Source organism: Helicobacter labetoulli, assembly GCF_003670275.1.
In the GTDB taxonomy this organism is placed as follows: Bacteria; Campylobacterota; Campylobacteria; order Campylobacterales; family Helicobacteraceae; genus Helicobacter_C; species Helicobacter_C labetoulli.
The window spans coordinates 1-41580 of sequence record NZ_QXJF01000019.1 but is presented as its reverse complement, the minus strand read 5'-3'; the positions used below and the strand labels follow the sequence as shown (position 1 = coordinate 41580).

The 41580-nt window shown below is 37.7% G+C and carries 75 protein-coding genes and 1 tRNA gene; 43 read left to right on the top strand and 33 right to left on the bottom strand.

Annotated features, from left to right (window positions below; all coding sequences use genetic code 11):
* The 7 genes from EBF12_RS09905 to EBF12_RS09875 all read right to left on the bottom strand — a co-directional run.
* The coding region (locus tag EBF12_RS09905; RefSeq protein WP_121727499.1) for a BspA family leucine-rich repeat surface protein at positions 1–434 on the bottom strand (434 nt) is incomplete at its 3' end.
* 89 nt (positions 435–523) lie between these two features.
* The gene (locus EBF12_RS09900) at positions 524–844 is read right to left on the bottom strand and encodes a hypothetical protein (RefSeq protein WP_121727498.1); all 321 of its coding nucleotides are present in this window, start codon (positions 842–844) and stop codon (positions 524–526) included.
* A 98-nt stretch (positions 845–942) separates the two neighbouring features.
* Positions 943–1578 (bottom strand): hypothetical protein, encoded by a 636-nt coding sequence (locus EBF12_RS12040; protein WP_244196507.1) that lies wholly within the window; start codon positions 1576–1578, stop codon positions 943–945.
* A gap of 108 nt (positions 1579–1686) precedes the next feature.
* Entirely contained in the window at positions 1687–2049 is a 363-nt protein-coding gene (locus tag EBF12_RS09890) for a type II toxin-antitoxin system PemK/MazF family toxin (protein ID WP_244196508.1), read from the bottom strand.
* The gene (locus tag EBF12_RS09885) at positions 2036–2359 is read right to left on the bottom strand and encodes a hypothetical protein (RefSeq protein ID WP_121727496.1); all 324 of its coding nucleotides are present in this window, start codon (positions 2357–2359) and stop codon (positions 2036–2038) included. The genes EBF12_RS09890 and EBF12_RS09885 overlap by 14 nt, the downstream gene beginning before the upstream one ends.
* A 150-nt stretch (positions 2360–2509) precedes the next feature.
* Complete coding sequence (locus tag EBF12_RS09880) at positions 2510–3469, bottom strand: hypothetical protein (protein ID WP_121727495.1); 960 nt, start codon at positions 3467–3469, stop codon at positions 2510–2512.
* 99 nt (positions 3470–3568) lie between these two features.
* Positions 3569–4105, bottom strand: coding sequence for a hypothetical protein (locus EBF12_RS09875; protein ID WP_121727494.1), 537 nt, complete (start codon positions 4103–4105; stop codon positions 3569–3571).
* A gap of 878 nt (positions 4106–4983) precedes the next feature.
* Between EBF12_RS09875 and EBF12_RS09870 the strand changes: the two genes are divergently transcribed.
* Positions 4984–5655, top strand: a complete 672-nt coding sequence (locus EBF12_RS09870; protein ID WP_121727493.1) for an NYN domain-containing protein — start codon at positions 4984–4986, stop codon at positions 5653–5655.
* A 99-nt stretch (positions 5656–5754) separates the two neighbouring features.
* Here EBF12_RS09870 and EBF12_RS09865 read toward each other — a convergent pair whose 3' ends face one another.
* The 21 genes from EBF12_RS09865 to EBF12_RS09765 all read right to left on the bottom strand — a co-directional run bounded on the left by EBF12_RS09865 (position 5755) and on the right by EBF12_RS09765 (position 16200).
* The gene (locus EBF12_RS09865) at positions 5755–6756 is read right to left on the bottom strand and encodes a recombinase RecT (protein WP_121727492.1); all 1002 of its coding nucleotides are present in this window, start codon (positions 6754–6756) and stop codon (positions 5755–5757) included.
* A gap of 143 nt (positions 6757–6899) precedes the next feature.
* Positions 6900–7343 (bottom strand): hypothetical protein, encoded by a 444-nt coding sequence (locus EBF12_RS09860; protein WP_121727491.1) that lies wholly within the window; start codon positions 7341–7343, stop codon positions 6900–6902.
* A gap of 8 nt (positions 7344–7351) precedes the next feature.
* Complete coding sequence (locus tag EBF12_RS09855; protein ID WP_121727490.1) at positions 7352–7627, bottom strand: hypothetical protein; 276 nt, start codon at positions 7625–7627, stop codon at positions 7352–7354.
* A 17-nt stretch (positions 7628–7644) separates the two neighbouring features.
* Positions 7645–8250, bottom strand: a complete 606-nt coding sequence (locus EBF12_RS12035) for a hypothetical protein (RefSeq protein WP_244196506.1) — start codon at positions 8248–8250, stop codon at positions 7645–7647.
* Between the two features lie 99 nt (positions 8251–8349).
* A complete protein-coding gene (locus EBF12_RS12030) occupies positions 8350–8991 on the bottom strand; it encodes a hypothetical protein (RefSeq protein WP_244196505.1) in 642 nt (213 codons plus the stop codon).
* Positions 8992–9015: 24 nt separating this feature from the next.
* Positions 9016–9327 (bottom strand): hypothetical protein, encoded by a 312-nt coding sequence (locus EBF12_RS09835; RefSeq protein WP_121727488.1) that lies wholly within the window; start codon positions 9325–9327, stop codon positions 9016–9018.
* Entirely contained in the window at positions 9312–9791 is a 480-nt protein-coding gene (locus EBF12_RS09830) for a hypothetical protein (protein ID WP_121727487.1), read from the bottom strand. The genes EBF12_RS09835 and EBF12_RS09830 overlap by 16 nt, the downstream gene beginning before the upstream one ends.
* The gene (locus EBF12_RS09825) at positions 9779–10099 is read right to left on the bottom strand and encodes a hypothetical protein (protein ID WP_121727486.1); all 321 of its coding nucleotides are present in this window, start codon (positions 10097–10099) and stop codon (positions 9779–9781) included. Before EBF12_RS09825 ends, EBF12_RS09830 begins: the two co-directional genes overlap by 13 nt.
* Positions 10099–10389 carry a hypothetical protein gene (locus tag EBF12_RS09820; protein WP_121727485.1) on the bottom strand — a complete coding sequence of 97 codons (291 nt, stop codon included), beginning with the start codon at positions 10387–10389 and terminating at the stop codon, positions 10099–10101. Before EBF12_RS09820 ends, EBF12_RS09825 begins: the two co-directional genes overlap by 1 nt.
* Before the next feature lie 193 nt (positions 10390–10582).
* Complete coding sequence (locus tag EBF12_RS09815) at positions 10583–10876, bottom strand: hypothetical protein (protein WP_121727484.1); 294 nt, start codon at positions 10874–10876, stop codon at positions 10583–10585.
* A gap of 28 nt (positions 10877–10904) precedes the next feature.
* Entirely contained in the window at positions 10905–11249 is a 345-nt protein-coding gene (locus EBF12_RS09810) for a hypothetical protein (RefSeq protein ID WP_121727483.1), read from the bottom strand.
* Position 11250: 1 nt separating this feature from the next.
* On the bottom strand, positions 11251–11586 hold the full coding sequence (locus EBF12_RS09805; protein WP_121727482.1) for a hypothetical protein: 336 nt from the start codon (positions 11584–11586) through the stop codon (positions 11251–11253).
* A gap of 19 nt (positions 11587–11605) precedes the next feature.
* Entirely contained in the window at positions 11606–12553 is a 948-nt protein-coding gene (locus EBF12_RS09800; protein WP_121727481.1) for a CRISPR-associated protein Cas4, read from the bottom strand.
* Positions 12554–12652: 99 nt separating this feature from the next.
* Positions 12653–12904: a hypothetical protein gene (locus tag EBF12_RS09795; RefSeq protein ID WP_121727480.1), complete on the bottom strand. Its 252-nt coding sequence runs from the start codon at positions 12902–12904 to the stop codon at positions 12653–12655.
* Positions 12905–12945: 41 nt separating this feature from the next.
* Positions 12946–13398, bottom strand: a complete 453-nt coding sequence (locus tag EBF12_RS09790) for a hypothetical protein (protein WP_121727479.1) — start codon at positions 13396–13398, stop codon at positions 12946–12948.
* A 10-nt stretch (positions 13399–13408) separates the two neighbouring features.
* Positions 13409–13906, bottom strand: a complete 498-nt coding sequence (locus EBF12_RS09785; protein WP_121727478.1) for a hypothetical protein — start codon at positions 13904–13906, stop codon at positions 13409–13411.
* 172 nt (positions 13907–14078) lie between these two features.
* Complete coding sequence (locus EBF12_RS09780) at positions 14079–14411, bottom strand: ABC transporter ATP-binding protein (protein WP_121727477.1); 333 nt, start codon at positions 14409–14411, stop codon at positions 14079–14081.
* Positions 14412–14625: 214 nt separating this feature from the next.
* Entirely contained in the window at positions 14626–14820 is a 195-nt protein-coding gene (locus tag EBF12_RS09775; protein ID WP_121727476.1) for a hypothetical protein, read from the bottom strand.
* Positions 14817–15233 carry a hypothetical protein gene (locus EBF12_RS09770; protein WP_121727475.1) on the bottom strand — a complete coding sequence of 139 codons (417 nt, stop codon included), beginning with the start codon at positions 15231–15233 and terminating at the stop codon, positions 14817–14819. Before EBF12_RS09770 ends, EBF12_RS09775 begins: the two co-directional genes overlap by 4 nt.
* A gap of 106 nt (positions 15234–15339) precedes the next feature.
* A complete protein-coding gene (locus tag EBF12_RS11175) occupies positions 15340–15495 on the bottom strand; it encodes a hypothetical protein (RefSeq protein WP_157979104.1) in 156 nt (51 codons plus the stop codon).
* A 195-nt stretch (positions 15496–15690) separates the two neighbouring features.
* A complete protein-coding gene (locus EBF12_RS09765) occupies positions 15691–16200 on the bottom strand; it encodes a hypothetical protein (RefSeq protein ID WP_121727474.1) in 510 nt (169 codons plus the stop codon).
* A gap of 924 nt (positions 16201–17124) precedes the next feature.
* Here EBF12_RS09765 and EBF12_RS09760 point away from each other — a divergent pair.
* The 37 genes from EBF12_RS09760 to EBF12_RS09580 all read left to right on the top strand — a co-directional run bounded on the left by EBF12_RS09760 (position 17125) and on the right by EBF12_RS09580 (position 34328).
* Positions 17125–17379 (top strand): hypothetical protein, encoded by a 255-nt coding sequence (locus tag EBF12_RS09760; RefSeq protein WP_034588786.1) that lies wholly within the window; start codon positions 17125–17127, stop codon positions 17377–17379.
* Positions 17376–18398 (top strand): hypothetical protein, encoded by a 1023-nt coding sequence (locus tag EBF12_RS09755; protein WP_244196504.1) that lies wholly within the window; start codon positions 17376–17378, stop codon positions 18396–18398. The genes EBF12_RS09760 and EBF12_RS09755 overlap by 4 nt, the downstream gene beginning before the upstream one ends.
* An 11-nt stretch (positions 18399–18409) precedes the next feature.
* Positions 18410–18925, top strand: a complete 516-nt coding sequence (locus tag EBF12_RS09750; RefSeq protein WP_121727472.1) for a phage antirepressor KilAC domain-containing protein — start codon at positions 18410–18412, stop codon at positions 18923–18925.
* Between the two features lie 108 nt (positions 18926–19033).
* Positions 19034–20152, top strand: coding sequence for a hypothetical protein (locus tag EBF12_RS09745; RefSeq protein ID WP_121727471.1), 1119 nt, complete (start codon positions 19034–19036; stop codon positions 20150–20152).
* Positions 20153–20162: 10 nt separating this feature from the next.
* A complete protein-coding gene (locus EBF12_RS09740) occupies positions 20163–20372 on the top strand; it encodes a hypothetical protein (protein ID WP_121727470.1) in 210 nt (69 codons plus the stop codon).
* Between the two features lie 90 nt (positions 20373–20462).
* Positions 20463–21218 carry a thymidine kinase gene (locus tag EBF12_RS09735; protein ID WP_121727469.1) on the top strand — a complete coding sequence of 252 codons (756 nt, stop codon included), beginning with the start codon at positions 20463–20465 and terminating at the stop codon, positions 21216–21218.
* 8 nt (positions 21219–21226) lie between these two features.
* A complete protein-coding gene (locus EBF12_RS09730; protein WP_121727468.1) occupies positions 21227–21565 on the top strand; it encodes a hypothetical protein in 339 nt (112 codons plus the stop codon).
* A complete protein-coding gene (locus EBF12_RS09725) occupies positions 21552–22166 on the top strand; it encodes a sugar-phosphate nucleotidyltransferase (protein ID WP_208630980.1) in 615 nt (204 codons plus the stop codon). Before EBF12_RS09730 ends, EBF12_RS09725 begins: the two co-directional genes overlap by 14 nt.
* A gap of 251 nt (positions 22167–22417) precedes the next feature.
* Positions 22418–22921 carry a hypothetical protein gene (locus EBF12_RS09720; RefSeq protein ID WP_121727467.1) on the top strand — a complete coding sequence of 168 codons (504 nt, stop codon included), beginning with the start codon at positions 22418–22420 and terminating at the stop codon, positions 22919–22921.
* 169 nt (positions 22922–23090) lie between these two features.
* Complete coding sequence (locus EBF12_RS09715) at positions 23091–23735, top strand: hypothetical protein (protein ID WP_121727466.1); 645 nt, start codon at positions 23091–23093, stop codon at positions 23733–23735.
* Between the two features lies 1 nt (position 23736).
* A complete protein-coding gene (locus EBF12_RS09710; protein WP_121727465.1) occupies positions 23737–24054 on the top strand; it encodes a hypothetical protein in 318 nt (105 codons plus the stop codon).
* 334 nt (positions 24055–24388) lie between these two features.
* Positions 24389–24604 (top strand): hypothetical protein, encoded by a 216-nt coding sequence (locus tag EBF12_RS09705; RefSeq protein ID WP_034588102.1) that lies wholly within the window; start codon positions 24389–24391, stop codon positions 24602–24604.
* Positions 24605–24607: 3 nt separating this feature from the next.
* Entirely contained in the window at positions 24608–25009 is a 402-nt protein-coding gene (locus EBF12_RS09700) for a hypothetical protein (protein WP_121727464.1), read from the top strand.
* A gap of 4 nt (positions 25010–25013) precedes the next feature.
* On the top strand, positions 25014–25334 hold the full coding sequence (locus tag EBF12_RS09695; protein WP_034588108.1) for a hypothetical protein: 321 nt from the start codon (positions 25014–25016) through the stop codon (positions 25332–25334).
* A gap of 8 nt (positions 25335–25342) precedes the next feature.
* Positions 25343–25603, top strand: coding sequence for a hypothetical protein (locus EBF12_RS09690; RefSeq protein ID WP_034588111.1), 261 nt, complete (start codon positions 25343–25345; stop codon positions 25601–25603).
* A gap of 191 nt (positions 25604–25794) precedes the next feature.
* A complete protein-coding gene (locus EBF12_RS09685; RefSeq protein ID WP_034588114.1) occupies positions 25795–26034 on the top strand; it encodes a hypothetical protein in 240 nt (79 codons plus the stop codon).
* An 11-nt stretch (positions 26035–26045) separates the two neighbouring features.
* Positions 26046–26357, top strand: coding sequence for a hypothetical protein (locus tag EBF12_RS09680; protein WP_121727463.1), 312 nt, complete (start codon positions 26046–26048; stop codon positions 26355–26357).
* Between the two features lie 9 nt (positions 26358–26366).
* Positions 26367–26443 (top strand) — tRNA-Ile (locus tag EBF12_RS09675).
* A gap of 21 nt (positions 26444–26464) precedes the next feature.
* Positions 26465–27205, top strand: coding sequence for an endonuclease (locus tag EBF12_RS09670; RefSeq protein WP_121727462.1), 741 nt, complete (start codon positions 26465–26467; stop codon positions 27203–27205).
* A complete protein-coding gene (locus tag EBF12_RS09665; protein ID WP_034588123.1) occupies positions 27202–27435 on the top strand; it encodes a hypothetical protein in 234 nt (77 codons plus the stop codon). Before EBF12_RS09670 ends, EBF12_RS09665 begins: the two co-directional genes overlap by 4 nt.
* Positions 27436–27603: 168 nt before the next feature.
* Positions 27604–27828, top strand: coding sequence for a hypothetical protein (locus EBF12_RS09660; RefSeq protein WP_034588126.1), 225 nt, complete (start codon positions 27604–27606; stop codon positions 27826–27828).
* Position 27829: 1 nt separating this feature from the next.
* Positions 27830–28099 (top strand): hypothetical protein, encoded by a 270-nt coding sequence (locus EBF12_RS09655; RefSeq protein ID WP_121727461.1) that lies wholly within the window; start codon positions 27830–27832, stop codon positions 28097–28099.
* Between the two features lie 118 nt (positions 28100–28217).
* Complete coding sequence (locus EBF12_RS09650; RefSeq protein WP_121727460.1) at positions 28218–28490, top strand: hypothetical protein; 273 nt, start codon at positions 28218–28220, stop codon at positions 28488–28490.
* Between the two features lie 84 nt (positions 28491–28574).
* Positions 28575–29009, top strand: a complete 435-nt coding sequence (locus EBF12_RS09645) for a hypothetical protein (RefSeq protein ID WP_121727459.1) — start codon at positions 28575–28577, stop codon at positions 29007–29009.
* A gap of 14 nt (positions 29010–29023) precedes the next feature.
* Positions 29024–29272, top strand: a complete 249-nt coding sequence (locus EBF12_RS09640) for a hypothetical protein (RefSeq protein ID WP_121727458.1) — start codon at positions 29024–29026, stop codon at positions 29270–29272.
* 9 nt (positions 29273–29281) lie between these two features.
* Positions 29282–29782 (top strand): YopX family protein, encoded by a 501-nt coding sequence (locus EBF12_RS09635; RefSeq protein WP_121727457.1) that lies wholly within the window; start codon positions 29282–29284, stop codon positions 29780–29782.
* A 1-nt stretch (position 29783) separates the two neighbouring features.
* Complete coding sequence (locus EBF12_RS09630) at positions 29784–30287, top strand: YopX family protein (protein WP_121727456.1); 504 nt, start codon at positions 29784–29786, stop codon at positions 30285–30287.
* Positions 30288–30318: 31 nt separating this feature from the next.
* Positions 30319–30738, top strand: a complete 420-nt coding sequence (locus EBF12_RS09625; protein WP_121727455.1) for a YopX family protein — start codon at positions 30319–30321, stop codon at positions 30736–30738.
* On the top strand, positions 30735–31088 hold the full coding sequence (locus tag EBF12_RS09620) for a hypothetical protein (RefSeq protein ID WP_121727454.1): 354 nt from the start codon (positions 30735–30737) through the stop codon (positions 31086–31088). The genes EBF12_RS09625 and EBF12_RS09620 overlap by 4 nt, the downstream gene beginning before the upstream one ends.
* Before the next feature lie 2 nt (positions 31089–31090).
* Positions 31091–31423: a hypothetical protein gene (locus tag EBF12_RS09615; RefSeq protein WP_121727453.1), complete on the top strand. Its 333-nt coding sequence runs from the start codon at positions 31091–31093 to the stop codon at positions 31421–31423.
* Positions 31424–31431: 8 nt separating this feature from the next.
* Positions 31432–31653: a hypothetical protein gene (locus tag EBF12_RS09610; RefSeq protein ID WP_121727452.1), complete on the top strand. Its 222-nt coding sequence runs from the start codon at positions 31432–31434 to the stop codon at positions 31651–31653.
* Positions 31641–31880: a hypothetical protein gene (locus EBF12_RS09605; protein ID WP_121727451.1), complete on the top strand. Its 240-nt coding sequence runs from the start codon at positions 31641–31643 to the stop codon at positions 31878–31880. The genes EBF12_RS09610 and EBF12_RS09605 overlap by 13 nt, the downstream gene beginning before the upstream one ends.
* Positions 31861–32184: an ImmA/IrrE family metallo-endopeptidase gene (locus EBF12_RS09600; RefSeq protein ID WP_121727450.1), complete on the top strand. Its 324-nt coding sequence runs from the start codon at positions 31861–31863 to the stop codon at positions 32182–32184. Before EBF12_RS09605 ends, EBF12_RS09600 begins: the two co-directional genes overlap by 20 nt.
* Before the next feature lie 52 nt (positions 32185–32236).
* Positions 32237–32479: a hypothetical protein gene (locus tag EBF12_RS09595; protein WP_121727449.1), complete on the top strand. Its 243-nt coding sequence runs from the start codon at positions 32237–32239 to the stop codon at positions 32477–32479.
* Positions 32469–32867: a hypothetical protein gene (locus EBF12_RS09590; protein ID WP_121727448.1), complete on the top strand. Its 399-nt coding sequence runs from the start codon at positions 32469–32471 to the stop codon at positions 32865–32867. The genes EBF12_RS09595 and EBF12_RS09590 overlap by 11 nt, the downstream gene beginning before the upstream one ends.
* Before the next feature lie 110 nt (positions 32868–32977).
* Positions 32978–33484 carry a hypothetical protein gene (locus EBF12_RS09585; protein WP_121727447.1) on the top strand — a complete coding sequence of 169 codons (507 nt, stop codon included), beginning with the start codon at positions 32978–32980 and terminating at the stop codon, positions 33482–33484.
* Between the two features lie 136 nt (positions 33485–33620).
* Complete coding sequence (locus tag EBF12_RS09580; protein ID WP_121727446.1) at positions 33621–34328, top strand: helix-hairpin-helix domain-containing protein; 708 nt, start codon at positions 33621–33623, stop codon at positions 34326–34328.
* A gap of 105 nt (positions 34329–34433) precedes the next feature.
* Here the strand turns inward: EBF12_RS09580 and EBF12_RS09575 are convergent, their stop codons facing one another.
* The 5 genes from EBF12_RS09575 to EBF12_RS09555 form a co-directional block, all read right to left on the bottom strand.
* Positions 34434–34715: a hypothetical protein gene (locus tag EBF12_RS09575; protein WP_121727445.1), complete on the bottom strand. Its 282-nt coding sequence runs from the start codon at positions 34713–34715 to the stop codon at positions 34434–34436.
* Between the two features lie 76 nt (positions 34716–34791).
* Entirely contained in the window at positions 34792–34971 is a 180-nt protein-coding gene (locus EBF12_RS09570; RefSeq protein ID WP_034589525.1) for a hypothetical protein, read from the bottom strand.
* A gap of 477 nt (positions 34972–35448) precedes the next feature.
* Complete coding sequence (locus EBF12_RS09565) at positions 35449–35742, bottom strand: DUF3240 family protein (protein ID WP_244196503.1); 294 nt, start codon at positions 35740–35742, stop codon at positions 35449–35451.
* Positions 35742–37493, bottom strand: a complete 1752-nt coding sequence (locus tag EBF12_RS09560; RefSeq protein WP_157979103.1) for an ATP-dependent DNA helicase — start codon at positions 37491–37493, stop codon at positions 35742–35744. Before EBF12_RS09560 ends, EBF12_RS09565 begins: the two co-directional genes overlap by 1 nt.
* The gene (locus EBF12_RS09555; protein WP_157979102.1) at positions 37483–38424 is read right to left on the bottom strand and encodes a hypothetical protein; all 942 of its coding nucleotides are present in this window, start codon (positions 38422–38424) and stop codon (positions 37483–37485) included. The genes EBF12_RS09560 and EBF12_RS09555 overlap by 11 nt, the downstream gene beginning before the upstream one ends.
* 68 nt (positions 38425–38492) lie before the next feature.
* Here EBF12_RS09555 and EBF12_RS11170 point away from each other — a divergent pair, with 68 nt between their 5' ends.
* From EBF12_RS11170 to EBF12_RS12025, 5 genes are all read left to right on the top strand, one after another.
* On the top strand, positions 38493–38645 hold the full coding sequence (locus tag EBF12_RS11170) for a hypothetical protein (RefSeq protein ID WP_157979101.1): 153 nt from the start codon (positions 38493–38495) through the stop codon (positions 38643–38645).
* Positions 38646–38667: 22 nt separating this feature from the next.
* Positions 38668–39009 carry a hypothetical protein gene (locus EBF12_RS09550; RefSeq protein ID WP_121727442.1) on the top strand — a complete coding sequence of 114 codons (342 nt, stop codon included), beginning with the start codon at positions 38668–38670 and terminating at the stop codon, positions 39007–39009.
* 84 nt (positions 39010–39093) lie between these two features.
* Entirely contained in the window at positions 39094–40014 is a 921-nt protein-coding gene (locus EBF12_RS09545) for a hypothetical protein (protein ID WP_157979100.1), read from the top strand.
* A 2-nt stretch (positions 40015–40016) separates the two neighbouring features.
* Positions 40017–40661 carry a UbiA prenyltransferase family protein gene (locus EBF12_RS09540; protein WP_121727440.1) on the top strand — a complete coding sequence of 215 codons (645 nt, stop codon included), beginning with the start codon at positions 40017–40019 and terminating at the stop codon, positions 40659–40661.
* Positions 40662–40778: 117 nt separating this feature from the next.
* Positions 40779–41252 carry a hypothetical protein gene (locus EBF12_RS12025; RefSeq protein WP_244196502.1) on the top strand — a complete coding sequence of 158 codons (474 nt, stop codon included), beginning with the start codon at positions 40779–40781 and terminating at the stop codon, positions 41250–41252.
* The last annotated feature ends 328 nt before the right edge of the window (positions 41253–41580 follow it).

Below are 41580 nucleotides of genomic sequence, written 5' to 3'. Positions count from 1 at the left end.
TGTTTTTCAGACATTTTCGTGCCTTCAAACATCTCTTTTGAGATGCCGTTTATGTCCCAAGAGCTAAGGTTTTGGTTGAACGATCTAGCCCGAAAGAACATTTTGTTGAAATTAACAACATTTTTTACATCCCAGCTAGAAATGTTTTGGTTGAAGCTTTTTGCTCCGCAAAACATTGACTCCATATCTTTCACCTTTGATACATCCCATTTTGAAATGTCAGCATTAAAATGTTCCGCACAGTCGAACATAAAGCTCATGTCGGTTACGTTGCTTACATCCCAAGTTTCAATGCCCTTAAAATCTCTATTTTTATATCCAGAATATAAAAATAGTTTGGACATATCCGTAATAAGACTTGTGTCAATATCACTTAATTCGGATGTCTTAAGCAATTCTATGAGCTCATTTTTATTTTTTACTTTAATTTTCATTTTTTCTCCTTTTTATCTCTAAGAATAAAGAGGGAAAATTACACATCCCGTGGGGAATGTAAAATCCCCAACTCGGGCTGATAGAGGGTTTAGCAATGGCTTGCTAAACCTAAACAACCTATAGGTTGTCCCTGCTCATTTCTGAGCAGCTCTCCGGGGCTGAATACATCAGCTCTTTTAGCTGCTTGCGCAACTAGAAGAGAAGTGATGTAAATCACACCCTCTTGAGCTTCTGGGAGATCTTGGATCTCGCCAAAAGCTGTCTTAAACACAGGGATACCATCGATACACCATGTGTTTTCCTTGTTTGCCGCCACTCTTGCCACAATACCGCTTGGAGCGATAGTTGTGGATTCTCCTTCACCATTATGAATGGTGAGGTTGTGTGGGGTGAGGTTGATTAGCTTCATATTCAGTCCTTTTTTTCTTTTTTAAATCATCCTATGAGAAGACTCAATACCCCGTGCTGGGAATATTTAAGTCGATATTCCCAAACACTAGGGGCTTTTTAGAGGTATTTGATTGTTACACCAAACTCCTCTTTTCCGTCTTTGCTGGAATACAGCGGAAGATACCTTTCAATATCCCCACACTCATCAACAAAAACGGAGCTCTCCGCTTGTAGAGCAAACTCATAGGAGTCGTCCAAATCCTCTTTTGAGGATTCTACATTCTCCCATAGGAGTTTTTTTAGTTCATCTGGGGTTTTAACCCAGATGGTCTGCTCAACAAAGTTGAGCGAGCCCAGAGCCGCAATGATCTTGTGGTCCTCCTTTTGAGGTGCTTCTACAGCCTCGAAGCTGTAGAAATCCTCATCACACTCTGGGCAGAAGTATTTATAGTCTTCTACCGCAGAGGGCTTTAAGATTCCACCACAGCAACGGCATAGAGCCCCGCCAACGATGAGTTGCTCCTCATCGAAGAAATACCTGAATGGTATTTCCCCTTTTTCGAAGAGGGCTTCTTGCCACTCTTCTGTTTCCTCAATGCTTGTGCCCAAAAGGATCCAAGCATTAAGATTATTTTCAATCTGAAGCTTGAAGTAAGCTTCAGCTTCAGATTGATTAGCAAACACTCTTGTTTCAGGAGGAAAGTATCCTTCCTGATTAGAGTATTCTGACCTTGTGATTTTAAAAACTCTCATTGTCTTCTCCTTTTATTTTTAGACAAAAAAAATAAATAGTAGGAAGACATGTATCCCTGTGTGGGAATACAAAATGTCATTCCCACACCGCCGGGTTGATGAAGAAAATTAGAAGGGTTTAATAGAGGAAAATAGGATTAAAGATATGGTTAGGTGAGTTTCCCTATCGATTGTTCCTAATTTGCGAACAAATCTCAATCGATCGAAACTCTTTACTTGCAGGCAATTAGCTGCAGACGGGTTGCTAAGTCCATTTTCTAAGTTAGGTTCTATCCTAACCATAAATGGAGCACCTTCAAATTTATCGCGCCATGTTGTAAGTGGCACTACAATTTTTGTGCTAAAGCTACCAAATTTGTCTGAGCTAATTACTATTGCAGGGCGAGACTTTGCTATTTCTGAACCAACTTGTGGATCAAAATTGCATTTCCATATTTCGCCCTGCAAAATGATGGGTTTATTCAATCCCATCATTTACCGCAACATTTCCTAACCATTTCTCTTCTTTGTTCCATTCCTCATCTTGAGCCAAGATTTTATAGGCTTCATTCCACGCCTCTTTGTTTTCGATGCGCTTCATCAAAGCATTGAAATCTTGCTCCCCTTTCTCTCCCCTTTTAGAAATCATGATTTGTCGCAATTCGTTTTTGCAACTATCATAATTCTCTTGGAGACTTTTTTCTTTGTGGTTATTGACAGCAAGTGGCATTTTCATACTCACTCCTTTTAAGATTTCTGCTGTCAATTCTACCATATTTTGATGATAATAAGCTACTATCATCTTCGCTTCCTTTTTTGTTTTTTTAGCAACATATTTCTATGTTGCAAGGACAAATTGCCCTAGAGTGAAAACACTCCAGAAAGAGATTTATCCTACCCCATAAAGGGATAAAAAGAAATCCCTTTATGGAATATTTCTAGCCTTAAAAGGCTAGTTTCGTTTCTCGAGCCAATCGCTCAAGTCAAATCCCTTTTTCAAGAGATCTGCTCTGCCTTTTGACTCAAGAAACTTTTCCCAGTCAAGCACGCTCACGACTTTAGCGTGGGCTTTAAGCTGCTTTTTTATGGCAGCATTAAAGTTTTTCCCCGCTTCATCATAATCCCCAACCACCATTAGGCGGAGATCTTTGAACATGCCCAACTGGGACTTTTCAAATAGAGAAGTTGCGCTGCCGGGCGTAATAGCACGAATACCATGCGCCACAGCATTAATCACATCCTTCTCACCCTCTAATATAAAGATAGGCTCTTGTGGAGCTTCTCTATATTTAAGGAGATCGGATAAATTAAACGCGCTTCTCTTTCGCCCTTTTGTATAACGCAACCGCTCGTGTTTGGCGAGTGTTGGGTTATACTTCCAGAGCGTGATTATTCTGCCTGCTTCATCACGAATAGGCATTATTAGCCGCTCTGGAAAGGGCTTTCCTTTGAAATTGCCTGCTGGCTGATACCCAATATCATACCGCAAGGCAATTTCTTTTCTTCGTTCTACTGACTTCACCGATGGCATTAACGCCCTGAGAAGCTTTGAATAAGCCTCAAAGTGCGTTTTTCTGTTAGAGCGATATTGCCCTAACCATTTCCCATCTATGAAGCCTTCCTTTTTCTTTTGCTCACTTTTGTCAAAGTCCGCAAAATTAAAGGAACGCTCCATTCCCAAGAGCCTCTGTGCTTCACGAATGGCATCGCCAATATTGTGAAAGCCTCTAAACTCCTTTAGGAATGAGGGGAAGTCCCCGTGCCAATCAGAACCAAAGTCATGTATATGACCGTTCTGATTAATGAACGCGCTTGGCGTTCTCTCGTCCCGTATGGCAAAATGCCAAGAACGAGAGATTTTATAGCCAAGGCTCATTAGAGCGTTGGCTGTTTGCTCTCTTGTTGATTCCATTGTTACCTCCTAACAATTATCAACCATAAGGGAAAATCACACGCCCCGTGGGGACATGTAAAAATCCCCACCGCCGGGCTTGATAGAGATAAAAAAAGGTTACCCTTCCATTATCTCTTTGATTCTCTTCAAATCCTTTGGCGGAATTGATGAGTAAATCCATGCCGAGCCATAGCGATATGGCTTCCCATTATATTGGACTTCGTAAAGCCCAACACTTTTGAGGTAAGCACACGCTTGCTCGTAAAAAGATTCTTTTTGGAATCTTTTTATTGCTCCTAGCTCCCAGCCCTGCTGCACCGCCTCTTCTTGCTCCGGTGTCCCGGGCTTAAGATCGTTGAGGTGGTATTTATCCCATAGCTCAAGTATCTCTAATAGAAGGGGCGATGCAGATAGCTCGCCTTCTTTGATGAGAGCCCTAATGGTCTCATCATTCTGCCCACCGCTGTATATGTCGGTGTGCAAGTGATTCCATATAGAACCACATACAGAGAAGCGGACACTCCCATCACTCATAGTTGTAAGCCCAAGCTCAAGCTCAACCTTACAAGCCCTTTTCTTTTGGTAGGGCGGAAATGCCACCTTCCCAAAAGAAATTTTTTTTGTTTTTTTCTCAACAATTCTAATGACTTTCATTTTGCACTCCTTTTTTTTTATTTTGTGCTAAATCCAAGGAACACAAAATTCCCAAGCGGGAATAAAATGTATTCCCACTTGGGCTGAAAAGCTCTTCAAAAAATATCTCTCACTAAGGCAACAATAGCTCATTAAAAAAATTAAAGCCGAGGCTTAATCCTGATTAGCAGCAGGCAACACTGGAACGAAATTTAATCCGCAAAAAATGAGCTAATTGTTTGTGGGGGATATTTTTATGTGTGAAGAGGTGCCGACATCCGTCGGAAGGAGCAAGCGCTCCATAAAAGAATCAAAACAATCCACAAGGGATTAGGTTTTAATCCCTTTATGGAATGTTTGCAATAAATTCAGGCATAAAAAGCCTAGGGGCATATCTGTAAAGACAGATAGCCTATATCTACAAGTTATCATCTTGTAGCTGTAAGACATCAAGTCGGTCTTACCACTGGGTAGCTCGTAGGTTTTCCTACACCGTCCCTATTGTTTTGATGAGAAACAAAAATGCAAATTTGCATAATGGGGCTACTTGGCATGTTTTACCGCTTCTAATGAACGGAACGCGCTTTACTAAAAGTGAAAGGCGATAGATCTTTTCTTGAAAAAGAGAAGATAAAAATTTTATGGTTGGATCTTAGCTGAAAAAAGTCAATATGAAAAGCCTTGTGGTGCATAAAAAAGCGGTCTTGCTTGTTTTGTGGTATTTACTTAAAATGTATGTAAAATATATATATGTAGGATTATTAAGTTCTTTTTAACTTTAAATTGCTAGAATTTCGCATAAGGGTTATGCCTTAATCCCCCCCTAAGCATTGCACATTACTTAATTCGGTGCAATCCGGGGATTATGGCATAGCCCTTTTTTATTTACGGAGAAAAAAATGAAAGAAAAGGTTGCTGTTTTTGTTGATTGGGAGAATGTTAGATTAGAAATTCAAAACATTCAAAGAAGGCACAAAGATAGAGAAAAAATAATTTTCAACTACAATAACATAGACAATATCTTAAAATTATTCAATTCTGTTTTGCAGGAGAACGAAAAGCTTTACAGAACATTTTTCTATAGCGCAGAGCCATTATCGCTCAATGATTTACTAAAAAATTCATCAAAAAATAGCCATATCTATAATGCTATTACAAAATTTAGAGATGAAAATCTGCAAGAATACGAAAAAATGGAAAAACTGAGAGGGCAAATATTGAAGCTTTTGCACGACATATCAGTTAGTCCATATATTGCACTTAGGCTTGGAGAACTTAAAATGCAAGGCTTTACGGATCGTGGAAAACCAAACATAGTGCAAAAACAAGTTGATATGCTTATGGGACTAGATATTTCTCATGTTTCATATAAGCGACTTGTGGATAAAATTATAGTGTTTTGTAAGGATACTGATATTGTTCCGGCTTTAAAATGTGCTAGGACAAATGGCATAGAAGTTATTGTTGTTGATATTGCCGAGGGATATAAGATAGGAAATAAAATTTTGAAGCATAGTGATTGTGTCAGAGAGATAAGTTTGCTGGAAAAATTTTCAGATCAAGGAATATAGAGAATCTTAATGTAGAAAATTGGATTAAGAAAGACTGGATTTTGAGAAAATCCAGAAACTGATAGAGAGATGAATAAACACCTCTCCCTTTGTCAGCAACTAGAATAGAGATTCTGCTGCTTGACTATTCCCAATGTGTGCTCTGTAAAGAGTATCCACATTGAGAACAAAAAAATCGCCCTTTTGAATGGCGCCTTCAGGGAGTTTCCCTGAATCGGCTTGTATTTCAGGCACGACTTCTAGCTTGGCGAAGTAAATGCCATTGGCACTTTCCTTCACCTCAGCTATATTAAACCCACAGGTGTTGATATAGCCTTCAAGCTTGTCGAAGGTATCAAAATTGTTCCCTGTGGATTCTTCCACAACAGCCTCAACAATGTCGTCATTGACAACATTGTTGTGTAGCCAAGCCCCTTGAGCTTTGTCAAAGACAAAACCAAGTGACTTAAGCGCAGTGCTATTGTTAAAAACAGCACCACTTGCTTTGGCTGTTGAGCCTCCCTTCATCTCCAGCTTCACGCCAAGAGGCTCTAAAGCACTCTTGAGCTCAGTTAAAGACTTTGGGTCCGCCTGTGGCTGTGGCTGGTCCATTTCTGGATCATATTCCTCGGCGATATGCGGCATTCCGCCAAAATCGCTAGGGAAAGCAAGGCGAAAACCTTGTGCCACAGCTACCTTCTTAATCATGGTGATCGGTTTCGATCGCCATATTTGTGTATCTTGCTTATATTCAGCAAGATACACTTCATGGACAAAAGGGTACTTGTAATCCTTGCGATGAATTTCAATCACCGCCTTAAGACTATCCCCTTGCCCTTCTGTTCTTACGGACCAGCCGTCACAACGACCGGTCATATCCGCTTTCTTGAGATACACTTCGTATCCCAAAATGATGTTAAATTTGTCTTTATACCCCACGGCATAAATTTCCCTTTTGAAGGGATTTAGATTTAACCCAGAGCAAAGCTCCAAGAACTGCTCCTTCTGCCCTTGAGGCAGGTTTAACCCCATTGAGCTAAGGTATTCAATAGCCTTAGCTTTTGCCGCCTCGTTTGAAGCAACAATTTGCCCTTGGTTTTGAAGTTGAATTTGATTGCTCATATTCATCCTTTTTGCTTGCCACCTGTTAGAGCAAGGCTTAAAATTTTACAGGCTAGAGTATTAAATACTCTATAGAAGGATTCACCAAAACCATCCCTTAGAGGGATTGTTAAGGGAATCCCTCTAAGAATATTTTGAGTGAATTATGGTTGGTATTCACTAGCGTAATACCAATATGACTCTGGGTCATACTGATTCGCTTGGTGCCAAACCATGCTCCACTCCTCAAATGGAATGAACTCGCCATCCCCGGTAGCAAAGCCACCGAAAACAACTTCTTCATCTCCATCTGTCTCGGAAGTCAAGACATTCTCAATCTCAATCTCAACTCCTTTTTTATCTCGGATCTTAATAGAACCGAGATACTCTTCCAGCGGCACTGGGGTAATGAGTTGATAATCCTCATTGCCCTCAGCCCTAGCTTTTGATTTAAGCCATTCATCATAAGATGAAAAGCTCTCCTCAAAGCCTTGGTTAGCCGCCGCTTTATTCACAGCAGACAGAATATACTTCTGTGCTGTGATAAAGTTTTTAAAGGAGAGTGATTCAACCACTTCTCCTTTAAAAGTTTTTAATGCTACAAACATGCTTCCTCCTAGAGTCTTACGACTCTTGCTGTGATCGCCCTTTCAGCACCATCACAGCTTCTATACAAGCTTAAATAGTCTTCAAGACCATCTAAGTTGCCCAGAAAACTCTCAATCTCATCTTGGGTTGCCACTTCGACATCTCCAAGATCAATATATTGTGATTCGAGAGTTTCCAATTCCTCTTGAATCGCTTCTCGCAATTCTTCTTTGCTTGAATACACACGAAGTGTAGATTCAAGACTCTCAGAGTTGTTGAAGCTCACTAAAATGATTTTTTTCATTTTTTCTCCTTTTGTTTCTATTGCATTAACTCGTAGCAGCCCTTGCTTAACATATAGTCAAGCGGTTCTACTAAGTCTGCCTCAGACTTCCCAAAGACAACGGCACAATAGGCACCTAGCCTATTGCTGCTGTGCTTATCTTTGAGGATTGTCGCCTCAAAGCCGATCTTATGCAATTCCTCTACGAACTTTTCCGCAAATTCTAGGAGAATGGGTTCGTCCATTATCGCAGATTTGTCTAGTTCATAGTATTCTATACAGCCGGTCGTCAGCCCGACCATACCTCCAGTTACTTCCAACAGGAGATCTCGGAAATAATCCAAGTCCTCCATTGTTGGTATTGTTGGTAGTGGTTTTAGAACCACATCTTCAAACGACATCCCGAAACAGACATCGTTTAAAAAAACATACAGATCCAGTTCTTCGCAATATGCGAACTTCAACCCATAGGTCTCCTTGTAGTATTCCACATCATTCTCACTAAAATTAGTGAGAAAATATTGATATGGCTCAAAGTTCTTAGGAACTTCGAACTCATATTCCAGTGGAAAACTCGCAACATTGTTACAAAGAACCATATCGTGGTCCTTCATAAATTGACCGTAATTTAATTCTTTTGCCATTTTTTTCTCCTTTTGACAATTTGCCAAAAAGACAGCACTTCTGCCATAAGGCAGAAAAAATACTGCCTTATGGCGATATTCAGTGCCTAGTGGCACAACCTAAATTTCAAACCCTTTGGTTATCCAAGCATCATCAAGGATTTCATTTACTTTCACATACTCCTCTTCTGTTGTTTCTTCGCATTTGTGAATAATATAGAGGTCACCCTCTACATCTTGCACTTCCGCGATTCCACAATCCGTATAGACTGCGGAGAGTATGCCACCAGATAGCTCATAGTGGCAAGCACCAAGCCTGTAGTTTGAAGCTTCTAGGATTTCTTGCTGGAAATCATAGTCCTCGATAGGCTTATACCGTTCTGCAAACACAATATTACAGGCATCGTGTCTGTTATGTTGTGTTTGTGTTCTCAAGTCGTAAGCAACATCGCGATCGACTTTGAACAACCTAAACTCTTTCTTAAAAAATTCTTTTTCCAAGAAAGAGTTTAAGACCTCCAACAGAGCCATAACGCTATGCGCGCTATACTCTGTATAGAACTTTCTTCCAGAAAGCTCTACTTCGCCATCGAGGAGAACATTGAATATTCCCCTGTCTTCCTCTTCGGAAAACTCGCTCTCAACCTCAACAAGAGACAATCTCTTGTCAAGATTTAATTCCCTTGCTTCGGGTATCGCTTCGATAGCCCAAAGAAATTCTCTCGAGATTTCCTCGAGTTTGTTATAATTTTTTCTTAGCATTTCTGCTCCTTTTCTTTTGTTTTTTTATAACTCTATCCCATAGTCCTCAAAGTAAGCCTCTGGAATCATTTCCAAGAGAGCTTCTATACTTTGAGCGACATAGGGCTCATCTAAGCCAAGAACATCATCATAATAGCATTTACGCTGCATATCAAACAGCATATAGCCGCTGACAATCTCTTCGCCAACCCTACCTTGAACTTTATGGGCACTAAACTCCATAAAATCCAAGATCTCTAGCGCCTTTTTGTTTGGTTCATCTAATTCGACATCATCGAAAAAGACTTCGCCAATACAAAAAAGGCTGCAACCTTTAAAATCTAAAGGCTCTCGCATAGCTCCTCCTTTAGATTTTCCATTCCCAAAGCATAAGCGGCATTAGCCGTTGTCACGATAATCTCGTGAGCTAGCTCCATTGCTGCTTTTACATTTGGGTATTTTTCAGCAACCTTGCCTTCATAGCGGATTTCCGCTACATCGACACATCCGTTGTATGGAGTGATAAACACACCATCTACAAACGGCTGATTGCTGAAAAACAATCTATTAGCAAAGACTGCCATTTCTGACACATCTTTGCCACCTAAAAAGCTTTTTACGAAGCCGGACTTGTCCCTAAGGATACAAGCCTTAGCTTCTTTAAAAGCTTTCTTGAGAATTTCAGAATCTGCATGTTCTATGCAGAAACTTTCCCATTCTCCCCGCCACAAAAACCCTAGACCATCCTGAATTGCAGAATCAAAATCTTCCGCAATCCAGTCTTCGCTTGAGGCTTTGGCATATTTCCTTATGCTGTCCATAGGTCACCCCCTTCCAGCATTTTTTCGATTGTTTTGTTATAAGCAAGACTTAAAGTCCGCTCATAATTAAACAATTTTTCCATTGCACCCTCTACGCAGGAAAAATGCGCTAAATAGCGAGCAACAGCCCACTCTTCGCACATCTCCCTGATTGAGAGATTAAGGAAAAATTCTTTCCTGCTTACTTGCAACATTTCTGAAGCAATCAATTCTTTCGCCTCAGAAAATGCTGTCTTCACATCAGCATCGTGTTGATGCTGTTGCAAGAAGTTACAAACTTCCTGCATTTTTTTGTTTGTGGCGACCATTATGCAGCCTCCTTGTCGAAGTTGGCAAATCGCTCTAGGCTTTCCTGAGCGATATTGACACAGAACCTTGCTGTGTTGCTGTCGCCTTTTCCGTGGCAAGCCAGCTGAAATTCATCAGCCAAGCTAGATACGGAGAGAGCTGCAGTTTTTGCCGCCAACTCTTTGTTTTTGATTGCAGAAGAAACTTCCGCAATTACATTCTTAAAGACTTCTTGGAGGTCTTTATCCTTTTCGAGGTTCATGCAAACCTGAAAAAGTTCTGCAGCATTGTAAATCTCAAAATTTCTCATGTCTTACTCCTTTTTTATTTAAGACAAAATACAAGGAGCCTAATCCCAAGTGGGAATATTTAGACTCCCACTTTGGGCTGACACTAGAGTGAAACACTCCATTAGAGATTCTCCTATCCATAGGGATAGAAAAAAAGAATCCCTAATGGAAGGTTTTTTTATTGCAATAAGTGCCAAAAGGCACTTATTTTTTTTAATACCAATGGACACGGACATAGCCGCTTTTGACGGCGTATAGCGCGTGTGCCATTGATTTAAGGCTTTGAATAGCCCCTTGCTTCTCCTTTGACAGAGAAGTAATTTTTTCTTCAGATAGGGAGAGTAAATCATCCCTATCAATTTCCACGAAGGTTCGCTCCTCATCGCCGAAGTGCTGGACTTCCAGCTCTTCTAGCATAGAGGAGAACCCCTCGATATCATGGTTGAAGCCGATGCAATCACCGACCTCAACTATATAATTTTTAATTATATGAGCGCGATAACCCATATTCTCTCCTTTCTTTTCAATTGCGCCATTACAGCGTGCAGTAATGCAAGGAAACTTCCTTGCAAAACTCCTCAACAAAAATGGTAGCTTCTTCGGCTACCATTTTTACCATTTCATCTATAGAGACATCTGCTCTATAGATGTGATCTTCTTTGATCACCTCTTCATCAAGGAGAATCTGCTCGATTATGCCATTCTCGTCTGCCCTGAGCAAGTATTGCTCAATGGTTAAGATGACTGCCCTCTCCGTGCCAAACTCGAGATCATTGATCTCGTAGCTTGACATATACATCTCAAATAGCCCATTTCCAATGGATGCCAAAAGAACTCGTTGAGAGTCCTCAAGGCTCATTCTTATTAAGTCCTCAAACATACTAAGCCTCCTTGAAAATTAATTCTCTCAGAGACTTTGTCAGAGTCTCAACGCCCCTAGACTCCCTCACAATTCTAAGGAACTCGTCCTTAGACTCGCTAGAGAGCCTGTCTTTGTAGAGCTTATAGCCATCGCTGACTAAAAACTCTAATTTTCCCAACTTCAAAAGGTAGACATTTGCAAGCAAACCCTCCTTAGAAGTCACATAGCCAATGTGCGTAAAAAGCTCGTCAGCTATACCATTTTCAACTATTGCATTTTTTAATTTGCAATAGTTGAAACTTGCAAGAACATTGTTTTGAATGTCCTTGCTTTTAATATTTAACAAACCAAACATTTTTACTCCTTTTGTTTGATTAAGAAATCCTCAACATACCATAGTCTTTACCTACGGTTTTGAGGGTTTCAAATATCTCTGGGTGTTGCTCGGCTAATGCCTTAGAGTCAACTCCCACTCGCCCTTTCATGAGGCTATAGGAAATACTTAAATCTTGCACCTGAACTTTTTTCGTGTTTGTGGCACTCATAAAGTCCACAAGCTTAGATTTAAGCCCATCCGCCTCTTTTTGGGCATCTTTCTGTGCCTTTTGCAACTCCGCATACCTTAGAGCATCTTGCTCTAATTCCAAAGGCAAGCTATCCGCACCCTTGTGGAGCGCATGACAAGTAGCCTTGTAGGCACAGAAACTGCAAAGATTTCCTACTTCCCCTTGTGGCTCTTGCTTTGTTTCCAAAGCTTCCCACAAGTTTTTGGCTCTATCAAGTGCCATTTGAAACATTTCCTCAGAATAAGGAATATCAAACGCCTCTAAGAGCCCTGTGTTTAGGTTGATTACAGCAATAATGCCGCGCTCAACCTTTTTACTTTTACGGAGAAGTCCCATTTGAAGCTGGACTTGTAAAATCCAACTTAAGTATGGAGTTTCTGGTATCGCGTTGGTGCTTTTGCACTCAACAACGACACTTTCCTGCCCCATATCAACAACAAAATCGATGTGGGTTTTAATAAAAGCATGATCACCTTCACCAGCCACCTCGACCTGTTCTTCAAATGGAACTCTTCCACCTTGCAATCCTAAACGGATCACATTCTCCGCCATGTGTCCTCGCAAGAACACTAATTCTTGCTGAAAACTAGCCTCAGTGGGCTGAGTTTTGGTAAGATATGCCTTGCGCGGACATTGTCCTATATCGGACGAACCGACATAGGTGGAGCGATCCCCTAGGGTCGCTTCTGTATTTGCCTTAGAGAAGGCTTTGATGCCACTCTCTAAAAAATTCAAGAATTTTTCGTTTGTTGCCATTTTTACTCCTTTTGGCTAATTTGCCAAAAAGACAGCACTTCTGCCATAGGCAGAAAAATACTGCCTTATGGCTTGCTCAGTGCTTTTTAGGACACAAACTTATAGGCTGATTCCATTTGCTTCTAAAATAGAAGCAAACTCATGAATCGCCGAAGCTTCATCTTTAAAAACATAACTAGTGAGTTCCTGATATTCAGGAACCACTTGCTTGCTTTTTTCGTTGAATTTTCTACATTGAGTAGAAACAACAACGAAAAAAGTCTCATCGTTCACAAAAATGTCGTAATCGATACCACTTGAAGTGATACCATATTCGCCATTTTTCATTCTTTCTTTTATTTTTTTTGTCACTTTGCACTCCTTTTTTTGTGCTATCTTGTAGGCTAATCCCCTTATTCAAAATCTAGTGAAGCTTCGTATGCCTCTGTGTTATCCACAAAGGTTTCGAAAGTGACTTCGCCACATTTTAGAAGCTCCTCTACCCAATCAACCACCTGATAGCGGTTGAAAAACAGAAAGGTATATTTAACGGGCATATCTTCTACACCCAATTCACCTCCGAATCCGAATAATGGGGCGTTTGTGAGCCCAAAGCCGCAACAATACAAGAGATCGTTGCCCATGGAGAATGAAATTTCATCTAGCCCATTTTTAATTAGAACTTCATCTCTGAAGTCCCAAAAAAATCTGTCGAAGTCCATTTCGGAAGAAATTTCATTCTCCTCAATAAACTCTTTTAAAGCTCCCTTATAGTGCAAGGTTAAGCCCTTGTCGCTAAAAGATAACCACTCTGTTCCATAGGAGCTGTTTAGCTCCTTTAAAATGTTTAAGGTTAATTTGTCCATTTTTTCTCCTCTATATTTCCCAGCCAGCGTATAACGCACTAAGCCGGTATTCTTCTTGAGCACTATGACCGAGGTCTTCGTGCTCTGCGTCCACCTTCTCTTTCCACTCTTTCCAAGAAATAGTCTTGATAGAGCTTTCTTCTGGTTCTGCATTTTTGATGACAGAAACAGAAACAGGTGTAGGAGCTACATAGCGTATTCTTTTAATTCGCCTTCGTTCTCTCAATTTATAAGTGATATTCTCCCTTATAAATTGTTTTAACTCCCAAAGCAGCTTGCTTTTTTTACGAGACATCCACCATTTTAGCTCGGATATCTTTTCCCTAAAGTGAATCCACTTCCACTTCAAGAAGTAGTGAATCTCTATATAGAGAATACCAGCTAAAATGATTGGGGACAGAACTAGTCCGGCGACCAAAGATAGATAGAACCATCCATCTACCTTTCCTTCGTTTAGTTCTGCGTAATCTCTCTTCATTTCGAAGAATAGATTTTTTATTTTTTCCATCTGAAACTCCTTTTCTTGTTTCAATCAATTCCCTTTCGGGTCCTAAAAAATCTGACACCAGAGTAAAAAATACTCCATAAAGGGATTGATTAAACAAGAAAGCCCCACAAGGGACTTATGTTTAAAAATCCCTTGTTGGAACATTTTAAACCACGCAAAAGCGTGGATTTTGCTAGATTCCAAAAAAGTCAAACAGAGTTGCCCCTGTTTGAACTTCTTCGGTTTTAGGACGGGGATAGTGACCTATCGATCCGTCCTCCTTTAATTCTATTTCGGCAGTGATGTTCACCACCCAGTGCCGAAACGCAATATGCGCCTCAGCAAAACTATCGAAGACGACTGAATAGTCGTCTTCTCCTTGCTCATATTCGGTAACAACAAACTTGCTACCTACTTGATCTAATGACACCAAGGTGCCATATTCCGTGGTGGCTTCCATATAGCCTTGGAACCCATTAAACTCACCTTTAAAGAGGTCCATTTGAATAATTTGAGTTGCTGACATAATATGTCCTTTCTCTGCCTTCTAGCAGAATCAACTATCCGTTCTCCAACGAATAGGAACATTCCGCAAGGATTCCACCGCCCACAAGGACAATAGAAAAAAATGTCCTTGCGAACCTAAAAACTGAATCCAGAAGTATTTCTACTCCAAAGAAGGCTCTTGTCCCAGAGGACATAAAGCTTAAGCCCTCTTGGGAATAAATTGCACCGAAGTGCTAGGGCTTTTTTAAGCCCTCTATAATCTCCTCAAGCCAAATTAATGGCTGGGAGACAACAAAATTGAGGAAGCGGATAAATCCTATCTTCCCTTTAAAATTGTGAAACGCATACTTAATGCTGAAAGCACTAAGTATAAGCCCCACAATTAAGTAGGTTGAGGCTACAATCCCTACAATCTCAAGGAAACTCATATAAGCCCCCTTGATTGAAGGGCAAAAAATTCATCATCAGAGATGAGATTTTCTTGCCCCCTTTTGTAGGTTGTCACAAGACTTACCCCAAATTGCCCCGCACGCTCTAATACAACAATGATATTTGTCATATCATCGTAGTATTTTTGCGGCTTTGCAATATGATTTCCGCCTTGTTCCATAGGTTGAGTGGCTCTAACAGCTCTTGCTATTGCTCCGCTCAACTCCTCTTCCTCCTGCGCTTCAAATCTTTGTTGCACTCTTTGAATAAAGTGTGCAGAAGCATTAATACCTCTACTCACTTGTCCAAATATAAGTGCAAAACAAAGATTCTCTGCCTTCCCAGATTTTTTGGCTTCTTTTTTAGCCAAATTTGTAGCCAATTTTTTAGCTACTTTTTCCACTAGATTCATACAACACCTCCCAGTGTCAATCACGCTAAAGAGGTGTCATATCTCCACAAGGGAAAATATAACTCTCCCTTGCGGAATTACAGGCTAACTAACCCTTTTGCAAAGATTAGAAAGCCAACTCAACTGACACAAAATCACTACGCGTAGCGAATTTTGTGCTTAACTTTACGAGTATATTTCGTTCTATCACGAACCACTCGCGTTTGGAGAGAAATCTCCCTGCGGTAGTTTGCTTGAACTGCCATATCTCGCTTGATTCCATTTTTCATGGTGTCTCCTTTTTTTTTCTTTAGAGTTTTTTACTCCAAAAAAGACACCTACACCCCAAAGGGCATAGTAAAGTTGTGCCCTTTTGGGAATAAATTTTTCCACAAGCAATCCTCGCCAATGAAGGCGATTAACAAAAGTATTTATGGAAATAATTTTGAGGGATTTTTGTGGAGGGAGATATTACAGACTAGAACGGAATGTCTTCGTCTGTAATATCCATGGTTGGGGTTTCTACTGGTTCAGCAGCAGTATTTGCTGTTTTTTCAACAGCAAATCTACCTGTTATCCAGCCAACTTTTAAGAAGTTGGTGTCCCCGAGCTGTTTTGGCTCTTTGAGCCGATGGGTTGTGATTTGCAGCCCATCATTATTTTTCGTGATATTTTTCTGCGTTGCAGAATCATATTCACGGATTAACCCAAAAAGCCCTTGGGTAATACCTTCTACGACATTACCCGATTTGTCTTTAACTGGGAAAGTTTTTCCCAAGTTAAAGCTGGACATTTGCCCATCTTTGGTCTTATAAGACTTCGTGATGGTGTATCCACCATTCTCTTTGTCCTTTGTAAGACCAATAGTTACGGTTCCAAAGAAACCAAAATCCAGTGTTGCAAACACTGAATTGTTCTCCTTGTTTAGGAGAATATCTCCTAAACTTCTTTCTTGTCCGTAAGTCCTTGAAATTTGTTGTGCTTTCATTTGCACTCCTTTCTTTCGACTTTGCCATCAGTCATTTAAAAATTTTGTCACTCCGAAGAGAAGGCGAGAAGGTAAATACCTTCCAGAAAGGAGATTTTTTTGCTGTAATAGAGTATCCCCCAAGGAGATACAATACCTGTGTAGCGTGTTTGCAATACACAGAGCAAATCTCCTTTATGGAAGATACTTACCGAAAAAAAGGGCATAAAAACCCTTATGCCTACAAGGAATCATCTTGTAGTGTGTAAGACTTTTTTTTAAAGTCTTACTTCTGAGTAGCTCGTAGGTTTTCCTACACCTTTGCCCTAAACTTGTTGATGAGACAAGATTGCACTTAGTGCAAAATGGGTTGCTACTTGGCACACTTTATCAGCTCTGATGGCTGAAACGCGCTCTGTATTAAAATACTTGAGAGGCGATAGATTTCGATTCTAATGAAAGAATGAAATAAAAAATTTATGGTTGGATCTTAGCTGAAAAAGATTAACAGAGTCAATAATGATTCACAAAAAAAATATGCCTAGCACTAACAAACTTTGGTGCTAAATTTTCAGTAGAATTTCAGCCAAAGAAAAAATCCGCCTTTTCAAAAACCACATTTTTTGCCATTTTTTAGTGTTTTTGACACCATTTTGTGAAGGTTGTGACACCATTTTGTGAATCAACCCCACTTGTCATTAATATATATAATATGTTTCTTTTATAAGTTTCTTTATAAGTTAATCAAATTCAATATTTTATTTATAAGTGTTTTATAAGAAAATGCACACGCGAACACTTTTCCGCACAACCTCCCATTTGACTTGATATTTTTTGCTATCAAAGAAGGAAGCTATTCAGCCTTCTACTCTCAAAAAATCTCATTTGAAACAGCCTAAGCCTTTTGGCACAATACATTCACAAAAACCACTTAAGGAGTTTGCAGTGTTAGTTACAGAAATTAATCAAATCATCTCGCTTGCACTTGAAACAGCAAAGATTCTAGAAAACAAAGGCGACACACAAGTCGCAATTTCTATTCTTAGGAACATTGCCAAAAAAGGCAACGAAATCGTTATGGAGGCAATGCTAGAAGCAGAGCTCACAGAAGGCACAAGCGAGGAGTGGCTTAAGCTAGAAGGGTTAAAAGCTAACTTCTCCTTTGACAGCAACCTTATCAAACAAGGAGAGGCACAATGAGCACATCAAGACAGAACTTAGATGAAAAAGCATCTAAGATTTTAGCAGAATACAACAAGCTACAACAAGAGTATGAAGCTTTTAGAGAGCAAAGAAAAACTCTCTTAGATGAGCTTAAATCAAGAATCTCCCATACAGCAAAACTAAGATGTTATATGCGAGAAAACAAAAAAGAAAAATTCAAACGAACCTATGGTGCTGTAAGTATTGGCATTCCAAATCAATGCTATACTCTTGCAGACTTAAGCATTCATCTTGGTTCGCATTTTTCAATATTCAATATACCAAGCATACCTACTTCACATCTTGTGAAAGAGGATTGGGACATTGTTAAAAAGAGTCAAGATTGTTTTAGCTTCATAGAGCCTAATGACAAAGAATATCTTTTTGAGTTTTCTCCAATGCGTGAGATGAAATTTAGTTTCCGAGCTACACCATTTGCTAGAGACTTGTATGACTATGCAGGAATTTCAAAAGAGCTAGGAGAGTATGGAAACCTACACTACAACAAAATAGACATTGCCAAAGCCTTTGAGAAAAAGGATTGTGTGATTGTTGTCGCTGATGATTTCCAACAAGCTTGTGAGAAAGCCAAGAAAAAAGGCTTGTCGCTAAAAGGATTGACTTCACTTGTGAAAATAGAACATAGCAATGGTGACATTCAATACCGCAGAGCTTGGGAATACAATTCAGATCCTAAAGGCAATTCTTTTCCTATTGAGCTTTTTGGCTTAGGTAAAGGTTCTTTGAAGCTAGGCTATATCCACGACAAAGAGAGTGAAAGATATGAAAGGCGTTTGGAGCTCATAGAAAAAGTCTATGAGAACATTCAATATGCTGAAGCACTTGCTAAAAAGTTCAATATCAAGGTTTCTCGTTTGATTTCTGAAATACAAGAAGGTAAGATTGATGTGGTGTTTGGCTATATGCAAGGCTGGCTTCAAATCTTGCGTTTTCCAAATGAAAACTTTAGAGAAAGCCAAGCATACTTAGCCTACCAAAAGTGGCTTGAAAGCTAGGAGGATTGACAATGACACAGGATTTAAAGGCGCTAGAAGCAGAAAACAAGCTTATTAAAAAGAAACTCCAACAAACTAAAGAGGCTGTGGAGTTTTTTCACGATATGGCAAAAACACCATACAGAGCATTTGACATGCAAGAAGCCGCTAAGGCTCTAGGCGTTAAAGGAATGGATAAAAACAGGTTGTATGCGTTTTTGCGGAATGAAGGAATCTTGATGAGCAATAATCAGCCATACCAAGAATACATTGACAAAGGCTATTTCACAGCTGTAGTGAGAAACAAGCCTATTAGCTATGGATTAGAAACAAGAGTGAAAACACTTGTATTCCCAGATGGCTTGAAATTTATTCATTCTTTGCTTAAAAAACATACCAAAAAGAGCTTAAAGGCAACAAACCATAGTGAGATATGCCTTAATCAAATAAAAACGAAAAATAAGCCAAATAAAGAGCTTTTTTCGTATGATTTGTTAGATTCTTTCCTTGAGATTGCAAAAAAAGAAGGCGTGCAAATGATTTGTTAGGATTCTTTGGCTACTATCTCGCAAAAGCAAGAGAATTAACCTAAAAGCACAAAAGCACAAAATAAGTGCTAAGTTTTGTTGTGCCTTAAAAACAGGAGATTAAAAAGATTGAATTGCTTAGACAAAAAAAAGTCAATCAGCATTGAGGAAAACAATGAGATTGATGAAACAATCATTAAAAATGCGATAAAAGACATTGAGTATTCTCCAAGTAAATTTGCAAGAATACCCAGTGTATCGCATTTGCCTGAAGTTGCAAAAAAGATTCACTCACTTGCTCCTACGATGACAGAATGCAGAATCCCTATTTTTGTGCCATTAACCAAAGTGAGTGAGACTTCAGACATCTACCTTGATTTTAAGAAAAATAAAGGCGTAAGAAAGTTAGACACACCTTGGGGAAAAGCATTTGTGCGTGGGCGTGTTTTACTTACACAAACGCATAGAGATATTTTAGATAGTGCTATTATTTGTGCTGAAAAGATAAGCTACTCGCAAATTGATGGCTCTATTCAGGTTTATTTTTACGCAAATAAAGCCTTAGAGTATTATTCAGACAAAAAAGGAAGCAGAAACACTGAGTGGCTCGTAACAATGCTAGAGCAGATAAGAGACACGGTTATCAAGTATCAATCTAAAAGCGAGAATGGCAGAAGAAATATCTCATTTGACTTTAACATTATCCGCCGTATTGTGTTCTCAGAGAGCAATGGTATGTTCTTTTTGGAATTTGACCCTAGCTATGTGGCATTTTATCAAACAGAAATGAGCGTATGCTATAAAAGCATTATGCCTGAAATACTTAGCTGTGAAAGCGGTATTGTAAAGTCTATGATACGCTTTTTTGTTACGCATAAAGAAATAACTATAGGGCTTGACAAGCTTTTAGAATCTGTCGGTTGCCCTCTTGATTTAGAAACACAAAGTAGAAAATATTATCGTGTGATTAACAGCATAGAAGAAAGCAGAGAGTTGTTAGAGGGTTTGGGTATAACTTACAACAAGAAAGAAAGGATTTTTACTTTCAAAAGGCAAGACAATGTTTTTATACAGGGCTCATCACTGCAGAGCCCAAACAAGGAAATAGCAATCAAGGCTCTCAGTAAATCAACACAAGAGAAAAATGAGTGGCAAATTCCTCCATTCAGCACACCTAAAAAGAGCAAAAGCTCTAAGGCAAAAGTGTTCCAAGAGCCTTCATTGTTCCCTGAAGAATATCTAGCTTGAAAGGATTAAAATGAGTATTGCACCAAAAAAAATGTATTTCTTTTTGAGATGTCCTAAATGCAGGAGAAAACTCAAGGCTTCTTTTATCAAAGATGCAATTGCGGAGTGTTTTGCAATGGGTGAAAGTTTTGAATATAATTGCAGACATTGTAGCCACGACTTTGTAGCAAGTTGCAATGTCAGAGTGGTAGCAAAAAATAAACCACTTGACAAACAATGATTTTAACCGTTGAAACTGGTTCAAATACCCTTGTGTGTGGATTATTTTTACTTTTTTTTTGAAAAATGCAAAGATTAAAGGATTTGTGGAATGATACATTTGATACTTGGAAGTATGAAAGCAGGAAAAAGCAAAATGCTTTTAAAAGAATATGCTCGTCTATCCGCAGAAAATCCTGATAAGAGCATAGTGTTTGTGCGTTCAAGAAGGGATAAAAGGGATTTTATTACAAGAGACACAAGCATTGATACTTCAAACATCAAGCTTGTCAATGATAGAGAAAAGCCCATAGATAGCGATATTATTCTTGTTGATGAGGCTCAATTTATTGAAAAACCCTTTATAGATTTTTTGCTTGCTTCTAGAGACAAAAAGACAATTATTGCCGCTGGATTGCAATCAGATGTTTTTGGTAGAATGTGGGGTAGCATTTCAAGGCTAATGGCTCATTCCACAAAACTAACGCTACTGCTTGCTCATTGCGATGTTTGTGGCAAAGAAAATAGTGCCCTAAATCATATAGGCGATGGTTTGGTTGGAGACAATTACCTTGTTTTATGCGATGAATGTTTTAAAAACAAAAAAGGAGAAAGAATGCAGATAATGGAAAATGGTGATATTTATCTTTCCCAGCTTATGCCTGATCCTTTAATTAGGCAGTCTTTTAAGTCTTATGTTCGTGGCAGAGCTAATGTGCCACTCAAAAAAATAGGTAACAGAGTTGTTATTAACGCAGAATCAGCTCACAAGGTTTTAGAATATGCAAAAAAGCACCCTGTGTTAAGCTATGAGATTGAAAGTCCAACTAAAATCAGCTTAGAGATTTTAGAAAAAACATTTGCATAAGGAAAGAAATGAACCAAAAGACACTGAAAAGATTTGCTGAATTGTCCGAAAGAATTGATGAGGTTATTGCAAGGGCTGAGTTTGCAATGGATAATATCCGCACTCTTAATCAACAAGGAGCAACACCTGATCCACGCCAAGAAGCTGATGAAATTGTTTTGGCTGTTTCGGAGCTTATGGATATACTTAAAGAGATTAAAACGCTTGATATTCCTATGGGGGATATTTTTGTAAAGCAAGTTGAGGTGATGATACAAAGGCTAAAAAGTATAGATAGAGTGGTAACCCCAATTTCAAAGGCATTGCACGAAGAATATGCGAAGGAATGCACTAATGGCAATAAATAAAGCATATTTAAATGCAAGGCACGATGAAAGCTCAGATGAGTGCATGACACCTTTTTATGCAGTTGAACCCTTGCTTAAATATATTCCAAGGAACAAGACCGTTTGGTGTCCATTTGACAAAGAGTGGAGTGCATTTGTCAAGCTTCTATCAACGCGAAATGAAGTAATCCATTCTCACATTGATGAGGGCAAAGATTTTTTCACATACAAGCCTAAGCACTTTGATATAATAATATCAAATCCGCCATTTAGCTGTAAGGATAAGGTCTTGCAAAGATGTTACGAGCTCAACAAGCCATTTGCAATGCTTTTGCCTGTGAGCTGTATTCAAGGCAAAAAACGAGTGGAAATGTTTATGAAAAATAGCTTGCAGATTCTCGCATTTGATTTGAGAGTGGATTACCATACAAGGGGCAATATGCAAGAAACCACAAAGGCTACATATTTTGGGAGTGCATTTTTCTGTAAAGACATTTTGCCATTATCCTTAATGTTTGCATCGTTAAAAAAATACGATCAATCACTAGGCGAGAAGGCAAGCGCTAAACGAGAGCGATTGTATCAGCCTAGTTTGTTTGAAGAGTTTGAGGAGATGGCATGAGAAAGCGCACGAGGATAAACAAGAAAAAGCCTGACTCATACACGCTTATAGAGGAATGGTTTTTCCCAATATTTGTTGTCTGTATTTTTGGCTTGATATTGTTGGTTATGCTTCTATCTATCGTGCTTGATTGAAGCTTGGCGTGGGGTATGTGTATTATCGGCAACCAACTATCTATTTGAAATAAAAACCCAAGTGGGCAGCGGCGGTCCCCACGCCACAACCAAAAACAACAAAAAAAAGGAGTAAAAATGATTGATGAGCTTAGAGCAATAAACAAATTGCAGGGAGACTTGGAGCGATTCCAAACAATCCAAATGGAACCGGGACTTGTATTTGACAAAGATAAAAGAGCCTTTGAAGAAAAGAACTTCATTTACGACACAAAAGGCAATAGGCATCTAGTCAAAAAAATAGATTTAGACTTTGACAAAAAAACAATGGATTTTCTCATTGAAGGTATGACAGAGTCTATTACCTATGGGCTTATGCTTTTAAGCGAACCGCCTGAAAAATATAATATCACCACAGGCTTATCTTTAGAGGGAGTAAATGCCTCAAAAGAGTTTGATACCTCAAAAGTGACAGAACACGCAGAATGTTCGCCTCTAAGCTATAAGCAATATGTGCGAAGTAGTTATGCAAATAATCGCTATTTGATTGAAAAGATATTGTGGTTGGAGGACGATTTGGTAGATTTAGGCTTGCGCCCAGTTGGCAAAGAACCTATCGTTGTAAGGTTTAGAGTTGTGTAGTTCATTTGAAAAGTATTTAGATTTTAGGTTAGAATTACACAATCCCTTTGAACAGGGAGGTTTTTTTGCCTAAGATAAAGGGGGCATTGAATTTTGAACGCAAACTCAGGCGAGTATAAAACAGGGCGTCCCCCCTTTGTCTTTTTTACACTAAATTTGGAGTTAATAAATGATAATTACTAAAGGGCAAATTCTTGATATAGAATCAAAGCTAAAAGTTTGGAGAGATGAGCGACATGTAGCTCAAAGCAAGCAAGGAGCTGGATTAAAAGGCAACTTCTTTGAGGAAGTAGCGGAGCTTTATCGTGCAAAAACAAATGTAGAAAGAGTGGATGCCTTCTGTGATATGTGCGTGTTTGTGTTAAACGCATACAATGTGAGCTCATATATTACTGAAATTCCACTTGATAATCTTGCGCTCACAAACTTTGAAGAGCAAAAAATGCACGATACCATAGAGGATATGCTTTTATCTTTTATGAATAATGCTTTTGAAAAGGTAATTCAGCTGGCATTTTCTTGTATCTATATGCTTGGTTTTAATCCTTATCTCTGCATGCTTGAAACAATCAAAGAAATTAGTTCAAGAACAGGAAAGTATGATGAATCTATTGACAAATTCATCAAAGACAAGGGCGTGTATGATATAGATGAGCTATATAATATTTTAGAGGCAGATACAAACCTTAAGCACTACGAAGTTTTAGAGCTTGAAAATATATACAAAGTATCTGTAAAATATCACAACGAAAAGGAAGCCGTGCTGGAATATGCCAAATGGTATGGTGCGAACTATTTTCTATGTAGGATATAGTATGGCAAAAATAATCAACCTAAAAAATATAGCAACACAGCTAGAATACAAGACAGAAGAGGCTAAGATTATGGCTATGGCTAGAAAAGCAATTAAAAACGGCTGTTCTTTGTATATCAGGCAAGAGGACATACAAAATAACAAGGATGCCTTTTTCTATGCAAGTAGCCATAAACTATATAGACCAAAATATACTTACAAAAACAAGACATTGGCACAATATATCAAGGACAATGATTTGCAAGTGAGTGTGGAGACTGTGCGAAAGAGAATCCGAAGAGGACTAAGCATAGAAGAAGCTTTGCATTGTAGCGGATAAGATACAGGGGGTGGGGTTTTGTATATGATGAGAATAAAACCTTCCAAAAAACGACAACCCGAGTGGGCAGCGGCGGTCCCCACCCCTGAAAGATTTTTTTTGCCTTATAGAGTGGTGCGTAACCAGCACAAGTAAAGAACAACTTGTGACAAACTTATAAACAAAATGGGAAAAGAAGTGATAAAAAACTGCCAAAAAAAACTCTGGGTAGAGTATAAAAAGGACGGCGTTCTCTTAAGGCAAAATTGTTTGGAAGCAAAACCTTTTACAATTTGGATTTACTTGCTCCCATTGGTTTAAAAAACAACAACAAAACAAAAAAAGGAGTTTCTTTATGAGTGGCATTTTATTGTTCATAAAAGATCATCTCGCATTAGTTATGTTTCATACGCTTTTGCTTATAGCGATTGTGGCTTATCCACCTTTTTCCATATTCTTGGCATTGTTTGGTTTAGCAGTTCAAACCATTGTAGAAGAGTTTAGGAAAGACAAAGACATAAATATTTACATGTTTAGAGAAAAAGAGAATAATCAAGATAGGAAAGACTAGAAAATGGAAGTAGCTTTTGTGATTGTTGCCTTTGGACTTTTGTTTTTTGTGGCTAAAGAAAAAGAAAAAGCAAGAAAATTTACAAAAGAGAGGACGGAAAAAATTCACAAAGTCGTTCAAAATGTTAAAAAAGAGGTAGAAATGCTTAGTAGCGAGAATCTCAGCCATATTAAACCTGCAGATATATTCACGCAAGTTGTTGAGAAAAAATATGATTTGCAACAGCAATTAGCCTTCATAGAGAAAGAAATAACTAATTGCAAAGATCAGACAACAGAAAAAGCAATGCTAGAGCTACATAAAGAAACCCTAGAAACAGCACTAGAAGTGCAAAACAATGCAATGTTTTATGTTAAAGAGTGTATCTCGCAAGGCATAAATAAAGCCCAACAACAAGGAGGATAAAAAAATGGGTAAAGTATTAAAGGGGTTAGAAATGATTTATTTCAAATTCCCCGAAGTAGAAATTCCTAGACTAGACAACGAAGGACACTATAATGTTTCAGCTAAAGTGCATTTGGACGAGTATGATGATCTATGCTTTTGTATGATGATTGAGGGTTGTCAAGAAAAAAGCAACCCTGATTGCTTTGTTATGGATGAAGCCATAGAAACTTCTCGTATGACAGAGGAAGAGCTGCTTTCTCTCTTTGACAGAGGCGTTCAAAGATTATCACAGCGATTAAAAGATCCTGATGAAGAAGCATTCTTTGCGGATAATTATCTTTAGGAGGCTATATGCTAAAACACAAAACAATAAGGCATAACAACACAGACATAAAGCTCTCGGCTGAGAGCTTTGTTGAAAGGATTCCGCAAAGCAATGAAAAAAGCTTCTATATTCTTGTAAAGGCTTCAGATAAGGATTTTTCTCTAGTCCAGCTAGGAGTTAGAAAGAATATGGATAAACATAGTCTTGAAAAAGTTTGTGAAATGGCTTTGTCTCAAGCAGAAGCTGATTTGAAAAGTGGGAGGCATAAAGAGTATCATTTCGCATAGATAAGCAAAAGAACGGAGGCTTGATGAAAAAATTTTTGCAATTCATTTGTTATAAGCTATCGCGAACATTCAAAGAATGCTTTTCGCAAGATAGTTTAAAAAGTTTTTTCTTTCAGTTGCCAGCGGCATTGCTTTTATTAGCATTGCTTGTCTATGTATATTATCAAAAACTACATTAAGAAAGGTAAAATATGAGCAATATTTATTTGGGTAAAGAAGTGTATTTTGATAAGAAAAAGAATCAAATATGCTATGGAGAGGCTTATATTTCGGCAAGCCAAAAGAAGCTTTATGACAAAAATGGCATAAATATCACAGAAAATGCCATCAAAGCAACAGTAATGTTTCTTTTAGAAGAGCATAATAAGCACGCCGAGTTTCTCATAAAAAACAAAGGCAAATTCAGGCTTAGGCTTGAAAGAGCTGAGTAGAGGATGTTCTTATGACAGCACAAGATTTCAACTCTTTAACTCTTAGCGAAAAAAAAGAAGCCTTGCGTTTTGGAAACACCAAGTATGGCTTCTATTGGAAAAGCGAAAGTCAGGTTTGCTTTGATGATTGGAGCCATAGAGCTGTATCTATTAGATTAAGCCCTGATTATCAACATCTCACTTGCAGTTTTGAAAAATCTGAAACAAGCGTTCAAGGCACTATAATCTTTGAAAGAGACAGCAAAAAGTCAAAATGGCATACGCCAAACACTTTCAAACAAGTGCTTTCAACCTATAAGATTAAACAATCAAAGCGCAGATAGGATAACTTTGGATGTATAGCTCAAATGGTTAGAGCAACCCGCTCATAACGGGTTGGTTGTAGGTTCAAGTCCTGCTACATCCACCATAAGTAAAAGGAGATTTATTGATGAATAAAGTATTGATGGCTATTGTTTGTGTTCTTGGTTTTAGCACGATACAGGCAAAAGAGATAGATAGTTTTGAAGAGGCTAAGAGGCTCTTACCTGAAGTGTTTAAGGGGCAAGAAACGACTTTTTACTGCGGTTGTAAATACGCAAAACTTGGCAAAAGGTTTGTGGTTGATCCATTATGTAAAACCTATACACCAAAAAAGCCATACACCAAAAATGGCAAAAAAAATGAGCGAACTCATCGTATTGAGTGGGAGCACATTGTCCCTGCAGAGAATTTCGGCAGACAATTTGCTTGTTGGAGAGATGGAGATGAGGAATGCGTAGATAGCAAAGGTAAAAAGTTTAAAGGCAGACAATGCTGTAAAAAAGTATCCCCAGAGTTTAGGTTAATGGAAGGCGACATTAGAAACCTTGTTCCAGCCATTGGTGAAATTAATGGGGATAGAAGCAATTTCAGATTCGCCCAACAAGGCAAAGATGAGAGTCTTAAGGGGCAATATGGAGAATGCGAGTTTAAAATCTCAGGAAAAAAAGCATACCCAAGAGATGAAATTAAGGGCTGGATTGCAAGAACATACTTGTATATGCACGACAAGCACAATATTAAAATGTCGGATTCCGAGCTTAAGCTCATGGAAGCTTGGGATAAGCAGTATCCGGCAAAAGAGGATGAGCTAAAATGGCTTGAAAAGGTTGAAAAAGTCAAAAAGAAATACAAAGGAGCGAAAAAATGAATTATAGACTAGCCGCAGATGGTAGGATTGAGGATACAATGGCATACAATGTAGATACGCTAAATGCAACGACAAGTGGCGAATGTATCGCTTGTGGAGAGATGATAGAATATCCATACAGGACAGGAGTAGATAAGGAATTTGAATGTCCGCATTGCCATACGCATTTGCAAACTGAAATTCTTTCAACATTCCTGACTGTTGAGGTTGGAATTAAGATTATAGACTAAACTCAATAAACAAAAAAACAGAAAAATGCCTTGAAGCTTTGGCATTCACTTGTGTAGCCATAGTTTTTGTTGTTCTGTTATGCTCTATCTTTTCTTTGTTCTTTTAGTTTGCAAAAATATTCCCTTTTAAGTAGAATTTCGCCCTATTTAAAAGGAAAGGAAAAAGGAATGAGAACATTAAAATTTAGAATAGAAGAACAAGGAGTAACCTTCATAGATAGCCAAACGCAACAAGAGCAGTTTATGTTTTTTGAAGAGTTAAGTAAGCCTGTTATTCTAGGAGGAAAACCGGGCATTATGTTGAAAGATGGGCGTATGGCACTTGTTGAATATGAAGAAGAATCGGAATATACCGCTTTAATCAAGGCAATATTTGACAATCGTGGAGAGTAGTATGGAGTTGTTATTCACCTTAAAAGTGTATCTCTATCGCTTTGTAATAGAGCATTCATTTTTGATGGCTAATTTGACCGCAGTATCTATATCTACCTGTGTCGTTTTCTTAGTGCTTCTTATTCTCGCAAAAAGAAATGGAGACATTGAAAAGGCACTGACATTGAGTGTAGCTATAAGAATCCATATTCTTTTGGCTGTTCTTTTTGTTGTTTTGATAGTATGGGCGAATATTGCGCATGATGATATGTCGCAATATTTGCAGCCGTGAAGCTATAAACATATTAGTTGTTCTATCAAGAGAGAAGCCCTTCTCTTAGAATCTCATTTGAAAGCACTCTTTAAATATTCTATAATGCGCCCATACAAAAACACAAAGGAGTTCAAAAGTGAGTAGAATTGAAGAAGTAAAAGCTAAAGTGAAAGAGAGGATACAAGATGCCAAGGGAGCTTGGAGGCGTATCCATAATGTGGGCGGTTTGGAAATGTATATTGTGGAAGATTACATTGTGCTTTTTGAAAGCAGTTCCATTCAAGAAATAACAAGCGACAATGTTGTGCGTGTTAGTTTGGGAAAAGAAGTAGAGAGATATTGTTTTGATAACGATAAAGAGAAAATGGTAGAGAAAGCGGCAAATTTGATAGTGGCTAATGATTTTTAGGAGTAAGACAGTGAATCGCCCCCCACTTATAGAAGTGAGTGTAATTCACAATACACGCATACAAATTAATAAGGGAGATGTAAAATGATTTTGATTGACATAAAACCTGTAACAACTTGGAATAAAGTATTTGAGCTTAGAGATGAGATGTTGTCTTTATCTGAAAAATATCCTAGAGGTGAAAGAACATTAGAGAGAGAAATGATAAGTGCTTGGATTTCAATGGCTACAACTAATCTCTGGGAGGATAAGAATAGCTGGACTGATAAGCATAGTATGTTTAAAGATGAGAAATCATCTGTATGGGCTAAGTATCAATTCTTTAAAGATGTATCTATGAATACAGATTATAAATTTTCTTTTAATGAGAATCGGGATAGTGGTGATGACCTTACAGAAATTGGGAAAAAGAATGTTTTGCCACGCAGAAATATTTTGTTAGAAACATTAAGCTTGGGTAATCAACTAAAAGAATATCTAAAGCTTAATAAAAAGACACCTGTAACATTTACACTTTGAGAAAGGAGTAGAAAATGGCAGATATACTGACACAACAAGAAATTAACACATTGTTAGAAATAGCAGACAATATGCCAGAAGTTGATAATTTAGCTGAAAAAATAGCCAAACTAATGCGAGAGCGTGATAGGCTTAATAGTGATATTATAGACTTGACTTTTAGATTGCAAAATTTGGGTTATTTATGGGCAAGAAGTGAGGGCGAATGCAAGACTATTGATATTATAAAGTTAAGCACACGCCGTATAGTTGCGAGTAAGTAAGGAGCAATAATGAAGTTGGCAAAATTTGATTTTAGGATTTGGGATAAAACTAAAGAAGCGTTTTTAAAGCAAGAGCCAACTTTAATTAAATTAGATAACGAAAGAGTGATTGCTGGGCGAATTTCAAGATTTTATGCAAATACTGCAGATATTGCAGATATGTTTATAGGAAATGGTAATGATTTAGAAATTGAGCTATGGAGCGGTATGAGAGATAAGAATGGCAAAAAGATATACGAGGGGGATATTGTTTTGATACAAGAGAACAAAGAAGCAGAATTTTTTCCACTTTACCTAGATGATAAACATAGAAAAAGAGATATAAAGTTTCTAATCTCACAACCTTTCATAATAAAACTTACAGAATTAGAGCCTTTTGTATTTGATGCCTATGATATTGCTACTCAAGGAATTGCCTATCCACTAGAAAAAATTAGAGATTTTGTTTTTGAAGTCGTAGGCAATATCCACGAGAATGCTGATTTGCTACCAAATTTACAAGGAGAGTAAAATGAAACTAAAAGACTTTGATTTTAGAATTGCAAAACCTAAAAATAAGCAAGGGGGCTATAACTCTTGTAGCAATGATGAGTGCGTTTGTAACACGCCTTTTTTGTATGGCGATGAAGCCAAGTATAGACTAGGCGAGTTTATAGATAATGGAAATGGCAGTATTGAGCTATGGAGTGGATTTTATGATAGTAAAGGAACAAAGATATACGAGGGGGATATAGTTAAATATGACTCAAACACAAGACCGCTAGTAGCAGTGTTTGAGAAAAACACATTCTACATTGTGGATACAAGCATAGAAAAGGATTTGCAAGTGGATTGTGGCACACGCTTACAAGGCATATATGATAATAGAAGCAATGGCTACACAAACCAAAAGCTAGAGTGCTTAGAAGTGCTAGGCAATATCCACGAGAATGCGGAGTTGTTAAAAACAGAAAAAGTGCTTATTAAAACTAAGTATAGGGATATGTATGATTCAAAAGGATTCCCTAAATATTAGAGTGTGAAAACAATGAAGTGGAGGTGCAATAATGAAGTTGGCAAAATTTGATTTTAGGATTTGGGATAAAGGCGAGGAAACTCTCACTTATGCGAGTAAGGATTGGAAGCTAGGTATAAACTTTTCTAATCCACAGCAGGATAATGGGGAAGTTGAAAGTGTGCTGCACGCATACTATGATGGCGAACCTATGTGCCCTGATGATTGCGAGATAGAGCTATGGACAGGACTTGTGGATGTAAATGGCGTTAAACTTTATGACGGAGATATTTTCATTGTGTTTGGCGATGAAAAATATAAGGCGGTGTGTAATATTATGAAATTTTACGGGAAGCCTTTGTTTGAGCGTAATGTGGAATTGCCATTAAGCATTATTAAATCTAAAGAGTGGAAGCTGGAAGTTATTGGCAACATACACGAGAACGCGGAGTTGTTAAAGGAGAGTAAATGAAGCTAAAAGAATCCACAATCAAAGACTTTGCAGAAGCATTAGGTGAAACCGATGAGCTTGGTGAGTATAGGATAGAGCATTATCAAAGAGCTATCCCAAAAGTCAGTGTGAGAAATAATCTAAAAGAGATTTTTCTCCCTATTTTTGAGCTAAAAGAAGCAGTGTTAGAAGCATTAGAAATATTTGTAAATCTCATAAAATGTGTATTGTATTTTACACTATTCCCAATCGTTGTGATAAAACGCTGCTTTTATGCAAGAAAACGCATAAGGCTTTTGTATCTCTACCTTATTAAACACCGCAAAGAGATAAAGGCTTATAAGAAATATCTACAAGAGAGCAAGGAGTAGAAATGAACGCACTAACTTATGGGGATTATTTAGGCATAGCACTTTTTACCATAGGGCTGTATTTTATGGGGCAGATAGTATATGAGATTCTAGCCGTAATTATAAGAGTGTATCTAAATCGCAAAAAAGCCCCACCGATACCCATAAACACATTTGATTTGCTAGAGACTAGCCACAGACACGAAGTTACTATGTGCGAAGTAGAAAAGGCATTGCAGGAAGACATAGAACAAGGCGTGATAACAAGCTACACCATCGGCGATGATTTTATAGTGTATAGGCAAAAAGGTGGGCGCAAAGGGCTTATAGATTTAAGTAGATATGATGTAGAGTAAGGAGCAAGATGATGATTAAAGACAAAATAAAAAAGTGGCTAGGCTTGGAGCAGATAAGCTTAGACTACAAGAACACAAGGAATGCCTACAAGCAGAATCTACAAACACAGCGAGAGCTATTAGATAAGCTTGTGAATTTTCAATCTCTAATGTGTAGAGAATACTTGGAGCTAAAAAATAGGATAGAAGCCTTAGAAAAGGAATTAAAGGATAAGCAATGTTTTGTTTAGATGAGTATATAAGTGATTTACAACTTACTTCAGCAAATATGCTGGGAGCGTATATAAATGAGAAATACAAGGATAATAAGGGAATTACAAAACTTATATCCCTTGAAATAATAAAACATTTAGATATTGCTTCGCTTGAAATTGAAAGAAAATTAAACGGCTTAAAAGGCAGCATAGAAGCCTTAGAGAAGGAAGTAAAGGATAAAAATGAAGCTAACTTGCTTTAAGCCAACAGCAATACACACTGCTTGTGCGGATATAAGAGAAGAAGAAGCGGATTATTTTGCAAGGTGTTTGTTAATGCCTGAAGGCAAGTTTAAAGAGTTGGTAGGGCAAGGTTACACAATAGATGAGCTATCTACTTTTTTCTGTGTGCCAAAAGGACAGGTGTGTAATAGGATTGATGAGTTAGGATTGGATTATGATTCTATACAAGCAAACAAGCAAAATATAGAAAATATCGCCGACTCTGCTTCAACAGCATTAGTAGGCGGTGGCTTACTTGCATTAGCAGGTTTTTTATTTTTATGAGTAAAAATAAAAAAACTCTTGTAGAAAAAGCAAATCAAGGCTTAAAGAAATAATGAGTTTGCGACAACATCTCTATGAGTTAAAGACAAAAACCGAAGGAGTTCTACTAAAAGAAGTGAAAACTTCAAATGAAATATTCTTTGCATTTGCAGATATTGATAGTTATGTTATCTTGAATGGCGAGTCTGCCATTAAACTCAACAATGGAGATTTTGTGTTTGTGAAATGTGATAGCACTCAGCTATCCGCATTAATCAAAAAAATTTCAAAAAAAAGGAACGAAAATGTCGGTTGATTTTTTAGATACTAGTCTATTTGGGCTTTATGGCGTGTTTCTGTCCATAATCTTTGGCATACTCTATTCTTTGTTAGGGAGCTATTTTATTAGTATTATGGGGACTCTAGCATTATTGCCTATGTTTATGGGCTTTTACAAAAAACCTGCTGAAGAGTATCTCCAAACGCTTCAATCAAAAATCACACCGCAACAAATGAAAGAGCTTGAAAATAAGGCTACAATAGGTTTTTTGCTGTGTGATATAACCGAATATGCGGGAAATGATTGCTTGAAGTATTTGAATTATATTGAGGGTTCTCTTCTTCTGACAGAAGATGAAGCAAACAAAAAAAGCCAAATACAAAAGAATCTAGAGAACAGAGAAAAGACGAAGGAGACACAATGAGATTGCTAGTTCTCAAAGCCTTGCTATCTATCATTGCTGTAGCTCTTGCATTTGCATTCTATTTTGTTGTTGGTTCTATACTTCCTTGATTTTAATATCAAGGAGAAGGTATGCAAAAGATAGGCACAGATCAGTATGGTGCTGATATATTGTTACTGAGTGAGAGTATTGCAGTCATCTCTTCAGGCGAAAACAAAGGACTTGTGCTCTATTATGATGATTTAGGACACCTACATAACACCCATCTTGAGTGCCTTGCTGAAAACTATTCTAATAAAGAAGAGGTTCTTTCCCAGATTGTAGATTTGAGAAATATTGTTGTTGATGGCTATTTCATAGATCTCTACAACGAAACAATAGACAATGAGCCATTTGAGACTTCAGAGGACAATTCAATCATAAGATACAAAGGTTACTCCTTCAATGTTCTCACTAATGAGCTTACAGGAGAGATTCAAGAGCTAAACTCTGATTTCACTATGGAGTGCAAAGAGCCTAGCGAAGAAACAAAGAATAGGCTTGTTGCATTGCTAAAAGCTATAGTGCGAGCCGATATAAGTGGCTTTTGCACAGAAAAGGAGCTACAAAACATTGAAGAATGTGTTGTGCAGGATTGAGTGTGTATTTTTTTATTCAATTTTCTTTTTTCATTAACTTTCTATTTGTTTTTCAAAAAAAATTAAGCTAAAATGTCCGCATATATTTCAAAACACTTTTGAAACACCGCTATACTGAAACATAAGGAGTGTCAAAATGTCTGCGACTATTGACAGAATCATAGCTACTCCTACGCATATAAGATATGCTGGTAGTAATGGTTTTTTGGTGCTTAATGCAAAAGACGAAAATGGTAAGTCTATCACATTAACAGGCAACTATGACATACAAGAAACAAGCTCTGAAAAAGCTTTTTTAAATCATAGATTTTGCTTTTTTGGTGCTCCAAAACAAACTCCTTATGGAGAGCAATTTGCATTTAATGCCTATTCTATTATCCACGAGAACAAAGAGAGTGAAATGTTTTACTTTCTTACAAGAGTTGCAAGTGGTATCAGTAAGAAAAATGCTGAAGCTCTTATGCAGGGCTTTGGGGATAACCTTGTAAATGTTATAGAAAATCACCCAAGCGCATTACTTAATATCAAAGGCATTAAGAAAAAGAAGGCTGATAATATTGTAGAAGCTTGGGCGAGTAAAAAACATTTAAGAGAATTGACAGGAATGCTCGCACCCTATGGTATAAGCAACACTTCCATTAAAAAAATCTATGATTCTTTTAAGGAAGAAAGCGTAAAAAAGGTTATGGAAAACCCATACATTCTTACACAAATCAAAGGCTTTGGCTTTAAAAAAGCCGATGAGGTAGCTTTGAAGCTTGGCTTTAACCCAGCAGGCATACCCAGCGTTTTTAAGTATTTCAAATGCTATGTAATATATAGGCAAAAACATTATCGCCGCTAGAATGCCAATCAATACAATATCTTTAACCATCTTCATCTTTACCTCCTATTCTTAGCCCAAATACTGGGATCATACTCTTTTTGTCTAAAGCCATCAAAGAAAAAATTATTCCAAAGAGGCAGAGACAACAACACCTATTACATTGCTCTCTTGTGGGGTATTTTTCAAATACATTGTAAATTCTTTCATTTTCTTGCCTTTGAGTTTGGCGATAATGTTTTGGATAGGATAGCTTTTCTTTTTAGAAACGAAGCTACCTTGCTGAATCACACCTCTGCCTAAACCATCGGCTTTAAATGATAAGTTTTCCAAAATTTGCATTTTGCCCCACAGAGGCATTGCATTAAAAAAATTCACTTGTGTCTCTAACGACAAACTTGGCTCCATAGTTATTTCCTTAGCATATTTTTTTAGCAAGAAACATTCTACAATATTTTGCTACTATGCTTCAAGTATAGACTACTCAGCTCCAAAATCCGCCGATACCGCCTTGTTGTTTTTTGTTTTTATCATTGTTGTTGGCATTATTGTTGCCATAACCTTGCCCTTGTGGCTTCTGGTTATTTCTATCATCTCGCCTAGCATTGTTATTGTTGCCATTTGAGCTTCTATTCTTGTCATTGTTGTTTCCAAAACCAAACATACTATCGCTCCTCCTTTCATAATATGTGCCTGTTAGTAGGCAGATTAGATCCTAACCAAAAAACATTAATCAAGCATTATTGTGCGTAGAGATCGTTTTTCATTTACCTTCTAGCATTACAATCATAGGTGAGACATTGAATTTTCATCTCTTTGTTTTTTTACTGAAGCAAAAAATTGCACCCCCACACCCATTCGCAATTTGAGATGGTATTCGTGTCGTTGTCAGCCTTTTTTTCTGCACGATAAGTGTTTAGACATGAGACATTCCTTTATTTTTTAGTCGTTTGTGCAAAAAAGCATGTTAGACTCTAAACAACTTGCTTACCTTTTTCTTTTGTGTTGCAATCCACAAAAGAAATCCTTTTGAGGTTGAAATCATTAGGATACTCCTTTACTCGTACTCTGCAAAAGATTTAGTTTTCTTTCGCAGAGTCTCATTCACTTTTAGCAACAATTTTTTTGATAATAATTGAAATTAGGCTTGAGAAGTTTTGTATGTATAGACACGCATATTTTCTTTGCCAAAGGCTTGAAATAGTTTGTTGGTAATGAACTTTGTCTTGTCTTCATCTAAAAACATTCTAAAAAGCCCATATTCTTGCCTTCCGCTGACTTGTTCCGAAGCACTTTGCAATAATGAGCCAGAAGCGTATTTGGAGCAGTGTATATAGAAGAAGTCGTTATATCCATCTTCAAGGAGCATATCCACGATAGAATCCTTGAGTGTATCCTTAAAATAAATATCAACCGCTAAGATTTCTATCGGCATTAGTTCTGCTCCTGCCTGATTTTAATGAGCGTTTTTCTTCTAAGCTCATTCTTTCTTTTGCAACCCATTTCAAACGCATAAGTTTCGCCCATAAAGATAACCTGATTTTTAGCTCTTGTCATCGCTGTATAAATCAGCTTTGAATTAAGCATTCCTGCGTGGTTCATTGTCATAGGTATAAATACAACCGAAAACTCAGAACCTTGCGATTTGTGAATGGAAATAGCATAAGCAAGTGTTATTTCTGAACTCATAAAATGCTTAATGCTATAAATCGCCGCAAATCCCTCGTTTGGATATTCCACTATGATTTCATCTTCTTCGTTGTCTATGCAAGTGATAACACCTATTTGCCCATTAAATACACGCTTTTCATCTTCCTCACCATTAACAATACAGGTGAGGTTTTTATTAACAAGGTGAATAACCTTATCCCCAACTGCAAAGGTATAATCTTGAGCTTCAAATGAAGGCTTTTTAGGATCTGGAGGGTTAAATATTTTTTGGGCTTCTTTGTTGAGGTTCTTTACCCCTAAAATACCTTCTTTTTGTGGCGTAATGATTTGGGTGTAAGATAATCTTTCCCACAGCTCTTCGTAATTCTTTGGGGGCTGTGTGCCAAATCTTTCTTCCACACGAAGCTTGCCCCTCTCAATACAACGCCTCATATAGTTAAGAATTTGTTCTTGGATATTGTCTCTCTCAGCCCTTTTTTCTGTGTCGCTCATACCCTTTATTCTCTGCCAATAATAAGGAATTTCCATCTTGCCAAAGAAAAAGTCTTTATATTCTTTTCCTTTGTAATCAGGGACACGACCTATTCTTACTTCACTTGCAAGTGTGGTGAGCGCACTGCTTTCATCTTGCCTAAAGATTTTTGTTAATCTAATCTTTTTAGTCAAGTTAAAATCCAGCGTATCATTAAAGATTTCGCCACAGCCGATAGGGTGAAGCTGGGCTGAATCGCCAAGCAAAATAAGATGTGTCTTATGAAAATCTATAGCCTTAAGCAAACTATGAAATATAGAAAGATCTACCATTGAAGCTTCATCTAGTAAGACCACATTTGCAGGAATAGGGTTCTCCTCGTTCCTTGCAAAGCCTTTTTTGATAATATCATATCCTAAGAGCGTATGTATGGTTGAAGACTCATAGCCAGATTGTTTTTTAACTCTAGCGGCGGCTACGCCAGATAAAGCACAACATACAATATTGTTTCTGCCATATTTCTTTTCAAACAAGCCTAATATGGCTTTAGAAACAGAAGTTTTACCTGTTCCAGCAGCCCCTGTAATAGCAATGATTTTATCTCCACTTTGTGCGGAGATAACCGCCTCTCTTTGCTCTTGGCTTAATGTGATGTTGTGTGTTTTTTCAAACTCAGCAAGGTAGTTTTCCGCTTCTTCTATGGTGCAAATACTCGCCTTTCTATCCTTCTGAAGCCTAAAAGTTTCAAGGATATACTGCTCCTTAAGAAATGTGTTTTTTAGGAAAAGGCATTCTGTATTTTCATACATTTCTACATGCAGTTTGTTCTCTGCAATCAAATCGTTTATAGTGTCATCTATAGGCAAATCCAAATATGAATATTCTTTGCACTCTAAGGCTTCTCGTGCAAAAGAATAAAGAAGATTGCGCTCAACAAATGTATCCCCAGCCCCTTGAACCTTTTCATACATACAATACAGGATTCCAGCTTTAATTCTGGCTATTGAAGCCTTAACTTTAGCGACAAATATTTCATATCCCAAGAATTACACGCGCACCTATGGCTGCCGTATAGTTAAGTGGCTCTACAAAGTCACCAACACTAGCCCCCTGAATAGTTGCAGTTATATGATTTGAATCCTCTACATACCAGCCATCAGCATACAATTCAACGCCAAAATCCACATAAGACATACGATACTTTACACCGACTTCAAGTAAAGCCCCATAGCCTTTTTTCTGCGTAAATCTTAGATCCTCATCAAAACCTATGCCTGTTGTAGAGCTTGTGTTATTTCCACGAATAAGATACCGCCCATAAAAATTCGTATAAAATACTGCATTCTCTAAAAATTTATGTTCTAGGCTTAATCCAGCCACAGCATAAATATAGCTCTGTTTTCTTTTGTAGGCACTTGCCTCATTAACATCGTTGTGTAGCTCCCTATATCCTGCACCAGCATTAAACCATACAAGCGGATTCCCATCCATAGTTAAAAGCCATTGACTGATATATTCTCCATAGTAATATTTATCATTAGAATCTGCAATAAGGCTTTGACATTGCGAAGGATCTGCCACAGAGCATTTGCCTCCTGTATATTCCATAGCCTCCCCAAAGAAATAACCCCCTCTAAGAGAATGTCTGTGCTCCTCAAAAGCATATTGTAACGCTCCTGTAAAGCCCTTCATTTGTCCTTTTATAGACATAACGCTAGGCTCACTATAAACATAGGCTTGGTAAGCAGGAGCTATACTTAGACTTAACCCCTCACCAGCCCTAAGAGAAGTTGGGCTAAAGACTAGCGTTTGCAAAAGCAAAAAACTAGCCGCAGGAACGACATTAATAGGCATAATACCACCTTTTGTAGAAATTGAACTAAAATTATGTTTGCGGAATGTTTGTTTGCGTATTGTCCTATTCCAAAACAAACTTTCAAACAATGGTTTCTGCCAAAACAAAGGTTGTTTCAAAAAAACTCGCTTGAAAATATCGCTACATTCCCATATAATACACGCATAATATAAAAAGGGAGTAGAAAATGGAAGAAGAGAATAAGAAAAGTAGGCTGAAAGAGCTTATGACACAAAGAGTAAATCTCACGCCAGAAACAAAGGCTCGTATCAAAAAATGGATTGAGCGCATTGTGATTACAACCCTTGTGATTTTTGTGCTTATGAGATTAGGCGGATAATTTAGAAAGAAAAGGAATGTAAATGGAAAAACTACAACAAAAAATCAGCCAACGCTTAGAGGAAGGATTGCTAAAGCAAGAAGGCTTCAATCCAAAAGAAGTGATTGTAGCTTCTCTCTTTGGCGGAATACTAAAATTCAGCATAATTGAAACGCTAGAAAAAAATAGCAAGACATATTTCGCAGAGGCAATACAAGGCGAAGTGATAGGCTTCACTGAAAATGGCTTGAAGCTTGACTTTGGTTCTCAAGTTTCAGAAGGTGCTATTGTTGCTAAAGATTTTGGAACTAATAAACAAGAGGCTATTCAAGAAGTTTGTAGGTGGATTCGAAATGCTCAAAACAACCAAGATTTTCTTGTTTGAAAGCACTGCCTATTGTTGTAGTGCCATCATAAGACAAAGGAATATAAAATGGCGACATTAATCACGCAAGAAATCATCAGAGAAGTGGAAGGTAAGGCGACACCCGCTAACGATTCTGCTAAAGGGGCACGCCACTTAAACTCTAGCGCCATTATCCCACAAAACACACCGAAAAAAGTGGATTCTAGTATAGAACACTTTGAAGCTAATCTCAAAGAACTTTACGAACGATTTAATAGCTTAAAATGGTTTGATGAAATAGAAGGAGCTAAAAGGAGGGATATGCTGGACAATGAAATTATCCCTGCCATTGCGAAACACTTTAAACCTATTATAGAGAAGCTTAAAACCGCAGAAAATAAAGCGCAAATGGTAAAAATCATTAAAAATAATATAGATGAGTTGAGCGACTATTTAGCTTTCCATATAGCAAAAAGAGGGGATGAATATGTAGATGGCTATGGGGAGGGGCAATATGCTTTTTTTAGCGATGAAATATTTAAACTCTTTAAGACGGCGAAAGACACACAGAAATATAAAGACATTTTTGCTGATAAAAGGTATGTGGTTTTAGGAGGCATAGAAAACTTAAAAGATAAAGCCACTGCGATACATTTATCTTTTAGAGATATAAATGGAAAAATTAAAGGCTATGAGAGAGCCCCTAGAAAACAGGATTTGCTTTTTAAAAATTTAACGCTGGGAAATGATTTTAAAAGCCCTATGCTTATTAGCACAAAAAATAAAAAGCTAAAAGAAAAAGTTATTGAAAAGTTAAAGAATAATTATTTAGATAAAAATATATATAAGGATTATTTGGAAAATCAAATAGAAAATATAGAGTGTTATAATCCTAAAAAGATTGTATTAGGAAACTATATACCACCAAAGTGGAAGCCACAAAAATTAGAGGAGTGGAAAAAAGAGCTTGGGGAATTACAACGATATGATAAGGCTAAGGCAATGGAGAGTGTAACTAATCCACAAAGCAGTGAAGGAGAGTAAAAATGACAGCAAAAAAAACAAATGACAAAGCTATAATAGGAGGCATTCTAGCCACAATAGGAAGCATTCTAATTGTGCTCGCACCCATAATTTTTCTATATGGAATAATAGCCTTTGAAATAGCGGTTAATATTTCATATAAAAACAACACAAATATAGAGCTTGTTCTATTTGTGATAGAACATCAAACCCTGTTAAGCACTTTGTTTATTGTAGCTTTGGTTTTTTGTGTCGCATTTGGTGTTGTTTATTCCCAAGCAACTAATCAGATGCCTTGGTTTTTGTTGCCTGTTATTCTAATAGCACTTAGCCTTGATGTTTTTGCTTATAAAACTCCTTACATCAAACTGCAAGAACAAGAAAATAGGATTATTCAAGATTTGATAGATCAAGGCAAAATCACAGAAGAAAGCTTGAAGGCTGGTTTTTTTGAGGAATACATTAAGCTTCCAGCAGAGCTAGCGGTTTGTTTTGACAAAGAATTTAAGGGAGAGCTTTGCGGTATATTGTTTGACAAGCTTCTTGCAGAGGAAAGAATTAAAATTGAAGCTAGAAACGAAACTAGAAAAACAGCACAAGCCACTAAAGAGAAACAAGAGAATAAACTCATGGAGAATTACAATCAGATTCTCCGGCAAATAAAATAAGCTTCTAACAAAGGAGAAATGCTCTTTGCAACTCCTTCTTTGACAGCAAAATCCCATTTGAAACAAACCCCGAATCTCCCTATAATACGCACATACAAAGATTAAAGGAGCGTAGAAATGGGTTATACAAACTATTGGACTCAAAGCAAAAAGCAAGATAGATTCAGCGATGAATTTGTTGAAATGGCAAGAGAAATCTGCAGACTTGGTTTTGACAGAGGTATTGAGCTTGCTAGTGGCGATGGTGAAACATCTTTTGGCGTGTTTGAGCTTAACGAAGAGCTCTTGAAAGACTATGTTGCAAACGATGGCATTTGGATTAATGGCTTTGGCGACGAAAGCTGTGAGACATTCTCACTTGAACCACAAGCAGAAGTAGGCGAATTTAGCTTTTGCAAAACTGCTAGAAATAGATACGATGCGGTGGTTAAGGCATTAATGTTTCTCGCATATAAAGAAGGCATTATCAGGGACATTAGCTGGGACAGCTGTGGGGACAAAAAACAAAACGAAGGTGGCTTTGCCTTATATGAGAGTGCAACAAAGGATATGAGTATGCGAGAAGAAATGTCTCGTATCTTGGGAATCTAAAAAACAAAAATATATATTTGTAATATCGTGGAGTCTTAATATATAATTGCGTTTAGAAATTTGTCAAGAGAGTTCTTATCCTCTTGGGCAAACCTACTTCTTTTTGTCAAGTATGATTCACTATAGTCAATGTCTCTTATGATTTGTTCTGCAAAAAAAATATTAGAAGAGTTGCAAAAGTGCGATTTAAAAAAAGTCTCTCTTTTGGAGCCCTTGGGCGAATAACCACATTTTACACTACAAAAGGAGCATTTGAATGAAAAAATTACTTTTCATTGCCGGAATCAGTATGGCTGTTTTAGCTAATATAGGATTAGCTGATGAGTTA

Excerpts from the sequence above, each read along its gene's own strand:
- EBF12_RS09900 (WP_121727498.1), bottom strand. The coding sequence starts at position 844 with ATGAAGCTAATCAACCTCACCCCACACAACCTCACCATTCATAATGGT.
- EBF12_RS12040 (WP_244196507.1), bottom strand. The coding sequence starts at position 1,578 with ATGAGAGTTTTTAAAATCACAAGGTCAGAATACTCTAATCAGGAAGGA.
- EBF12_RS09890 (WP_244196508.1), bottom strand. The coding sequence starts at position 2,049 with ATGGGATTGAATAAACCCATCATTTTGCAGGGCGAAATATGGAAATGC.
- EBF12_RS09885 (WP_121727496.1), bottom strand. The coding sequence starts at position 2,359 with ATGATAGTAGCTTATTATCATCAAAATATGGTAGAATTGACAGCAGAA.
- EBF12_RS09880 (WP_121727495.1), bottom strand. The coding sequence starts at position 3,469 with ATGGAATCAACAAGAGAGCAAACAGCCAACGCTCTAATGAGCCTTGGC.
- EBF12_RS09875 (WP_121727494.1), bottom strand. The coding sequence starts at position 4,105 with ATGAAAGTCATTAGAATTGTTGAGAAAAAAACAAAAAAAATTTCTTTT.
- EBF12_RS09870 (WP_121727493.1), top strand. The coding sequence starts at position 4,984 with ATGAAAGAAAAGGTTGCTGTTTTTGTTGATTGGGAGAATGTTAGATTA.
- EBF12_RS09865 (WP_121727492.1), bottom strand. The coding sequence starts at position 6,756 with ATGAGCAATCAAATTCAACTTCAAAACCAAGGGCAAATTGTTGCTTCA.
- EBF12_RS09860 (WP_121727491.1), bottom strand. The coding sequence starts at position 7,343 with ATGTTTGTAGCATTAAAAACTTTTAAAGGAGAAGTGGTTGAATCACTC.
- EBF12_RS09855 (WP_121727490.1), bottom strand. The coding sequence starts at position 7,627 with ATGAAAAAAATCATTTTAGTGAGCTTCAACAACTCTGAGAGTCTTGAA.
- EBF12_RS12035 (WP_244196506.1), bottom strand. The coding sequence starts at position 8,250 with ATGGCAAAAGAATTAAATTACGGTCAATTTATGAAGGACCACGATATG.
- EBF12_RS12030 (WP_244196505.1), bottom strand. The coding sequence starts at position 8,991 with ATGCTAAGAAAAAATTATAACAAACTCGAGGAAATCTCGAGAGAATTT.
- EBF12_RS09835 (WP_121727488.1), bottom strand. The coding sequence starts at position 9,327 with ATGCGAGAGCCTTTAGATTTTAAAGGTTGCAGCCTTTTTTGTATTGGC.
- EBF12_RS09830 (WP_121727487.1), bottom strand. The coding sequence starts at position 9,791 with ATGGACAGCATAAGGAAATATGCCAAAGCCTCAAGCGAAGACTGGATT.
- EBF12_RS09825 (WP_121727486.1), bottom strand. The coding sequence starts at position 10,099 with ATGGTCGCCACAAACAAAAAAATGCAGGAAGTTTGTAACTTCTTGCAA.
- EBF12_RS09820 (WP_121727485.1), bottom strand. The coding sequence starts at position 10,389 with ATGAGAAATTTTGAGATTTACAATGCTGCAGAACTTTTTCAGGTTTGC.
- EBF12_RS09815 (WP_121727484.1), bottom strand. The coding sequence starts at position 10,876 with ATGGGTTATCGCGCTCATATAATTAAAAATTATATAGTTGAGGTCGGT.
- EBF12_RS09810 (WP_121727483.1), bottom strand. The coding sequence starts at position 11,249 with ATGTTTGAGGACTTAATAAGAATGAGCCTTGAGGACTCTCAACGAGTT.
- EBF12_RS09805 (WP_121727482.1), bottom strand. The coding sequence starts at position 11,586 with ATGTTTGGTTTGTTAAATATTAAAAGCAAGGACATTCAAAACAATGTT.
- EBF12_RS09800 (WP_121727481.1), bottom strand. The coding sequence starts at position 12,553 with ATGGCAACAAACGAAAAATTCTTGAATTTTTTAGAGAGTGGCATCAAA.
- EBF12_RS09790 (WP_121727479.1), bottom strand. The coding sequence starts at position 13,398 with ATGGACAAATTAACCTTAAACATTTTAAAGGAGCTAAACAGCTCCTAT.
- EBF12_RS09785 (WP_121727478.1), bottom strand. The coding sequence starts at position 13,906 with ATGGAAAAAATAAAAAATCTATTCTTCGAAATGAAGAGAGATTACGCA.
- EBF12_RS09780 (WP_121727477.1), bottom strand. The coding sequence starts at position 14,411 with ATGTCAGCAACTCAAATTATTCAAATGGACCTCTTTAAAGGTGAGTTT.
- EBF12_RS09775 (WP_121727476.1), bottom strand. The coding sequence starts at position 14,820 with ATGAGTTTCCTTGAGATTGTAGGGATTGTAGCCTCAACCTACTTAATT.
- EBF12_RS09770 (WP_121727475.1), bottom strand. The coding sequence starts at position 15,233 with ATGAATCTAGTGGAAAAAGTAGCTAAAAAATTGGCTACAAATTTGGCT.
- EBF12_RS11175 (WP_157979104.1), bottom strand. The coding sequence starts at position 15,495 with ATGGAATCAAGCGAGATATGGCAGTTCAAGCAAACTACCGCAGGGAGA.
- EBF12_RS09765 (WP_121727474.1), bottom strand. The coding sequence starts at position 16,200 with ATGAAAGCACAACAAATTTCAAGGACTTACGGACAAGAAAGAAGTTTA.
- EBF12_RS09755 (WP_244196504.1), top strand. The coding sequence starts at position 17,376 with ATGAGCACATCAAGACAGAACTTAGATGAAAAAGCATCTAAGATTTTA.
- EBF12_RS09750 (WP_121727472.1), top strand. The coding sequence starts at position 18,410 with ATGACACAGGATTTAAAGGCGCTAGAAGCAGAAAACAAGCTTATTAAA.
- EBF12_RS09740 (WP_121727470.1), top strand. The coding sequence starts at position 20,163 with ATGAGTATTGCACCAAAAAAAATGTATTTCTTTTTGAGATGTCCTAAA.
- EBF12_RS09735 (WP_121727469.1), top strand. The coding sequence starts at position 20,463 with ATGATACATTTGATACTTGGAAGTATGAAAGCAGGAAAAAGCAAAATG.
- EBF12_RS09730 (WP_121727468.1), top strand. The coding sequence starts at position 21,227 with ATGAACCAAAAGACACTGAAAAGATTTGCTGAATTGTCCGAAAGAATT.
- EBF12_RS09725 (WP_208630980.1), top strand. The coding sequence starts at position 21,552 with ATGGCAATAAATAAAGCATATTTAAATGCAAGGCACGATGAAAGCTCA.
- EBF12_RS09720 (WP_121727467.1), top strand. The coding sequence starts at position 22,418 with ATGATTGATGAGCTTAGAGCAATAAACAAATTGCAGGGAGACTTGGAG.
- EBF12_RS09715 (WP_121727466.1), top strand. The coding sequence starts at position 23,091 with ATGATAATTACTAAAGGGCAAATTCTTGATATAGAATCAAAGCTAAAA.
- EBF12_RS09710 (WP_121727465.1), top strand. The coding sequence starts at position 23,737 with ATGGCAAAAATAATCAACCTAAAAAATATAGCAACACAGCTAGAATAC.
- EBF12_RS09705 (WP_034588102.1), top strand. The coding sequence starts at position 24,389 with ATGAGTGGCATTTTATTGTTCATAAAAGATCATCTCGCATTAGTTATG.
- EBF12_RS09700 (WP_121727464.1), top strand. The coding sequence starts at position 24,608 with ATGGAAGTAGCTTTTGTGATTGTTGCCTTTGGACTTTTGTTTTTTGTG.
- EBF12_RS09695 (WP_034588108.1), top strand. The coding sequence starts at position 25,014 with ATGGGTAAAGTATTAAAGGGGTTAGAAATGATTTATTTCAAATTCCCC.
- EBF12_RS09690 (WP_034588111.1), top strand. The coding sequence starts at position 25,343 with ATGCTAAAACACAAAACAATAAGGCATAACAACACAGACATAAAGCTC.
- EBF12_RS09685 (WP_034588114.1), top strand. The coding sequence starts at position 25,795 with ATGAGCAATATTTATTTGGGTAAAGAAGTGTATTTTGATAAGAAAAAG.
- EBF12_RS09680 (WP_121727463.1), top strand. The coding sequence starts at position 26,046 with ATGACAGCACAAGATTTCAACTCTTTAACTCTTAGCGAAAAAAAAGAA.
- EBF12_RS09670 (WP_121727462.1), top strand. The coding sequence starts at position 26,465 with ATGAATAAAGTATTGATGGCTATTGTTTGTGTTCTTGGTTTTAGCACG.
- EBF12_RS09665 (WP_034588123.1), top strand. The coding sequence starts at position 27,202 with ATGAATTATAGACTAGCCGCAGATGGTAGGATTGAGGATACAATGGCA.
- EBF12_RS09660 (WP_034588126.1), top strand. The coding sequence starts at position 27,604 with ATGAGAACATTAAAATTTAGAATAGAAGAACAAGGAGTAACCTTCATA.
- EBF12_RS09655 (WP_121727461.1), top strand. The coding sequence starts at position 27,830 with ATGGAGTTGTTATTCACCTTAAAAGTGTATCTCTATCGCTTTGTAATA.
- EBF12_RS09645 (WP_121727459.1), top strand. The coding sequence starts at position 28,575 with ATGATTTTGATTGACATAAAACCTGTAACAACTTGGAATAAAGTATTT.
- EBF12_RS09640 (WP_121727458.1), top strand. The coding sequence starts at position 29,024 with ATGGCAGATATACTGACACAACAAGAAATTAACACATTGTTAGAAATA.
- EBF12_RS09635 (WP_121727457.1), top strand. The coding sequence starts at position 29,282 with ATGAAGTTGGCAAAATTTGATTTTAGGATTTGGGATAAAACTAAAGAA.
- EBF12_RS09630 (WP_121727456.1), top strand. The coding sequence starts at position 29,784 with ATGAAACTAAAAGACTTTGATTTTAGAATTGCAAAACCTAAAAATAAG.
- EBF12_RS09625 (WP_121727455.1), top strand. The coding sequence starts at position 30,319 with ATGAAGTTGGCAAAATTTGATTTTAGGATTTGGGATAAAGGCGAGGAA.
- EBF12_RS09620 (WP_121727454.1), top strand. The coding sequence starts at position 30,735 with ATGAAGCTAAAAGAATCCACAATCAAAGACTTTGCAGAAGCATTAGGT.
- EBF12_RS09615 (WP_121727453.1), top strand. The coding sequence starts at position 31,091 with ATGAACGCACTAACTTATGGGGATTATTTAGGCATAGCACTTTTTACC.
- EBF12_RS09610 (WP_121727452.1), top strand. The coding sequence starts at position 31,432 with ATGATGATTAAAGACAAAATAAAAAAGTGGCTAGGCTTGGAGCAGATA.
- EBF12_RS09605 (WP_121727451.1), top strand. The coding sequence starts at position 31,641 with ATGTTTTGTTTAGATGAGTATATAAGTGATTTACAACTTACTTCAGCA.
- EBF12_RS09600 (WP_121727450.1), top strand. The coding sequence starts at position 31,861 with ATGAAGCTAACTTGCTTTAAGCCAACAGCAATACACACTGCTTGTGCG.
- EBF12_RS09595 (WP_121727449.1), top strand. The coding sequence starts at position 32,237 with ATGAGTTTGCGACAACATCTCTATGAGTTAAAGACAAAAACCGAAGGA.
- EBF12_RS09590 (WP_121727448.1), top strand. The coding sequence starts at position 32,469 with ATGTCGGTTGATTTTTTAGATACTAGTCTATTTGGGCTTTATGGCGTG.
- EBF12_RS09585 (WP_121727447.1), top strand. The coding sequence starts at position 32,978 with ATGCAAAAGATAGGCACAGATCAGTATGGTGCTGATATATTGTTACTG.
- EBF12_RS09580 (WP_121727446.1), top strand. The coding sequence starts at position 33,621 with ATGTCTGCGACTATTGACAGAATCATAGCTACTCCTACGCATATAAGA.
- EBF12_RS09575 (WP_121727445.1), bottom strand. The coding sequence starts at position 34,715 with ATGGAGCCAAGTTTGTCGTTAGAGACACAAGTGAATTTTTTTAATGCA.
- EBF12_RS09570 (WP_034589525.1), bottom strand. The coding sequence starts at position 34,971 with ATGTTTGGTTTTGGAAACAACAATGACAAGAATAGAAGCTCAAATGGC.
- EBF12_RS09565 (WP_244196503.1), bottom strand. The coding sequence starts at position 35,742 with ATGCCGATAGAAATCTTAGCGGTTGATATTTATTTTAAGGATACACTC.
- EBF12_RS11170 (WP_157979101.1), top strand. The coding sequence starts at position 38,493 with ATGGAAGAAGAGAATAAGAAAAGTAGGCTGAAAGAGCTTATGACACAA.
- EBF12_RS09550 (WP_121727442.1), top strand. The coding sequence starts at position 38,668 with ATGGAAAAACTACAACAAAAAATCAGCCAACGCTTAGAGGAAGGATTG.
- EBF12_RS09540 (WP_121727440.1), top strand. The coding sequence starts at position 40,017 with ATGACAGCAAAAAAAACAAATGACAAAGCTATAATAGGAGGCATTCTA.
- EBF12_RS12025 (WP_244196502.1), top strand. The coding sequence starts at position 40,779 with ATGGGTTATACAAACTATTGGACTCAAAGCAAAAAGCAAGATAGATTC.